General features: G+C 59.3%; 48 protein-coding genes and 2 pseudogenes (1 of these 50 cut by a window edge). 39 read left to right on the forward strand and 11 right to left on the reverse strand.

Translation table 11 applies throughout. The features are described 5' to 3' along the window. Positions 1–33 precede the first annotated feature (33 nt). The 18 genes and pseudogenes from vgrG to ABLV52_RS08080 all read left to right on the forward strand — a co-directional run bounded on the left by vgrG (position 34) and on the right by ABLV52_RS08080 (position 17946). Positions 34–2520, forward strand: a complete 2487-nt coding sequence (vgrG, locus tag ABLV52_RS07995) for a type VI secretion system tip protein VgrG (protein WP_348890244.1) — start codon at positions 34–36, stop codon at positions 2518–2520. A 23-nt stretch (positions 2521–2543) separates the two neighbouring features. Next, positions 2544–3898 (forward strand): annotated as a pseudogene (locus ABLV52_RS08000) (S-type pyocin domain-containing protein). After that, entirely contained in the window at positions 3899–4408 is a 510-nt protein-coding gene (locus tag ABLV52_RS08005) for a DUF6392 family protein (protein WP_348890245.1), read from the forward strand. Then, positions 4405–4721, forward strand: a pseudogene (locus tag ABLV52_RS08010) (DUF6392 family protein); the annotation flags it as partial. The gene ABLV52_RS08005 and the pseudogene ABLV52_RS08010, both read left to right, overlap by 4 nt. A gap of 12 nt (positions 4722–4733) precedes the next feature. Beyond that, positions 4734–5078 (forward strand): S-type Pyocin family protein, encoded by a 345-nt coding sequence (locus ABLV52_RS08015; RefSeq protein ID WP_348890246.1) that lies wholly within the window; start codon positions 4734–4736, stop codon positions 5076–5078. Continuing rightward, the gene (locus tag ABLV52_RS08020; protein ID WP_348890247.1) at positions 5079–5588 is read left to right on the forward strand and encodes a DUF6392 family protein; all 510 of its coding nucleotides are present in this window, start codon (positions 5079–5081) and stop codon (positions 5586–5588) included. Next, positions 5585–5851, forward strand: coding sequence for a DUF6392 family protein (locus tag ABLV52_RS08025; protein WP_348890248.1), 267 nt, complete (start codon positions 5585–5587; stop codon positions 5849–5851). Before ABLV52_RS08020 ends, ABLV52_RS08025 begins: the two co-directional genes overlap by 4 nt. After that, positions 5803–6036, forward strand: coding sequence for a DUF6392 family protein (locus ABLV52_RS08030; RefSeq protein WP_348890249.1), 234 nt, complete (start codon positions 5803–5805; stop codon positions 6034–6036). The genes ABLV52_RS08025 and ABLV52_RS08030 overlap by 49 nt, the downstream gene beginning before the upstream one ends. 288 nt (positions 6037–6324) lie before the next feature. Then, complete coding sequence (locus tag ABLV52_RS08035) at positions 6325–6591, forward strand: PAAR domain-containing protein (protein ID WP_102010028.1); 267 nt, start codon at positions 6325–6327, stop codon at positions 6589–6591. Between the two features lie 3 nt (positions 6592–6594). After that, the gene (locus ABLV52_RS08040; protein ID WP_348890250.1) at positions 6595–7752 is read left to right on the forward strand and encodes a type VI secretion protein; all 1158 of its coding nucleotides are present in this window, start codon (positions 6595–6597) and stop codon (positions 7750–7752) included. Further along, a complete protein-coding gene (locus ABLV52_RS08045; RefSeq protein WP_348890251.1) occupies positions 7736–11146 on the forward strand; it encodes an ImcF-related family protein in 3411 nt (1136 codons plus the stop codon). Before ABLV52_RS08040 ends, ABLV52_RS08045 begins: the two co-directional genes overlap by 17 nt. A gap of 134 nt (positions 11147–11280) precedes the next feature. Next, positions 11281–13044: a type VI secretion system baseplate subunit TssF gene (tssF, locus tag ABLV52_RS08050; RefSeq protein ID WP_348890252.1), complete on the forward strand. Its 1764-nt coding sequence runs from the start codon at positions 11281–11283 to the stop codon at positions 13042–13044. Between the two features lie 29 nt (positions 13045–13073). Next, complete coding sequence (gene tssG, locus ABLV52_RS08055) at positions 13074–14090, forward strand: type VI secretion system baseplate subunit TssG (RefSeq protein WP_348890266.1); 1017 nt, start codon at positions 13074–13076, stop codon at positions 14088–14090. After that, complete coding sequence (tssJ, locus tag ABLV52_RS08060; protein WP_072199221.1) at positions 14071–14607, forward strand: type VI secretion system lipoprotein TssJ; 537 nt, start codon at positions 14071–14073, stop codon at positions 14605–14607. Before tssG ends, tssJ begins: the two co-directional genes overlap by 20 nt. Position 14608: 1 nt before the next feature. Then, complete coding sequence (tssE, locus tag ABLV52_RS08065) at positions 14609–15052, forward strand: type VI secretion system baseplate subunit TssE (RefSeq protein WP_048297773.1); 444 nt, start codon at positions 14609–14611, stop codon at positions 15050–15052. Between the two features lie 19 nt (positions 15053–15071). Further along, entirely contained in the window at positions 15072–16487 is a 1416-nt protein-coding gene (locus tag ABLV52_RS08070; protein WP_348890253.1) for a VasL domain-containing protein, read from the forward strand. A gap of 131 nt (positions 16488–16618) precedes the next feature. Beyond that, positions 16619–17533 (forward strand): sugar ABC transporter substrate-binding protein, encoded by a 915-nt coding sequence (locus ABLV52_RS08075; protein ID WP_348890254.1) that lies wholly within the window; start codon positions 16619–16621, stop codon positions 17531–17533. 83 nt (positions 17534–17616) lie between these two features. Beyond that, the gene (locus tag ABLV52_RS08080; RefSeq protein ID WP_348890255.1) at positions 17617–17946 is read left to right on the forward strand and encodes a DUF1869 domain-containing protein; all 330 of its coding nucleotides are present in this window, start codon (positions 17617–17619) and stop codon (positions 17944–17946) included. 88 nt (positions 17947–18034) lie between these two features. On the opposite strand, the gene ychF is transcribed toward ABLV52_RS08080, so the two are convergent. Together ychF and pth are read right to left on the reverse strand one after the other, a co-directional pair. After that, the gene (ychF, locus tag ABLV52_RS08085) at positions 18035–19126 is read right to left on the reverse strand and encodes a redox-regulated ATPase YchF (protein WP_002910443.1); all 1092 of its coding nucleotides are present in this window, start codon (positions 19124–19126) and stop codon (positions 18035–18037) included. 117 nt (positions 19127–19243) lie between these two features. Then, positions 19244–19828, reverse strand: a complete 585-nt coding sequence (gene pth / locus ABLV52_RS08090) for an aminoacyl-tRNA hydrolase (protein ID WP_004180389.1) — start codon at positions 19826–19828, stop codon at positions 19244–19246. Positions 19829–20100: 272 nt separating this feature from the next. Here pth and ychH point away from each other — a divergent pair, with 272 nt between their 5' ends. Further along, entirely contained in the window at positions 20101–20376 is a 276-nt protein-coding gene (ychH, locus tag ABLV52_RS08095) for a stress-induced protein YchH (RefSeq protein WP_002910437.1), read from the forward strand. Between the two features lie 221 nt (positions 20377–20597). Beyond that, a complete protein-coding gene (locus tag ABLV52_RS08100) occupies positions 20598–21644 on the forward strand; it encodes a MerR family transcriptional regulator (protein WP_048297769.1) in 1047 nt (348 codons plus the stop codon). On the opposite strand, the gene dauA is transcribed toward ABLV52_RS08100, so the two are convergent. The 4 genes from dauA to lolB form a co-directional block, all read right to left on the reverse strand. Beyond that, a complete protein-coding gene (dauA, locus tag ABLV52_RS08105; protein WP_064157472.1) occupies positions 21645–23324 on the reverse strand; it encodes a C4-dicarboxylic acid transporter DauA in 1680 nt (559 codons plus the stop codon). A gap of 250 nt (positions 23325–23574) precedes the next feature. Continuing rightward, positions 23575–24522 (reverse strand): ribose-phosphate diphosphokinase, encoded by a 948-nt coding sequence (gene prs, locus ABLV52_RS08110; protein WP_002910407.1) that lies wholly within the window; start codon positions 24520–24522, stop codon positions 23575–23577. Between the two features lie 183 nt (positions 24523–24705). Beyond that, a complete protein-coding gene (ispE, locus tag ABLV52_RS08115) occupies positions 24706–25554 on the reverse strand; it encodes a 4-(cytidine 5'-diphospho)-2-C-methyl-D-erythritol kinase (RefSeq protein ID WP_072096562.1) in 849 nt (282 codons plus the stop codon). Further along, positions 25554–26165: a lipoprotein insertase outer membrane protein LolB gene (gene lolB, locus ABLV52_RS08120; RefSeq protein ID WP_023290149.1), complete on the reverse strand. Its 612-nt coding sequence runs from the start codon at positions 26163–26165 to the stop codon at positions 25554–25556. The genes ispE and lolB overlap by 1 nt, the downstream gene beginning before the upstream one ends. Positions 26166–26436: 271 nt before the next feature. On the opposite strand from lolB, the gene hemA reads away from it, so the two are divergent. From hemA to kdsA, 6 genes are read left to right on the forward strand one after another with little or no spacing between them, the layout of a single operon-like run. Next, positions 26437–27693, forward strand: coding sequence for a glutamyl-tRNA reductase (gene hemA / locus ABLV52_RS08125; RefSeq protein ID WP_023290148.1), 1257 nt, complete (start codon positions 26437–26439; stop codon positions 27691–27693). Between the two features lie 42 nt (positions 27694–27735). After that, complete coding sequence (gene prfA / locus ABLV52_RS08130) at positions 27736–28818, forward strand: peptide chain release factor 1 (RefSeq protein WP_004203214.1); 1083 nt, start codon at positions 27736–27738, stop codon at positions 28816–28818. Further along, a complete protein-coding gene (gene prmC, locus ABLV52_RS08135; RefSeq protein WP_032453303.1) occupies positions 28818–29666 on the forward strand; it encodes a peptide chain release factor N(5)-glutamine methyltransferase in 849 nt (282 codons plus the stop codon). The genes prfA and prmC overlap by 1 nt, the downstream gene beginning before the upstream one ends. Then, the gene (gene sirB2 / locus ABLV52_RS08140) at positions 29666–30058 is read left to right on the forward strand and encodes an invasion regulator SirB2 (RefSeq protein ID WP_008804389.1); all 393 of its coding nucleotides are present in this window, start codon (positions 29666–29668) and stop codon (positions 30056–30058) included. The genes prmC and sirB2 overlap by 1 nt, the downstream gene beginning before the upstream one ends. A 3-nt stretch (positions 30059–30061) precedes the next feature. Beyond that, positions 30062–30874, forward strand: a complete 813-nt coding sequence (sirB1, locus tag ABLV52_RS08145; RefSeq protein WP_017899847.1) for an invasion regulator SirB1 — start codon at positions 30062–30064, stop codon at positions 30872–30874. Between the two features lie 39 nt (positions 30875–30913). After that, complete coding sequence (gene kdsA, locus ABLV52_RS08150; RefSeq protein WP_002910393.1) at positions 30914–31768, forward strand: 3-deoxy-8-phosphooctulonate synthase; 855 nt, start codon at positions 30914–30916, stop codon at positions 31766–31768. A gap of 87 nt (positions 31769–31855) precedes the next feature. Here the strand turns inward: kdsA and chaA are convergent, their stop codons facing one another. Beyond that, positions 31856–32956, reverse strand: coding sequence for a sodium-potassium/proton antiporter ChaA (chaA, locus tag ABLV52_RS08155; protein WP_065881264.1), 1101 nt, complete (start codon positions 32954–32956; stop codon positions 31856–31858). Positions 32957–33219: 263 nt separating this feature from the next. Here chaA and chaB point away from each other — a divergent pair, with 263 nt between their 5' ends. Together chaB and ABLV52_RS08165 are read left to right on the forward strand one after the other, a co-directional pair. Then, a complete protein-coding gene (chaB, locus tag ABLV52_RS08160; RefSeq protein WP_064154432.1) occupies positions 33220–33450 on the forward strand; it encodes a putative cation transport regulator ChaB in 231 nt (76 codons plus the stop codon). 136 nt (positions 33451–33586) lie between these two features. After that, positions 33587–34267: a gamma-glutamylcyclotransferase gene (locus tag ABLV52_RS08165; RefSeq protein WP_023290144.1), complete on the forward strand. Its 681-nt coding sequence runs from the start codon at positions 33587–33589 to the stop codon at positions 34265–34267. A gap of 56 nt (positions 34268–34323) precedes the next feature. Here the strand turns inward: ABLV52_RS08165 and ABLV52_RS08170 are convergent, their stop codons facing one another. Then, positions 34324–34566, reverse strand: a complete 243-nt coding sequence (locus ABLV52_RS08170) for a DUF1883 domain-containing protein (protein WP_002910387.1) — start codon at positions 34564–34566, stop codon at positions 34324–34326. 238 nt (positions 34567–34804) lie between these two features. Next, positions 34805–35158, reverse strand: coding sequence for a DsrE/DsrF/TusD sulfur relay family protein (locus ABLV52_RS08175; RefSeq protein ID WP_002910380.1), 354 nt, complete (start codon positions 35156–35158; stop codon positions 34805–34807). 68 nt (positions 35159–35226) lie between these two features. Between ABLV52_RS08175 and nasR the strand changes: the two genes are divergently transcribed. The 7 genes from nasR to ABLV52_RS08210 all read left to right on the forward strand — a co-directional run bounded on the left by nasR (position 35227) and on the right by ABLV52_RS08210 (position 47813). Beyond that, a complete protein-coding gene (nasR, locus tag ABLV52_RS08180; protein ID WP_044523872.1) occupies positions 35227–36408 on the forward strand; it encodes a nitrate regulatory protein NasR in 1182 nt (393 codons plus the stop codon). A 244-nt stretch (positions 36409–36652) separates the two neighbouring features. Beyond that, complete coding sequence (locus tag ABLV52_RS08185) at positions 36653–37909, forward strand: CmpA/NrtA family ABC transporter substrate-binding protein (RefSeq protein ID WP_032453296.1); 1257 nt, start codon at positions 36653–36655, stop codon at positions 37907–37909. 1 nt (position 37910) lies between these two features. After that, positions 37911–38795 carry a nitrate ABC transporter permease gene (gene ntrB / locus ABLV52_RS08190; RefSeq protein WP_348890256.1) on the forward strand — a complete coding sequence of 295 codons (885 nt, stop codon included), beginning with the start codon at positions 37911–37913 and terminating at the stop codon, positions 38793–38795. Positions 38796–38804: 9 nt separating this feature from the next. Further along, on the forward strand, positions 38805–39593 hold the full coding sequence (locus tag ABLV52_RS08195; RefSeq protein WP_032453294.1) for an ABC transporter ATP-binding protein: 789 nt from the start codon (positions 38805–38807) through the stop codon (positions 39591–39593). Between the two features lie 10 nt (positions 39594–39603). Beyond that, positions 39604–43671 carry a nitrite reductase large subunit NirB gene (nirB, locus tag ABLV52_RS08200; protein WP_348890257.1) on the forward strand — a complete coding sequence of 1356 codons (4068 nt, stop codon included), beginning with the start codon at positions 39604–39606 and terminating at the stop codon, positions 43669–43671. Continuing rightward, positions 43671–46277, forward strand: a complete 2607-nt coding sequence (locus ABLV52_RS08205) for a nitrate reductase (RefSeq protein ID WP_348890258.1) — start codon at positions 43671–43673, stop codon at positions 46275–46277. The genes nirB and ABLV52_RS08205 overlap by 1 nt, the downstream gene beginning before the upstream one ends. A 153-nt stretch (positions 46278–46430) precedes the next feature. Next, positions 46431–47813, forward strand: a complete 1383-nt coding sequence (locus ABLV52_RS08210) for a YchO/YchP family invasin (RefSeq protein WP_348890259.1) — start codon at positions 46431–46433, stop codon at positions 47811–47813. On the opposite strand, the gene narL is transcribed toward ABLV52_RS08210, so the two are convergent. Both narL and narX read right to left on the reverse strand, forming a co-directional pair. Next, the gene (narL, locus tag ABLV52_RS08215) at positions 47810–48460 is read right to left on the reverse strand and encodes a two-component system response regulator NarL (RefSeq protein ID WP_002910198.1); all 651 of its coding nucleotides are present in this window, start codon (positions 48458–48460) and stop codon (positions 47810–47812) included. The genes ABLV52_RS08210 and narL overlap by 4 nt on opposite strands. A gap of 10 nt (positions 48461–48470) precedes the next feature. Further along, positions 48471–50249: a nitrate/nitrite two-component system sensor histidine kinase NarX gene (gene narX, locus ABLV52_RS08220; protein ID WP_032428899.1), complete on the reverse strand. Its 1779-nt coding sequence runs from the start codon at positions 50247–50249 to the stop codon at positions 48471–48473. 311 nt (positions 50250–50560) lie between these two features. On the opposite strand from narX, the gene ABLV52_RS08225 reads away from it, so the two are divergent. From ABLV52_RS08225 to narJ, 4 genes are all read left to right on the forward strand, one after another. Beyond that, positions 50561–51949, forward strand: coding sequence for a NarK family nitrate/nitrite MFS transporter (locus ABLV52_RS08225; RefSeq protein ID WP_023290135.1), 1389 nt, complete (start codon positions 50561–50563; stop codon positions 51947–51949). A 405-nt stretch (positions 51950–52354) separates the two neighbouring features. Beyond that, positions 52355–56098 carry a nitrate reductase subunit alpha gene (locus ABLV52_RS08230; RefSeq protein ID WP_023290134.1) on the forward strand — a complete coding sequence of 1248 codons (3744 nt, stop codon included), beginning with the start codon at positions 52355–52357 and terminating at the stop codon, positions 56096–56098. Continuing rightward, positions 56095–57630, forward strand: a complete 1536-nt coding sequence (narH, locus tag ABLV52_RS08235) for a nitrate reductase subunit beta (protein ID WP_348890260.1) — start codon at positions 56095–56097, stop codon at positions 57628–57630. The genes ABLV52_RS08230 and narH overlap by 4 nt, the downstream gene beginning before the upstream one ends. Continuing rightward, positions 57627–57671: the 5' end (the start) of a nitrate reductase molybdenum cofactor assembly chaperone gene (gene narJ, locus ABLV52_RS08240; RefSeq protein ID WP_023318561.1), read on the forward strand. The gene runs 666 nt beyond the window's last position; the window shows 45 of its 711 coding nt (coding positions 1–45); its start codon is at positions 57627–57629; its stop codon lies off the right edge, out of view. The genes narH and narJ overlap by 4 nt, the downstream gene beginning before the upstream one ends.

Genomic DNA, 57671 nt, shown 5'->3' on the forward strand with positions numbered 1-57671 from the left:
ATGGTCATTACTGCGGAGTAAAACAGGAATATAATGGATACCTCTTCAATAATTACCGGCACCACCCTCAACCGTTACCAGCTGGATATTCCGTCATGTACTGCATCGCTGGATGTGGAAGAATTCAGCGGTGAAGAAAAACTCAGTGAAACGTATCTCTGGACAATTTATTTCACCAGCACGGATAAAAATATCGACGCCAGCCAGTTACTGAGCAAACCGGCGACGCTGACGATGGGCGGCGGCATATTACAGAGCCTGACCGAATGCAAACGGGTGCATGGCGTGGTCACGCATTTTGAGCGTATCAGTGGCTCTGCCGACCAGGCAGAGTACATGATAACCCTCGAACCCTTCCTCTCGCTGCTGGACAAACAGTTCCGCACCCATCGTTTCTTCGTCAATAAATCGGTGCCGGAAGTGGTGGAGCAGGTATTGCAGGAACATCACCTGCATGACTGGGAGTATGAGTTTAATCTCAAGCAACACTATCCGCGGCGCGAGCAAATTAATCAGTATCAGGAGAGTGACCTGGCGTTTATCCAGCGCCTGCTGGCAGAGGTGGGGATATTTTATTTCTTCACCCTGCAGGAAGAGGCCCAGAGCGAAGTGGTCCACTTCGCCGACGCGCAGCGGGCGCTGATGTTCGATAAAACACTTCCTGTAAACAGCCCGTCCGGGATGAGCGACAGCGGTACGGAATCGATATGGGGTCTGAGCATCACGCATAACGTCGTAGAGGCGAACGTCACTACCCGGGATTATAACCCCCGCGATGCGCAGAGCGTTCTCCAGTCGGCAACAGCGGATATGACCCGGGGAAATGGTGAAGGCCTCACTTACGGTGAGGTATACCACTATAAGCTTCGCCACCGGGAGCGTGGCGATAAAATCGACCCGCAGACGGAGACCGCCAACTTTTATGCCCGTCTCGACCATGAGCGTTTTCTCGCTCGCCAAATGCTGATTACCGCGAGCAGTACGGCAGCCTGGCTGGCGCCGGCCCAGGTGCTGACCCTCACCGACAGCCTGCCGTCGACCCTGCCTGCGCCCGTGCAGGATCCGCTTTTAATCACCGGCACCGGTTTTACCGCCAGCCGCCGGGAGGCGCTGCGGGTGTCCCTGCTGGCGGTGCCCTACAGCGAAACATTGTGCTGGCGTCCGCCGCTGCTGCCGCGCCCGAAGGTGACTGGCACCATGACGGCGCGGGTGACCAGCGCGAAGGCGAATGATATCTACGCCTGGCAGGATGCGTCCGGCCTGTACCGGGTGAAATTTGACGCTGACAGAGATGATAAAGGGCAGGGTCAGGAAAGCATGCCGGTGCGTCTCGCCAAACCCTATGGCGGCGACGTGTACGGCTTTCACTTCCCGCTGATTCAGGGAACGGAAGTGGCGATAGCGTTCCACGAAGGCGATCCCGACCGGCCGTATATCGCTCATGCGCTGCACGACTCGCGGCATGTTGACCCTGTGACGGAAAAGAACAGCACCCGAAATGTGATTCGTACTCCGACCAACAATAAGCTGCGAATGGAGGATAAGCGCGGCGAGGAGCATATCAAGCTCAGCACCGAGTACGGCGGCAAGACGCAGCTGAACCTGGGGCATAATGTGGATGCGCAGAGGGAATTGCGGGGGGAAGGGGCAGAGCTTAGAACGGATAAATGGGTGAGTATCCGCGGCGGTGCGGGGGTGTTGATTAGTGCGGATAAACAGCCTTCGGCAGGCGACAGGATGCTGGCAATGGAGGAGGCGATTGCGCAGCTTGAAAATGCCCTGGGTATTGCGAAAAGCCTGGCGTCGGCAGCGGAATCGGCTCAGGCCCTGCCATCGGATACCGGCAACCAGCAGACACTGAACGATGCGCTGAAAGAGCTGGCACAGCCGGGGATAGTGCTGAATGCGCCGCAGGGCGTGAGCATCAGCAGTCCGCATGCGGTACGGTTGTCTTCGGGTAGCGCCAGCGTGGGGATTGTGTCACAGCAGAATACGGACATCAGTGCGCTGAAACGTTTTACGGTAGCGGCGGGAGAAGCCGTCAGCCTGCTGGCACGAAAGGCGGGGATTAAGCTGTTTGCGGCGAAGGGAAAGATGGAAATCCAGGCGCAGGATGATGCGCTGGAGGCGACGGCGAAAAAGGATATCACCGTGACCAGCGTGGAAGGGCGAGTGGAAATCACGGCGGCGAAGGAACTGGTGGTGAACTGTGCGGGAGCGTATATCAGGCTAAGTGGTGGCAATATCGAGCTGGGCTGCCCGGGGAATATTCTGCTGAAATCGGCCAATGTGCAGAAAATGGGTAAGGCAGATTTTCGTGTACCTCCGCTGGAACTGCCTGAAGGGTTCGAAGAGCGTTTTACTGTCAAAGATCAAAAGACCGGTGACATTGTGCCATTTGCCCGTTACCGCATCACCACTGAAAAAGGCCAGGTATTCGAAGGCCGGGCAGATGCTGATGGGAAAACGGCCAGGGTTTATACCGCATTGCCTGAATCAATAAAAATAGAGCTACTGTGAGCCATGGACAGGAGAAAGCCGGGATGACACAAATACTGGGAACCGGAGAGGGAAAAACATCATCAGCCGCAAAAGAGCCGGTTGTTGAGCGTAAACCCGCACAGGTATTTTTTGAATCGATGGCGCTGGCCGCCTCAATGAGTGGTTATTATGCATGGCCAACAGCCACAACGCTGGGAAATTCGCTTTCATTGGGGGGGGGACTGCGGCAGGTGTCGGAGAAGGCGTCGCGGGCGCACGGGTGCTGGCTGCGCCTAATCCTCTCACCGTTGCTCTGCTGGCTATCTTCTATTCTCCGTCACTGAATGAAGGTGAGACGGAAATGCTACAAAATATACGTGGCGACCAGCTCTATCAGAATCTGATCCATGGCCAGATGATGGTGGGCGCTTTTACCCGTGTAAACTCAACGGTCATTCAGGGGGATTATGTCCCGGAATATGAACTCCGGGAAATAGCCCGGCAAAATGGCACAGTGCGCACGAGGGTGCGCTTTCGTATTGAAGAAGATCCTGAGTCAGGGAAACTGGTTTCCCGCAGCTATGAGGTGGGGGAAAAAAGCGGGCTGGATCGGGTCCGGGTGCGGTTTGCAAAACAGCTGGATAAAGAAACATGGGGTTTTGAAGATCCTTCAATTAAAGGCACATTTGTCTGGTCCCGGTCTGCCGGGCAGGGAAAATTTGAGTGGGGTTCCAGCCAGACGACTGTCCATGACGGGAGCGCTGGCGGCTCTACCACACCGCCTACACCCATTCCGGAACCGCGGAGCGTCTGGGGATTGGCTAACCCGGCCCCGGAATCGTTACCGCCCGTACCGGGAACGCCGATCCCGGAGGAACAGGGACCAAATATTGAAACATTGCCCATCGAAGACCGGGATTTCAATGACTTTATTATTGTTGACCCGATGGGGGATGTCCCGGCAATCTATGTGTATTTTAAGAAGGCTCCTGCCGGATTTCTAGAAACCGGTTATTTTAACGACTTTGATGGGAGGTCAAGAGAAGGAATGTACGAGGTTGACCATTTACCATCAAAAGCGGCGGTTAGAGAATATTTGATTAATAAATATCCTGAAGCAGAAAAGGATGATATAAAAAAATTACTTGGTAAGGTTGCCGCCGTTTCTATCCCTATAGATGTACATCGTGATTGTAGTGAAACCTTCAGAGGGCGTAATAATAGTAGGATAGAAACAGAAAATGGTGAGATAATATCTAAAAAAGAACTTGATGCTCGTGATTTAGAATTTGCCGTTGACTCGAATTGGAATGCTAATGCTAAGTGTCTTAAAGAAAGATATGGCATAAGTGACGAAAAAATTGAAGAAGTTAGAGCAAAATTGCATGACTTAAACAGAAAGGTGGGGTTGTACTAAATGAAAATTGATGTTGAAACACTTATAAAACACTTAGGAAAACCGTACCAGGAGATTTTTGAGAAAGGATTGATTCCTTATAAAACAAAACCCCATGGTCCTATTGATGAAGATGAAGCTGACCTGGATATGAGACGTGAAGGAATGCTTTTAGTCTTTGTTAATGATTCAGAAAAGAAACTTAAAGAAGTCACACTAAGATTAGAAGATGAGGGTAAGACAGATTGGTTATTTCCTAACCCTATGCCGTTTGGTCTGAAACCGGTGATGACCCAGCAGTGGGCTCGTGAGAATTTAGGCTTGCAGATGGTTCATGTTGAGGCAAAGATTGTTATGACTATTTACATGGGTGTTAAAGAAATTTACGCTTTACCAATGCCCAACCAGCATATTGCAGCAGCGCTCACATATGATAAAGATTTTTTTGTAAAAAAAATCACTTTTTATTCTTTGGAGCGAGCCAAAGAGATACAAGCCGCGTTACAGAAAAAACGGCCTGGTGGCAAATGAATATTGATGTCGAAACACTCGTGAAACAATTGGGTAAAGATTATCAGGAAATTTATGATAGTGGGCTAATTAAATATAAGACAAAACCAACTGCCACAGCGGGCTATGATACAGCTACATTAGACACGAAACGAGAAGGATTATTTTTATCTTTCGAGAATAATAAAAATAAAACCTTCAAGAAATTACATTAACATTAGAAGATGATGACATAACAGACTGGGTCTTTCCGAATTCAATGCCTTTTAATCTTGAACCGGTAATGACTCAAAACTGGATGCGTGAGCGTTTTGGGCTCCCAATGATTTATGGCTAGCCTAAAACTATGGGGAGTTACAGTCGTGGTATCATAGAGAATGAATATCCTGAGGACGATATTGAATACATAAATAAACAGGCTGATAAAGTTGCTGCAGTTGTTCTTCCAACAGCTGTTCACCAGAAATGCAGTGAAACCTATGGGGGAAGGAATAATAGTAAGGTTCAAGCAGGAAATGGTGAAACTATGACTAAAAAAGAGCTGGATGCCAGCGATCTTGAAGCTGCAGTTAATTCAAATTGGGACGCAAATGCTGAATGCCATAAAAATGAGTATGGCATGAGTGACGAAAAGATAGAAGAAATCAGAGATGAATTACATAAATTGAATCGATTAAGGGGGTTATATTAAATGAATATTAACGTTGAGGCATTGATAGAGCAACTAAGTAAACCCTATCAGGATATTGTCAATAAAAATTTAATTCCCTATAAAACAAAACCTTATGGTTCTCTAAGTGATAAGTATGCTAATTTGGATATGAAACGTGATGGGATGTTTTTAGCTTTCATTAATAACCAAGATAAAAATCTGAAAGAAGTGACGTTGAGGTTAGAAGATGAAGCCAAAACTGACTGGCTGTTTCCTAATCCTATGCCGTTTGGTCTGGAACCCGTGATGACTCAGCAGTGGGTGCGGGCGTATCTTGGATTTCCGATGATTTATGTTGAAGCAAAAATTGTTATGGCTGCTTATAGGGGAGTGAAAGAGATATATACCTTACCTGTACCTCATCAAAATATTGCTGCCGCATTTACCTATAACAAAGAGTTATTTGCAGAAACCGTGACTTTTTATCCACTGGAGCGAGCAAAGGAGATTCAGATTGCGCTGGAGAAAAAGCGACTTGGTGGCAAATGAATATTGATGTCGAAACACTTGTGAAGCAATTAGGTAAACCTTATCAGGATATTTATGATCAAGGTTTAATTCCCTACAAAACAAAACCAACGGGTACTGTTAGTGATGATATTGCCAGGTTGAATATGAGGCGAGAAGGAATATTTTTATCTTTTATCAATAACCAGGAAAAAAATATTGAAGAAGTGACTTTGCGGTTAGAAGATGAAAATAAATGGATTGGTTATTTCCTAATCCGCTGCCATTTGGTCTTGAACCAGTAATGACGCAGCGATGGATGCGCGAACGCTTTGGATTTCCCATAGGTTATGGCGAACGCAAAATGATAGGGAGCAATAGTCGTCGTATTAACGAGGTATACCCACTGTTGCCACCTAATCAGAAAATGTCTGTTTTATTTTCTTATAATTCTGATTATTTTGTTGTTAGTGTATTTTTTATTGTATAGAGCATGCAATAGAAATTAAGGCGGATCTCGCGAGTATAAGGTCGTCTGGCAATTGGCGTTCGAAGTGAAAAGTTATTAATGTAGGGGATATCACCTGGGGGAAGAAGTATATATTAAGTAAAGAGAGGCGTGCAGATATTATTTTATGTTTATTATTCTTTCTTTGATAGGAGTAGCCGGTTTTTGTCTGTTATTAAATGTTATTGCCGCACTCTTTAGGTTGAAATAGATGCGATTGAGTATTCTAATTAATAATTACTGTATCGCTGATATATAAAAGGAAATTCAATGTCCAAAGGTTTTGTATTACTCGGCGATAAAACCACGCACGGCGGTGCTGTTATTTCCGCATCCTCCACCATGATTGTAAATGGAAAGCCCGTAGCGCTGGTGGGGGATAAAGTCAGCTGCCCGATTCCGGGACATGGCACTAATGCCATTATTGAGGGAGCGCCGGAATGGTCTTCCGATGGTAAAGCCATCGTGGTCGATGGCTGCAAATGTCAGTGCGGTTGCCTGGTGATTTCCGGCGCGCCGGAATGCGCGATAGGATAAAAAATGGGCTGGGTACGAACAAAAGCATTGACCATGGAGCAGCCATCGGCTCCTTCACTGACCCGATGGCTGTTTGCCGGTGTACTGATGGCGATTATCGGTGTCCTGCTCTTTATCCTCCATGCTTCCGGCACCGTAAAAATTCTCTCAGTGATAAATATCTGGTGGGTATCCCTGATGCCTGCAGGATGCTGGTTGCTGATTTTTTGTCTGCGTTGCTACCTGTGGGACAGGGATCTGAAAGCGCATCAGTTCTTGCTGAAAGAGGCGGAATACGGACAGCAGAGGTGGGAAGACTGGGCCGGGCGCTGGCTGGCCGTTCTGGGCAGTGCAGTGCTGTTGCCGGATCATATTTCTGCGGCGCATTGGGGGAGTGAGCGGCCTCAGCAATACGGACTTACCCGCAGGATTAATTACCTTCCGGCAGAAGAGCCCGTGCAGTTGAGTGCGATGCATGCGCTGCTGACCAGTATAGAAGAGCGCGTGCAGTGCCTGCCGGAAGAGCTACCGCTGTATGTCACCCTGATCACGGATAATCCCTCGCCTGAGCTGACCAGCAGTTTCAGTAATCTCTGGAAAGAACACATTCCTGGCCGCGCCGTGCCTGATGATATTACCGTTACCGGCTCATTCTCACTGTCGGAAGTGGAGGAGCGCCTGAAGCAGCCTGTACTGACGGTCAATCTACTCCTGGTCATCCAGCTCAACGGTGGTACAGCATACTCCGACGGGCTGGCCGTGCTGCTGCTGACCAGCGATGATGTGGCGCAAAAATACCATCTGCCGCACTCATCACGGCTGTTACGTCCTATGCCCTTAGATATGACGAACTTTGAAGACGATATCACCCTGTTTCTGGAAACCCAGACTGTCGCCTGCCAGACGCCCTCCGTTATCGGGGACGCAAAAAAATGGACGGAAAGAAGCGCCGCGCTTATCACGCAGGGCGGCAAAATGCATACCCCATGGAAAGCTGAAGATATCGCACTGCTGGAAAAATGGTGCGGTATTCCGGGACCCGCAGCGCCCTGGCTCCTGACCGCGCTGGCAGCCGATCTGGTCAGCCTCCGTAAACAGCCCCTGCTGGCGTTATTTTCCAGCGAACAGGAACATTTTATCAGTACCATCACCCCAGGGAGTGAAGATGAATATACCGGGTAATGGCCTGGGCCGGTTTGGCCTGGCCGGTCTTACGTTGGCCGGGATGGCTGCAATATGGTGGGGGATCACCCGCTATGGCGGCATGCTGAATATCAATACGCGGGGCGAGCAGGTACTGGCGTTTGTCCTGGTCTGTCTGGCGTTGGTATTTATTTTTTACCTTCCTGCAATGTCCCGCCGTGTGAAGGAGAGTTTATATCGCCGGCAGTCGCAGCAGGCCAGCGTCTTACCCGGCGAAGAAGGGCGCGTGGCGCTGACACCTCCCCATCATATTACGGTGGGGGAAATTCGCCAGACTCTACGCTATCAGTATGGACGCGACTGGTCCCGCAAAGTCCGTATTCTGCTGATAATTGGCTCAGTCAGAGACGTAGAACAACTGACCCCAAAGCTCACGCAGGAACTCTGGCAGGAAGATCAGGGTACATTATTGCTGTGGGGTGGAGACCCTGGGGCAGCGGTAGATAACGCCTGGTTCACAGCGCTGCGTAAACTGCGTTATCGCCCGGCTGATGGTATGGTGTGGGTAACATCGGGCTTTGACGGCGTTTTGACAACGATGAACAGAACGAAGCCCAGGCTCACGCCAGATGAAATGGACAATGTGTCTCACTCTCTAAAGCTACGCTACGAAGCTCTTGGATGGAAACTTCCCCTATACGTCTGGTCGCTGTATGAGGGGGGCAACGAAAAAAATGGACGTATCACTCAGCCTGTAGGCTGCCTGTTACCCGCAGGTTGTACGCCGCAAATAGTTGCCGAACAGTTCACTGCCCTGGCGCCGTTACTGATAGAGCAGGGCATCCAGCAGATATGCGGGCAACCACAGCACAATTTTTTACTCGCGCTGGCCGACCAGTTGACTCGGGAAGCGGAAGCGGTGGTGGAATCGTTATCGATACTACTTAATCCATACCGACCATTGCCACTGGCCGGGGTGGTATTTAGTGAGGCGTCAGTAGAGGCTGGTCGCAGTGTCAGTCATCACTGGGGACGGGATAACCGCTGGGAAACGATACCAGACTCTGTGCTGTGGTTGCCAGCCGGTCTACGTCCGCGCAAACAGGGCGTCGACTGGATGCGTGGGATGAGCGTGGCCGCTGCTGCCCTGATGTTACTCTGGGCCGCCTCAATGACAGTCTCTTTTATCGCCAACCGCCACCTGGTGGCGACCGCACAGCAGCAGGTGCAGCAGGCCTCGGCGGGAAAACAGCCGCTGGCCGTACGCCTGCATGCGCTCTCCGCGTTACAGAAAACCCTTGCCCGGCTGGAATACCGGTCACAGCACGGAGTACCCTGGTACCTCCGCGCTGGCCTCAGCCAGAATGATGACCTGCTGGCGGCGCTTCTGCCGCGCTATGGCGAAAGCGCCTTACCGCTGCTGCGTGATGCGACGGCGCGCCATCTGGAAGGGCAACTGAACGCCTTTGCGCAGCTTCCGCCGGACAGTCCGCTTCGCGAGAAGAGGGCAAAAACGGCTTACGACCAGTTAAAACTGTACCTGATGCTCTCGCGCCCTGAGAGGATGGACGCGTCCTGGTTTGCCACCACGCTGATGCAGGACTGGTCGCAGCGCTCAGGCATCGCCGACGGCGTCTGGCAGGGCAGCGGCCCTTCGCTACTGGCATTTTACGCTGCCAGCCTGGCGTCGCATCCGCAGTGGCTTCTGCCTGTCGATGACGGTCTGGTCAGCCAGGCGCGCACACGGTTAATTCGCCAACTGGGCCAGCGCAACAGTGAGTCCACGCTTTATCAGAAGATGCTCGCGCAGGTGGCGAACCAGTATGCGGACTTGCACCTGGCGGACATGACCGGCGACACCGACGCGTCGCGCCTGTTCACCACCGATGAGGTGGTGCCGGGGATGTTCAGCCGGAAAGCCTGGGAAGAGACGGTGCAGCCCGCCATTGAGAAAGTGGTCGCGGAACGCCGCGATGACATGGACTGGGTGCTGAGCGACGCGAAGCAGCCTGCCGCGCAGTCGACGTCGCCGGAAACTCTGCGAGCCCGGCTGGCGGAGCGTTATTTCGCTGATTTTAGCGGCGCCTGGCTGGATTTTCTCAACAGTTTGCGCTGGCAGCGCGCGGCGACCCTCTCCGATGCCATCGACCAGCTGACCCTGATGGCCGATGTGCGCCAGTCGCCGCTGGTGGCGCTGATGAACACCCTGAGCGTGCAGGGGCGAACCGGCCAGACCGGGGAAGCCATCGCCGATTCGCTGGTCAAATCGGCCAGGCAGCTGTTCAACCGTGACAACCCACCCGCCATCGATCAGCAGTCCGGCGCGCGCGGTCCTCTGGATGCAACCTTCGGGCCCGTACTGGCGCTGCTGGACAATCGCGACGGCGGGACGCCCACCAGCCGTCTTAGCCTGCAGACCTTCCTGACCCGCGTCACCCAGGTGCGTCTGCGCCTGCAGCAGGTCACCAACGCCACCGACCCGCAGGCGATGACGCGCCTGCTTGCGCAGACGGTGTTCCAGGGCAAGGCTGTGGATCTAACCGAAACGCGCGACTACGGCAGCCTGGTGGCGGCGGGACTGGGCCAGCAGTGGAGTGGTTTTGGGCAGACGCTGTTTGTTCGCCCGATGGAGCAGGCCTGGCAGCAGGTGCTGACCCCGGCGGCGGAAAGTCTCAACGCCCAGTGGCGCAGCGCGGTGGTGGAGGACTGGAATAGCGCTTTTGGCGGTCGCTACCCCTTTAAAAATACCAGCAGTGAAGTTTCACTGCCGCTGCTGGCAAAATATCTCAATAGCGAGACCGGACGCATCGCCCGCTTTCTGCAGACCCGGCTGAACGGCGTACTGCATAAAGAGGGGAGCCGCTGGATGGCGGACAGTATCAATGCCCAGGGGCTGACGTTTAACCCGGCCTTTCTGCAGGCGATGAATACCCTGAGCCATCTCTCCGACGTCGCGTTCGCCAACGGCGAAGCGGGATTGCATTTTGCGCTACGCCCCGGCACCGCGGATGGCGTGATGCAGACGGAGCTGGTCATCGACAGCCAGAAACTTGTCTACATGAACCAGATGCCGGCCTGGCGGCGGTTCAGCTGGCCCGCCGATACCGAAGCGCCGGGCGCCAGTCTGAGCTGGATCAGCACCCGGGCGGGCACCCGCCAGTATGCAGATCTTCAGGGGGCCTGGGGCTGGATCCGCCTGCTGGATAAGGCGGTGGTCAGCGCTTACCCCGGAACGAGCAGCAGCTGGAGCCTGAGCTGGAAAGCGCCGGATGGTCTGTCGCTGAACTACACCCTGCGCACCGAGTCGGGGGAAGGACCGCTGGCGCTGCTGGCCCTGCGAAACTTTACGCTACCGGAGACGATATTCAGCGTGCGCGCGCCTGCTGAGCGTGTTCCGCTGACCGACGATATACCCGGCGAAGAGGGATACTGAAACCGCCTCCCTCACTGATTGGCGTTGACCTGCGACGCCGGGCCTCCTCTGCTCATGGCCGCCCGGCGGCCAACTAATCTGCCCGCGCAGCCATGCTGCGTGTCTCCCTGAAGACGAATAATGGAATAGTCATAATGGACGATTTAACCCTGCGATATTTTGACGCTGAAATGCGCTACCTGCGTGAGGCGGCAAAAGCGTTCGCGCAGGCTCACCCCGACCGGGCGGCGATGCTGGATCTCGATAAAGCCGGCACGCCGGACCCTTACGTTGAGCGCCTGTTTGAAGGCTTTGCCTTTTCCGTAGGTCGCTTGCGCGAAAAAATTGATGATGATCTGCCGGAGCTGACCGAGGGGCTGGTCAGCATGCTGTGGCCGCACTACCTGCGCACCATTCCATCGCTATCGATCGTGGCGCTGACCCCAACGCTGCCGGCGATGAAGATGGTGGAAACGGTGCCCGCCGGGTTTGAGATAAGCTCCCGCCCACTGGGGCCGAAAAATACCGTGTGCCGGTACCGAACCACCCGCGATCTGACGCTTAATCCGCTGGCAATAGAGGAGGCGGTGATGACGGCGGAGCCGGACGGACGTTCGGCCCTGCGGCTACGCTTCGCCTGTAGCGAGCTGACTGACTGGTCGCAGACCGATCTCCGCCGCCTGGCGCTGTACCTGGGGGAAGACGCCGTTACCGGCAGCGCCCTCCATCTGTGGCTGACCCGACGCCAGGCCGCGCTGTACCTGCGCCTGCCGGGTCTGACAGAGCGGGTAAGCCTCGACGGCTATTTTTCGCCGGGGGGATTCAGCGAGGAGGATCGTTTATGGCCGAAGGGGGAGAGCGCTTTCAGCGGCTATCAGTTGCTGCTCGAGTATTTCACCTTTCGCGAAAAATTTATGTTCGTGCAGCTAAATGGCCTGGAAAACATCACCCTGCCGGCGGGGATAGCGCATTTCACGCTTGAGGTGGTGTTCAGCGAGGTCTGGCAAAGCGATTTACCCGTCAGCGCAAGCAGCCTGCGCCTGCACTGTGTGCCGGTGATTAACCTGTTTACCCTCGAGGCCGATCCGTTGACCATCAGCGGGCTGGAGAGCGAATACCTCCTGCGTCCGAAGCGCCTGCAGGACGGGCATACCGAAATCTATTCTGTCGACAGCGTGACCGGCTCCGGGCGCACCGGGGAGGCGCGCTATGTGCCTTTCACCCGCTTTCGTCACCAGGGGGGAATGATGCGTCGCCATGCGCCGGAGCGCTACTACCACACCCGCGTCAAACGGGGCGTCACCGGCATGCACGATACCTGGCTTATCCTCGGCGGCCAGCAATGGGAGGCTGACCGGGCGCTGGCGCGGGAAACGGTCTCCTTGCGCATCACCGGCACTAACGGCCAGCTGCCGCGCCGGGCGCTACAGAGCACGCTGCTGGATCGCTGTGAGTCGATATCAGCCACGCCGCTTAACGTCCGTAATCTCTGTAAACCCACGCTGCCGGCATATCCCCCGGCGGAAGACCGCTACCACTGGCGGGTCATGAGCCATCTGGGCACCCGTTTTCTCAACATGATGAGCAGCGCCGAGGTACTGCGCGGTACGCTGTCGCTCTACAACTGGCGGGAGGATGAGCTCAATAACCGTCGTCTGGACGCTATTCTGGCGGTCAGCCATCACCGAATTCAGCGTTTCGAACAGGGATTCCTGCTGCGCGGGCTGGATATCGAAGTGACGCTCGACGGCAGTGGATTTACCGGCATGGGGGATGTCCATCTGTTTGGCGACATGCTCAACCGCTTTTTCGCGCTGTATGCCGATATGAATCAGTTCAACCAGCTAACGCTCATTGTTCAACCTGAAGGAAAATGTATCCGGTGGAAAGAGAATCACAGTCTGCGCCTGCCCGGCTGATGGCGCAGCTCCGGCCTCAGTTGCCGTACATGAATTTTTACCGCTTCTGCCAGTTGCTGGAGGAGATCCAGCCGAAGGCGCCGATCATCGGCAGCGGCTGGCTGGTGGGTGATGAACCCATACGCTTTCGCCCGCATCCGGGGATGGGTTTCCCGGCCGGCGAAATCCGTGGAATGGACGATCCCGAACCGTCTCGGCTGCCGACGGTGCGCGTTGCTTTTATGGGACTCTACGGCGTGGAATCCCCACTGCCGACCCACTATAGCGATGACATTGCGCAACGGCGGGAAGGCGTCGAGGCGACCGAGGATTTTCTCGATATCTTTAACCATCGGCTGATCGCCCAGTATTACCGTATCTGGCGCAAATATTCCTACCCGGCAACCTTTCGGGCGGGTGGCACGGACAACACCTCGCAGTATCTGCTAGGCCTGGCGGGGCTGGGTATACCGGGATGTGCCGCCGTTGCCGCAGCGCCGCTGTCGCGATTTCTGGCGTTGCTGCCGGTAATGATGCTGCCGGGGAGATCCGGGGAAGGCATGGAGGCGCTGGTGGCGCTCCTGGCCCCGGGGACCCGGGCGACGGTGTACCACCACGATCCCTGCCGGATCCCCTTGTCGCAGCCGTTAGCGATGAGCGTCCGCCAGCCGGTTAGCCTGCAACATCGGCCAGTGATGGGAACTCACGCTACGGATGTGAACGGTCAGGTGTTGCTGCTGCTGGCGACGGAAAAGCCTGATGAGGTCCGCGGCTGGCTGCCCGGCGGCGAACTGTTCAGCGACCTGATGGCGCTCCTGCACGTCTGGCTCGGATCTCATCTCGACGTGCGGCTGCAGCTTTGCGTCGCCCGCCATTTACTGCCGGATGCGCAACTTTGCTGCCAGCAGGCGCATGCCGTCCAGCTCGGGAGAACGGCTGTGCTGCAACCGCTGGATGCGCAGAAGCAGGCTGACGACAGGATCACGATTTATCTGGGGCGCTATCAGCGCGTCCGGGAAAACCTCCACCGCAGGGAGAGCGATGAAGATGGCGATTACCGCAGTTAAACCCTCTGCCACGTTACTGGCATTCTTCATGGTCACCCTCTTAACCGGCTGCGGCCTGACGCAGACCGTGAAAGACGGCGCCGTTTCCGTGACCCAGTCCATTTTTTACCCCCAGGTGAAAACGCTTCATCTGGATCTTCGCGCCCGGGAAGGCGTGAATAACAACGCCAAAGGCGCCTCCCTGGCGACGGTGGTGCGTATTTACCAGCTGAAGGACCGGCAGGCGTTTGACAATACTGACTACCCGTCGCTGTTTGCCGGCGATGGCCAGGCGCTGCAGGCGGACCGGGTGGCGGAAAAAGATATTCGCCTGCGTCCGGGCGAATCGGTGACCGTTGATATGCCCATGGAAACCAGCGCGCAGTTTGTGGCGGTGGCGGCCATGTTTATCGATCCAGACCTGACGCTAAATAGCTGGCGGCTGGTACTCACCCGGGACGATCTCGACCCGGCGAGACCGCGCATTATCGAAGCCAGCCAAAATCAACTGACGCTGCACCCGCTTAAGGAGAAGTGAAATGCCTCGTCCCTCCCTGTACGACATCCTCTACGGCAATTTCGCCGGCGGGCTGGATCTGAACAACGTCAGCGAAACGGATCAGGTCATCCTGTCGGTGCTCGATAACATGCAGCGCATCCTCAACTGTCGGGCCGGAACGCTGGCGCATTTGCCGGACTACGGCCTGCCGGATATGACCGCTATCCTCCAGGGCATGCCGGCGTCGGCGCATCAGCTGATGAGCACGCTGTCGGCGGTGTTGCTGAAATACGAACCGCGCCTGCAGCGGATCGCGGTGGTGATGCTCGATCAGGATGCGCCCGGCGAACTGCGCTATGCCATTGATGCTGAGCTGAAGGATATCGGTCTGGTACGTTACGGCACAGAGTTTATGCCTGAAGGCAGGGTGTTGATCCGCCACCTTAAACGTCAGCAGTACCTTGACGCCCGCTCCGCCCTCTAATCTCTCGCTGAAAGACATCATGATGACAACACATAAAGACCGCCGCTATAAAACCGGTGGCGACCCACGCACGCTGGCTGATTTTATTGCCCTGCGTGCGGAAATGAACAAGCTCAGCCACCCGGCGCGGCCGGATATTAACTGGCCGTATGCCGAGCAGCTTGCCCGTGCGCTGCTGGAGCATCACGGCGCGGATCTGCAGACTGTCGCCTGGTATACGCTGGCCCGCGCCAGGCTGGACGGCCTGGCAGGGATCAACGAGGGGCTATCGCTGCTGGAAACGCTGCTGGCCCACCAGGGTAAAAACCTGTGGCCGCAGGCGCTCCCGGCCCGCACCGAAATCTTCCGCACCCTGAGCAAGCGGCTGCGGCAGGTGATCCGCACCCTGAACCTCACCCCGGACGATCTTGCGTCGCTTAGCCAGGCTGAGTGTTCGCTGCAAACCTTCGACGCGGTGCTCCAGCGCCTTGAGATCGCGCCTGAAAACCCGCTGAGTGACCTGCGGGCGCTGCTGCGCAGCACGTCAACCCGCTTTGAGAACCTCGACCCTGCGCCAGCGCCTCCCGTCGCGCCGCCGGTGGCGATGTCTGAGGCGGCGCTTCCCGACGCTCTGGTCAGCGAAGAGGATGCTGCGAAGGCTGAGCCAGCGCGAGAACGACAACGTAGACCAGAGGCTGAGCCGCCGGCTCCGTCTTCACCAGCAAAGCGGCCCGCGCCAGGGATGGCATCGACTCCGGTCGCCGCGGCGCGCTGGAAGCCATTTATCGCCGGAATGGTCACCATGCTGGCGGTGTCGGGCATCGCCGTCGGTGGATGGCTGGCGCTGCGCCAGACCGATTTGCCGCCAACTGTGATGACGCAACAGGCCGGGCCGCTAGCGGACCTCCCGGGGGCATCTCCCCACGCGCCGGTCGATCTGCGCCAGGCGCAGCGCCAGCTTGACGATCTCGCCCGCCTGGCGCCGGACTGGGCGATAAGCTACGGCGACCGGCTGGTCCAGCTGGCCCTGAGCCGCTGGCCGGAACAGGCAAAGCCCCTGGCGCAGCAGTGGCAGCGGCAGCTAAGCGCTGCGGCATTGCCCGCGGAAAACCTCACCGGCTGGGCGGAGGGCATGCGTCAGCTGCAACGGCTCGCCGGTCAGCTCAATGCCCTCGACGAGCAGAAGGGGAAGTACCTGACGGTGAGCGAACTGAAAACGGCGGTGTTTGCCATCATTCAGTCGCTTAACCGCGCCGTTCCGCTGGAAGAGCAGCTGCGCGAGCTGGCCGCGCTCCCCGCAGGTCAACCCTGGCCAGCCGCCCGCGGTAGTCTCGCCGAACTGCATCTGCAACAGCTGATCGTGGAGTATGCCCTGCTGAAGCGAAAACAGCCGGCGCCACCGCCCGCTGCGCGACCCGCAACCGGTGGGCCTTCGGTGAGTGAGGCGGTGAAATAAAGTGTGCGCATGGCAACATTTTCTTTACATCATGATTGCAAGAACTCTACGCCCTTCGTAGTCTGAAAATGATTTAAATATACCGTTTAATTTTATATTGAAAATTTTATTTCGACCTCTGAGGGCATGCTATGAAGCACTGTAACATCATCCTGTTAGTTGGCCTTCTGGCCAGTTCCGCTTCGGCATTGGCGGAGAAGATCGGCGTCTCGATGGCTTACTTCGATCAAAACTTTCTCACCATTATTCGTCAGTCCATTGAGAAAGAAGCTCATGCCCGCCAGGTCGAGGTGCAGTTCGAAGACGCCCGCGGCGACACCGGACGCCAGGCCGATCAGGTGCAGAGCTTCATTGCCTCCGGCGTGGACGCGATCATCGTTGATCCCGTGGACTCCGCCAGCACCCCGCAGCTGACGAAGATGGCGCAGCAGGCCAGGATGCCGCTGGTGTATGTGAACCGGACGCCGGGGGATAAAACGTTACCCCCTGGCGTGGTGTTTGTCGGTTCGGACGAGCGGGAGTCCGGGACATTGCAGATGGAAGCGCTGGCGAAGCTGGCGAACTACAAAGGCAACGTCGCCATCATGATCGGCAATCTCACCGATGCCGGCGCGCTGCAGCGCACCAGGGACGTAGAGCAGGTGGTGGCCAAATATCCGGCGATGAAAGTGGTGCAGAAACAGCCGGCCAACTATTCCCGCAGCGAGGGAATGGATCTGATGCAGAACTGGACAGGCAACGGGGAAGCGATTGATATTGTGGCGGCGAACAACGACGAGATGGCGATTGGCGCGGCGATGGCGCTGGAGAAGAGCCAGAAGAAGCTGCTGATCGGCGGCATCGACGCCACGCCGGATGGGCTGAAAGCGTTGGCCAGCGATAAGATCCAGGTAACGGTTTTCCAGGATGCCGTTGGTCAGGGCAAAACGGCCTTAGCGGTGGCGTTGAAGCTGATGAAAGGAGAAAAAGTCGAGTCCCATGTCTGGATCCCGTTTGAGTTAGTGACCAAAGAAAACATGCAGACCTATGTGGAAAAGAGTCATTAACGGCAAGGCAGAAATGTTCGAACTTTGCTGATAAAACCGGGCTGAGAATATGACGCCCGGGCAACGAAACCGGAGGAAAAGAGATGGCAACGGCAAAAAGCGGCTACACGCTGCAGGTGATAAAGGCAGGGCTGCAGGGGCATGTTGAAATGAGGTGGGGGCATCTCGCGGAAGTTGATACGGGCGTGGCGGCGGCGACCATCGCGCAGCATATCGGGCGACCCTCGTCTGCGGCGGATCCGCAGGAGATCAGCCTGTCGCTGACCAATGCCGCCAGCGGCATCTCGGTGGAGCTTCATCACCCGGCCTCAGGGGAAAGCGCCACCCCGGCTTTTATTGAGGACGAGTTAAAAAAGATTGTGCAGATCGTTGATGGCTACGAGGCGGCAGAAGAGACCCATATCGTGGAGTAGCGCGCCGCCTTGCGCACAGGAAAAAAAATCCACGCCGGAGCGTGGATTTTTTATTACTCGATGGCGGCAGAAACGCCAGCCAGCGGGATTAGACGTTGAACAGGAAGTTCATCACATCGCCATCTTTCACGATGTAGTCTTTACCTTCAGCGCGCATTTTACCGGCTTCTTTCGCGCCCTGTTCGCCTTTGTAGGCGATAAAGTCTTCATAAGCGATGGTCTGCGCGCGGATAAAGCCTTTTTCGAAGTCGGTGTGGATCTTACCGGCTGCCTGCGGCGCGGTCGCCCCGACCGGGATGGTCCAGGCGCGAACTTCTTTCACCCCAGCGGTGAAGTAGGTCTGCAGGTTCAGCAGGGCGTAGCCAGCGCGGATCACGCGGTTCAGGCCCGGTTCTTCGAGACCCAGCTCAGCCATAAACTCATCACGCTCTTCATCGTCCAGTTCGGCGATGTCCGCTTCAACCGCGGCGCACACCGGCACCACTACAGACCCTTCCTGCTCGGCGATAGCGCGAACCTGATCGAGGTATGGGTTGTTCTCGAAACCGTCTTCGTTGACGTTCGCGATGTACATGGTCGGCTTGAGGGTCAGGAAGCTCAGATAGCGGATGGCCTCTTTCTCTTCTTTGGTCAGATCCAGCGCGCGCAGCATACCGGCGTTTTCCAGCTGCGGCAGGCATTTCTCCAGCGCGGCCAGCTCAACTTTCGCGTCTTTATCGCCGCCTTTGGCTTTTTTGGAGACGCGGTGAATCGCGCGCTCGCAGGTATCAAGGTCAGACAGCGCCAGTTCGGTGTTGATAACGTCGATATCTTCCGCCGGGTTCACTTTCCCTGCCACGTGAATAATATTGTCGTTTTCAAAGCAGCGAACCACATGGCCGATAGCTTCGGTTTCGCGGATGTTGGTCAGGAACTGGTTGCCGAGACCTTCGCCTTTGGACGCGCCTTTCACCAGGCCCGCGATATCAACGAACTCCATGGTGGTCGGCAGGATACGCTGCGGTTTGACGATTTCAGCCAGCTTGTCCAGACGCGGATCGGGCATCGGTACGACACCGGTGTTCGGCTCAATGGTACAGAAGGGGAAGTTGGCCGCTTCAATACCCGCTTTGGTGAGCGCATTGAACAGGGTGGATTTGCCGACGTTGGGCAAACCGACGATACCGCATTTGAATCCCATGATTTAAATCACCTTAATCTTTGGATAATCAATCTGTTATCAGGAACAGATTGCAGAAAATTGAATAGCTTTGCCTATTATACACGGTGCGCGGCAAAAATGCCGCACGACAACGGCTTATTGCGCCTTAAAGGCGTGTAAACGGTTGGTCGCTTTAGTGAGACCATCCTTTAACCAGATTTCCGTACAGCGCGCCGCTTCGTCGACGGCATCATCAATCAGTTTCTGCTCGCTGGCCGGTGGTTTGCCGAGGACAAAGCCGACAACCTTGTTTTTGTCGCCCGGATGGCCGATCCCGACGCGTAAGCGGTGAAAGTTCGGGTTATTGCCGAGCTTGCTGATGATGTCTTTCAGGCCGTTGTGGCCGCCATGGCCGCCGCCAAGCTTAAATTTCGCCACGCCCGGCGGTAAATCCAGCTCATCATGGGCAACCAGAATTTCGTCCGGGTTGATGCGATAAAAGGTCGCCATCGCGGCCACGGCTTTACCGCTAAGGTTCATAAAGGTGGTGGGCACCAGCAGGCGAACATCCTCGCCCGCCAGGTTGATGCGCGAGGTATAGCCGAAGAATTTGCTCTCTTCGCGCAGCGGCGCGCGATGGCGATCCGCCAGTAAATCCACATACCAGGCGCCAGCGTTGTGCCGGGTGGCGGCATATTCCGCACCGGGGTTGGCCAGGCCGACAATCAGTTTAATGGTCACGTTTTCTTTCCTGCATGGGGCATTCTCTGCCGCGTAGTGTACTGTCTGCGGGCGCGCTTGACAAAGTTCTGGCCTCGAGACAATACCAGCATTGATGATTTACTCTCTAAACCATTAGAATTTGATATTGTTCATAGGCTTATTTGTAAATTTTTGTCTATTTGCTGTTCACTAATGTGATCGTGGGCGCACTCCACAGAAGAGACCTTGTCTATACTACACCTATAAGATTTGGGGACATTCCCTGGCAACCCAAAGTCCGGAGGTGACACATGAAACGCAAAAACGCTTCGTTACTCGGTAACGTACTCATGGGGTTAGGGTTGGTGGTGATGGTTGTGGGGGTGGGTTACTCCATTCTGAACCAGCTTCCGCAGCTTAACCTGCCACAATTCTTTGCGCATGGCGCAATCTTAAGCATCTTCGTTGGTGCGGTGCTCTGGCTGGCCGGTGCCCGTATTGGCGGCCACGAGCAGGTCAGCGACCGCTACTGGTGGGTGCGCCACTACGATAAACGCTGCCGTCGTAATCAGCATCGCCACAGCTAACCGTAGCATGATTCCCGCATCGGTCCCTGAAGGCCGATGCGTTTTACTGTGCCTCTCGTTATCTCTTCTTCTTTTTCCCGCCATTTGACGACCCCCATTCCGACCTGACCTTCGTGATGCTATGGTTGCCGCCAAAAGTGAATATCAAGCGCGTTTTTCGCTTGACCCTGACGTTACGTCAGGCAGCAGAGTAGCGGACCTGGCCACAGAGAGGAGCAGTCATGTTAATTCAGGTGGGAGAGCTGGCGAAGCGCGCCGGGCTGACGGTGCGTACGCTGCATCATTATGAACAGACGGGGCTGTTAACGCCTTCGGCCAGAAGCGAGGCGGGCTATCGGCTCTATAACCTGTCCGCGGTTCAGCGCCTGCATATGATCAAGGCGCTGGCGCAGACCGGGCTGACGCTCGCCACCATCAAGGACTATCTCGATCGGCGAACGCTGTCGCTACCCGAACTGCTGACGCAGCAGATAGAGACGCTTAATGACCAGCTGCGCGATGTCGGCAGGCTGCGCGACCGGCTGTTGGCGCTGCGCGAGGCGCTGGCGAGCGGCAATGAACCCGATCTGGAGTCCTGGCTACAGACGCTGGAGTTAATGAAAATGTACGATCGTTGGTTTAGTCAACAGGAGTTAGCCGTGCTGCCGTTTGCGGCACAGGATGAACAGCGCGCGCAGGCGTGGCGCGAGCTAACAGAGGAGGTGCAGACGCTGATGGCGAGCGGCTGCCCGACGGACAGTCCGCAGGCGATGAGTCTGGCGACGCGCTGGATGGAGCGCCTGGAGCAGGATACGGCCGGGCGCCCGGAGTTTCTGACCCGCCTGAACGAGATGCATGCCGCCGAGCCGCAAATGGTTGAACAGACCGGCGTCACCCCGGCCATCATTGCCTTTATCACCGAAGCCTTTGCCGAAAGCAAACTGGCTATCTGGGCGCGGTATCTCGACGACGAGGAGATGGCGTTCACCCGCCGGCACTACTTCGACCGGCTACAGGAGTGGCCAGCGCTGGTGGCGAAGCTGCATCAGGCGTGCCGTGAGGGCGTAGCGCCGGATTCGGCGTCGGGTCAGGCGCTGGCCCGGGCGTGGCTTGAGCTGTTTCAGTCCTACGCCGGCACCCGGCCGCAGACGTTGCAGAAGTTTCGTCAGGCAATGGAGCAGGAGCCGCATTTGATGAAGGGCACCTGGATGACGCCGGCGGTGCTGAGCTGGCTGCAGCAGGCGACCGGAGCCTTGATGCGGCAGGCGCAGGGGCCTGCCGCCGGGTGATCACAGGTCAGCCAGCGCGGCCTGACGATCGGGGTAGAAGCTCAGGCGTCCGGGCAGCGGCTTGACGCCGGCGCGCGCTAACGTGCGTAGCGGCTGAAATTCGAGGTTAGATACGCGCAATTCGCAGCCTTCCGGCAGCTTGTTCACAAAGCGCTGGAAGGCATCCAGACCGCCGGCGTCGAGAACCGGCACCGCGTCCCACTTCAGCACCACGATGCGTTTGCCGGCGATCCGGGTCTCCAGGTCGTTGAATAAACCTTCGGCGGCGGCAAAGAACAGCGGACCGATCACCCGCAGCACCAGCACGTCGTCTGGCACTTCGACGTTGACCGGCGCCAGATGGGTCATGCGCGCGATACGGCGCATAAACAACAGCGAAGCCAGCACGATCCCGACGCTGATGGCGATCACCATATCAAACAGCACCGTCAGCGACATGCACATCAGCATCACCACGATGTCGTCCTTCGGCGCGTGGCGTAGCAGATTGATGACTTTATGCGCCTCGCTCATGTTCCATGCCACCATCAGCAGCAGGGCGGCCATCGCCGACAGCGGCAGCCAGGAGAGCAGCGGGGCGAGGATCAGCAGCGCCATGATCACCAGCAGGGCGTGGATCACGGCGGCGATCGGCGATGTGGCGCCGGCGCGGACGTTCGCCGCCGAGCGGGCAATCGCCGCGGTGGCGGTGATCCCGCCGAAGAACGGCGCAACGATGTTGCCCAGCCCCTGGCCAATCAGCTCGCTGTTGGCTTTATGTTTGGTACCGGTCATGCCGTCGAGCACCACCGCGCACAGCAGAGATTCAATAGCGCCAAGCATCGCCATGGAGAAAGCCGCGGGCAGCAGCGCCTGCAGCGAAGCCCAGCTCAGGGTAAAGTTGGAACCCGGCATATCCCAGGGCAGCACCAGCTGCGGCAGCAGCTGCGGAATGCCGTTGCCCTGAGTGCCGTCCGCCAGCTGATAGTGGAACTGCGAGCCGATCGTCGCCACATCGCCGCCGAGCAAGTTGACGACCAGCATCACCCCACAGCCGGCCAGCAGCGCCGGGAGGTGGCCCGGCAGACGGATACCCAGCCGCGGCCAGAGGATCAGGGTGCCGAGGGTGACGACGCCGATGGCGGCGTCCCCGACGTTAATGGTCGGCAGGGCCATCGCCAGCGCCGCCACTTTCTGCAGATAATGTTCCGGCACATGGGGCATCTGCAGGCCGAGGAAATCTTTAATCTGCATGGTACCGATGGTGATACCGATCCCGGAGGTGAAGCCGAGGGTGACCGACAGCGGGATATATTCGATCAGGCGGCCAAAGCGCGCCAGGCCGAAAAGCATTAAAAAGATCCCCGACATCAGCGTCGCCACCAGCAGCCCCGCCAGGCCGAACTGCTGGGAAACCGGATAGAGGATCACCACAAAGGCGGCGGTCGGTCCGGAAACGCTAAAGCGCGATCCGCCGGTTAAGGCGATCACAATCCCTGCCACCGCTGAGGTATAGAGGCCGTACTGCGGCGGCACACCGCTGCCAATCGCCAGCGCCATCGCCAGCGGAATCGCAATGATCCCGACGGTGATCCCGGCGATCAGGTCGCGGGTAAAGCGGGCAGTGGTGTACTTTTCTTTCCAGCAAGCGTCGATGAGGGCGCGGAAAGGCATCACATGTGAGGAAAATAATCTATTCACAATAATGTTTCATCCATGAGCGCATCATCTGTCAACTGAATGGCAGGTGAAGGAGGCATCGGTCATTGCCACATCATCCTTCGGGATGCCTCTGTGTTGGCTGCGTTCATTTACCCCGGTCACGTACTGCCTGTACGCTCCCGGGGATTCATTCACTTGCCGCCTTGACGCATGCCGAATGATTTTGTGGAAGAATTAAAAATTCAGAGACAAAAAAACCCGCCGCAGCGGGTTTTTGTGCTCGGCTCGATTAATGTTCGAACATAGCAGAGATTGATTCTTCATTGCTGATACGGCGAATAGCTTCAGCCAGCATACCGGAGAGCGTCAGAGTACGCACTTTATCCAGCGCTTTAATTTCTGGTGCCAGCGGAATGGTATCGCAGACGACAAATTCATCGATCACAGAGTTTTTAATGTTCTGGATAGCGTTGCCGGAGAAGATCGGGTGCGTCGCGTAGGCGAATACGCGTTTCGCGCCGCGCTCTTTCAGCGCTTCTGCCGCTTTACACAGGGTGCCGCCGGTGTCGATCATATCGTCGACCATCACGCAGTCACGACCCGCGACGTCGCCGATGATATGCATCACCTGGGAGACGTTGGCGCGCGGACGGCGCTTGTCGATGATAGCCATATCGGTATCGTTCAGCAGTTTAGCGATAGCGCGAGCACGAACCACGCCGCCGATGTCCGGAGAAACCACGATCGGGTTGTCCAGGTTCAGCTGCAGCATATCTTCCAGCAGGATTGGGCTGCCGAACACGTTATCAACTGGCACATCGAAGAAGCCCTGGATCTGTTCTGCGTGCAGGTCAACGGTCAGCACGCGGTCAACGCCGACGCTGGACAGGAAATCTGCCACCACTTTCGCGGTGATTGGCACACGAGCAGAACGAACACGACGGTCCTGACGAGCATAACCGAAGTAAGGGATAACGGCGGTGATACGACCTGCCGAAGCACGACGCAGAGCATCAACCATAACAACCAGTTCCATCAGGTTGTCATTGGTGGGAGCACAAGTGGACTGGATGATGAAAATATCACCACCGCGTACGTTTTCATTGATTTGTACGCTGACTTCGCCGTCGCTAAAACGACCTACAGCGGCGTCGCCAAGAGAAGTGTACAGGCGGTTGGCAATACGTTGTGCTAGTTCCGGGGTGGCGTTACCAGCAAAAAGCTTCATATCAGGCACGAGAAGAACCTCAGGCATGCGTCCAGTGGTGGATGAATGGGCCAATAATGTGCGGGCTGGCGCCATTCGATCCAGTCGGTGTATTTAAAGAGCACGATGCAACGTCTGGAACAGGGTGACGTTGTCACCGTAACTCAATTTCCCCGGCTGACTCATGAACGATGCGCCCTCACGGCGCAGGATTCAGAGCAGGGCCTGCTTGAGCGGCGAGAGATTTACTCCGCGCGCCACAAAGCCATTTAGCCATGCCGGGGCAGTGTCCAGCACCTGACGGGCAGCGGATTCGGTGTTAAATTCAGCAAACACACAGGCCCCTGTGCCGGTCAGGCGTGACGGCGCATATTCTAACAGCCAGGAAAGCGCGGCATCAACCTCGCGAAAACGTTTTCTTGCGATAAGCTCGCAATCGTTGCTGAATTCACAATTTAATAACGTATTAATTGACCGGCGCGGGGTATTTCGTGGTAGCTCCGGGTCGCGAAAAATGATCGGCGTCGGAATACTGACGCCCGGGTGGGCCACCAGGTACCATTTTTCCTCAGGCTCCACCGGCGTCAGAATTTCACCTACCCCCTCGGCAAAGGCGGCATGGCCGCGCACGAAGACCGGCACATCGGCCCCCAGCTGCAGGCCAAGGGTCGCCAGCTCATCTTCCGAGAGTCCGCAGCCCCAGAGATGGTTGAGCGCCACCAGCACGGTGGCGGCATTGGACGAGCCGCCCCCCAGGCCGCCGCCCATCGGCAGGCGCTTATCGATACTGATATCGGCGCCGCTGCCCGCCGGCAGGCGGCCGCTTTCGCCGGCGGCGCGCATCAGCAGACGCGCGGCGCGAACGATCAGATTCTCTTCGTCCGGCACTCCGACCACCGGCGTCAGCAGGCGCAGTTCGCCGTCAGCGCGCGGTTCGATGGTCAGCGTATCGCCGTAGTCGAGGAACTGAAACAGCGTCTGCAGGGTGTGGTAACCATCGGCCCGCTGGCCGGTGATATATAAAAACAGATTCAGTTTTGCAGGTGAGGGCCAGCGGCTCATCATTTCACGATCCAGTTATCCATCTTCAGCTTGATGCGCTGGGCGCCATTGTTCAGCTCGACATTAGACGGCAGGGCGGGCTGGGTATCGCTGGTGTAGCCGCCGTAGGTGACGTGCCAGGTTTTGCCGTTTTGCGTGTAGTTCAGTTCACGCAGACGGTACCGATCGTCCAGCGAATAGTCGGTGGCGTCGCCCGGCAGGCCGATGATCCACTGGCGCAGGCTGTTCAGCGGGATCGGCATCCCGGTCAGGCGGCCAATCATCTCTTCGGCATCGGTGGCGGTGTAGGTCTGGCCTTTGTTGTCGATCAACTGCACGCTGCCAGGCTGCGCGGTCAGCGACAGCTCGGTGCTGCCCAGCGGGTTGGTCAACAGCAGGCGATAGCGGTCCTGGCCGGTCTGCTGCCAGAAGAAGCGGGCATAGACTTTTTGCTCATCGGAGAGATAGGCAAACGCCCCGCGGGTCTGGAACTGGTTGAGGCTGCGAACAGCCTGCTGGTGCTGGCGCCACTGCGGCGAATCCGGGCTTTTGCCAGGCCCCTCGGGGGTATGAACAGAACAAGCGGTCAGGACGAGGCTGGCCAGCGGCAGCAGGCGGAACAGTCGATTCATAATGATGACAAATCCTTGATGTCTACAGTGAAATCCGGCGGCAGGGGAACAGCGGGCCGATTTGTGTAGCAGGTTACATTTATAATCCTTAATGCTAGCGTCGCCGGGCGATAGCGTCTACGTTCAAGTTGTCTGAAATCAAAAAATTAACCTTAATGGCGGTCTTGCTTTGGCTATTACTCCAAAAGGGGAGCCTCTCTTTTATTGATTACGCGCATCCTGTATGATGCACTCAGACTAACCTTAGCAACGCTGGTACTACTCCCTCACAATGACCCTTTTAGCTCTTGGCATCAATCACAAAACAGCTCCGGTCGCCCTGCGAGAACGCGTTGCGTTTTCGCCGGAAACGCTCGATAAGGCGCTGGAGAGCTTGCTGGCTCAGCCGATGGTGCAGGGTGGGGTGGTGCTGTCGACCTGCAACCGCACGGAACTCTATCTCAGCGTCGAAGAGCAGGATAACCTGCAGGAAGCGCTGATCCGCTGGCTGTGCGATTACCACGGCCTCAATGAAGAAGACCTGCGTAAAAGCCTCTACTGGCACCAGGATAACGATGCCGTCAGCCATCTGATGCGCGTCGCCAGCGGCCTTGATTCGCTGGTGCTGGGCGAACCGCAGATCCTCGGTCAGGTGAAAAAAGCCTTCGCCGATTCCAGCCGCGGCCATCTTAACGTCAGCGAACTGGAGCGGATGTTCCAGAAATCGTTTTCGGTGGCCAAGCGCGTGCGTACCGAAACCGATATCGGCGCCAGCGCCGTTTCCGTCGCGTTCGCCGCCTGTACCCTGGCGCGGCAAATCTTTGAATCCCTGTCGAGCGTGACGGTGCTGCTGGTCGGCGCCGGTGAAACCATCGAACTGGTGGCGCGCCATCTTCGCGAACATCACGTGCGCAAAATGGTGATCGCCAACCGCACTCGTGAACGCGCCCAGGCGCTGGCGGAAGAAGTGGGCGCCGAGGTGATTGCCCTCAGCGATATCGACGAACGGCTGAAAGAGGCCGACATCATTATCAGCTCCACCGCCAGCCCGCTGCCGATCATCGGCAAAGGCATGGTGGAACGTGCGCTCAAGGCGCGGCGCAACCAGCCGATGCTGCTGGTGGATATCGCCGTCCCGCGCGACGTCGAACCGGAGGTCGGCAAACTGGCTAACGCTTACCTCTACAGCGTCGACGATCTGCAAAACATCATTCAGCATAACCTGGCGCAGCGTAAGGCCGCGGCGGTGCAGGCGGAATCGATCGTCGAGCAGGAGACCAGCGAATTTATGGCCTGGCTGCGCGCGCAGAGCGCCAGCGAGACCATTCGCGAATACCGTTCTCAGTCCGAGCAGGTCCGTGAGGAGCTGACGGCGAAGGCGCTGGCCGCGCTGGAGCAGGGCGGTGATGCCCAGGAAATTATGCAGGATCTGGCGCGTAAGCTCACCAACCGCCTGATCCACGCGCCAACCAAATCACTTCAGCAGGCCGCCCGTGACGGGGACGACGAACGCCTGCATATTCTGCGCAACAGCCTCGGGCTGGAATAGCGCACCTTTCTCTTATTTTCAGGACAGGGTGAATTCACGCCTATGAAGTCTTCTATTGTTGCCAAACTGGAAGCGTTGTACGAGCGCCACGAAGAAGTGCAGGCGCTGCTCGGCGATGCCGCGACGATTGCCGATCAGGATAAATTCCGCGCGCTGTCGCGGGAGTATGCTCAACTAAGCGATGTGGCGCGCTGCTATACCGACTGGCGTCAGGTGCAGGAGGATATTGAAACCGCGCAGATGATGCTCGACGATCCGGAAATGCGCGAAATGGCGCAGGAAGAGCTGCGCGACGCCAAAGATAAAGGCGAACAGCTGGAGCAACAGCTACAGGTCCTGCTCCTGCCGAAAGATCCTGATGACGAGCGTAACGCCTTCGTGGAAGTGCGCGCCGGGACCGGCGGCGACGAAGCGGCGCTGTTTGCCGGCGACCTGTTCCGCATGTACACCCGTTACGCGGAATCGCGCCGCTGGCAGGTGGAGATCCTCAGCGCCAACGAAGGTGAACACGGCGGCTTTAAAGAGGTGATCGCCAAGATCAGCGGCGACGGCGTCTATGGTCGGCTCAAATTTGAATCCGGCGGCCATCGCGTGCAGCGCGTGCCGGCCACCGAGTCGCAGGGGCGTATCCACACCTCCGCCTGTACGGTGGCGGTGATGCCGGAGCTGCCGGAGGCGGAAATGCCGGATATCAACCCGGCGGATCTGCGCATCGATACGTTCCGTTCCTCCGGCGCGGGCGGTCAGCACGTTAACACCACCGACTCGGCGATCCGTATTACCCACCTGCCCACCGGCATCGTGGTGGAGTGTCAGGACGAACGTTCCCAGCATAAAAACAAAGCCAAGGCGCTGTCGGTGCTGGGGGCGCGGATCCGCGCCGCCGAAGTGGCCAAGCGTCAGCAGGCGGAAGCCTCCACGCGCCGCAACCTGCTGGGCAGCGGCGACCGCAGCGATCGCAACCGTACCTACAACTTCCCGCAGGGCCGCGTGACCGACCACCGCATCAACCTGACCCTTTACCGTCTCGATGAGGCGATGGAGGGCAAACTCGACATGCTGATTGAGCCGATTGTCCAGGAACATCAGGCCGATCAGCTGGCGGCGCTGTCCGAGCAGGAATGATGACCTTTCAGGCCTGGCTGCAGCAGGCAATCGCCCGCCTGGCGGAGAGCGACAGTCCGCGACGCGACGCCGAGATCCTGCTGGGACACGTCACCGGTCGGGCGCGCACCTGGATCCTGGCCTTCGGCGAAACGACGCTGTCCGCCGACGAGGCGACGACGCTGGAGGCGCTCCTGCAGCGACGCCAGCGCGGGGAGCCCATCGCCCATCTGGTCGGGCAGCGGGAGTTCTGGTCGCTGCCGCTGTTTGTCTCCCCGGCGACGCTGATCCCCCGCCCGGATACCGAATGTCTGGTGGAGCAGGCGCTGGCGCGTCTGCCCGTCGCGCCGTGCCGTATTCTCGACCTCGGCACCGGGACCGGCGCCATTGCCCTGGCGCTGGCCAGCGAACGTCCTGACTGTGAAGTGATCGCGGTGGACGTGATGCCGGACGCCGTGGCGCTGGCGTTGCGTAATGCCGCCCATCTGGGCATTGCTAACGTGACGATACGGCAAAGCGACTGGTTCAGTGCGCTGGCCGGGCAGCGCTTCGCCATGATCGTCAGCAATCCCCCCTATATCGACGCCGCCGACCCGCATCTTGCCGAAGGCGATGTGCGTTTTGAGCCGTTGACGGCGCTGGTGGCAGGCGACCAGGGGCTGGCCGATCTGGCGCAGATTATCCGCGAGGGGCGGCAGTATCTGCAGCCCGGCGGCTGGATGCTGCTGGAGCATGGCTGGACCCAGGGCGAAGCGGTACGCGCCCTGTTCCGCGAGGCGGGCTATCTGGATGTCGCGACCTGCCGCGACTATGGCGACAATGAGCGTCTGACCCTCGGACGTTTACCCGACATGGAGAACGTTGGCTGATGAACTTATTCACGGCTGTCCTCTACCTGCACATCGCCAGCGTGGTGGTGTCGGTAGGATTGTTCGTTTTACGTTACTGGTGGATGTATCACCAGAGCCCGCTGCTGAACCAGCGGTGGGTGCGAATTGCGCCGCACTGCAGCGATACGCTGCTGTTTCTCAGCGGTGCGGGATTAATGGCGATAACGCACTACCTGCCGTTCACAGAAGACGGCGCATGGCTGACTGAAAAGCTGTTTGGCGTTATCATTTACATCGCATTAGGTTTTATCGCGCTGGGCCGTCGTCGTCCGCGCAGCCAGCAGAGCCGCTTTATCGCGTTCCTGCTGGCGCTGGTGGTGTTGTTTATCATCATTCAACTCGCCATCACAAGAATACCGATACTGGGGTAGGTCATGGGGTCATTAGCGGATTTCGAATTTAACAAAGCGCCATTGTGTGATGGCATGGTCCTCATTTCTGAACAGGTCCGCGACGATTTTCCGACGCGTTTTGTCGAGGAAGAGCTGCAGCGGCTGCTGCGCCTCGCGCAGGAGGAGATTGCGCCTTCGTGGGACCAGGAACGCCAGATAGAACGCCTGCTGGCGCTGTTTTACGAGGAGTGGGGCTTTGGCGCCTCGCAGGGCGTTTATCGTCTATCCGACGCGCTATGGCTCGATAAAGTGCTGGTCAACCGCCAGGGGAGCGCGGTGTCATTAGGCGCGATCCTGCTGTGGATCGCCCAGCGCCTGGGGCTGCCGGTGGTGCCGGTGATCTTCCCGACCCAGATGCTGCTGCGCGCGGACCCGGAAACCAGCGAAGAGATGTGGCTGATTAATCCGTTCAACGGCGAAACCCTCGACGAACATACCCTGGAGGTATGGCTGAAGGGCAACATCGGGCCGGTGGCGGAACTGTTTAATGAAGATCTCGACGAAGCGGATAACGCCGAGGTGATCCGCAAGCTGCTGGACACCCTGAAGTCGGCGCTGATGGAAGAGCGGCAGATGGAGCTGGCCCTGCGCGCCAGCGAAGCGCTGCTGCAGTTTAACCCGGAAGATCCGTATGAGATCCGCGACCGCGGGCTGATATACGCCCAGCTGGATTGCGATCACGTGGCGCTGCTGGACCTGAGCTATTTTGTCGAGCAGTGTCCGGAGGATCCGATCAGCGAGATGATCCGCGCACAAATCAACACGATTTCGCACAAACAAATTACATTGCATTAGTCTGGAACCATTCCGGTTACACCCTGATAAGGCGAATTTATGAAACAAAAAGTGGTTAGCATTGGTGATATCAACGTAGCGAACGACCTGCCGTTCGTGCTGTTCGGCGGGATGAACGTGCTGGAGTCACGCGATCTGGCGATGCGCATCTGCGAACATTACGTCACCGTTACGCAGAAGCTTGGCATCCCCTACGTCTTCAAAGCCTCCTTTGATAAAGCCAACCGTTCCTCCATCCACTCCTATCGTGGGCCGGGTCTGGAAGAAGGGATGAAGATTTTCCAGGAGCTGAAGCAGACCTTTGGCGTGAAAATCATCACCGACGTTCATGAAGCCAGCCAGGCGCAGCCGGTGGCTGACGTCGTGGACGTGATCCAGCTTCCCGCCTTCCTCGCGCGCCAGACTGACCTGGTGGAAGCGATGGCCAAAACCGGAGCGGTGATCAACGTCAAGAAACCGCAGTTCGTCAGCCCGGGCCAGATGGGTAACATCGTCGATAAATTCATCGAAGGTGGTAACGACAAAGTGATCCTCTGCGACCGCGGCGCTAACTTCGGTTACGACAACCTGGTGGTGGATATGCTCGGCTTCGGCGTGATGAAGAAAGCCTCCAACAACTCGCCGGTTATTTTCGACGTCACCCACGCGCTGCAGTGCCGCGACCCGTTTGGCGCTGCCTCCGGCGGTCGCCGCGCGCAGGTGAGCGAGCTGGCCCGCGCTGGTATGGCGGTGGGTATCGCCGGTCTGTTTATCGAAGCGCATCCGGATCCGGACCACGCGAAATGCGACGGCCCGTCCGCGCTGCCGCTGGATAAACTGGAGCCGTTCCTCAAGCAGATGAAAGCGATTGACGATCTGGTGAAAAGCTTCGACGAGCTGGATACCAGCAAGTAAGCCTGACCGCATCACTGAAAAAGCCTGCCGGCGTCAAAACCGGCAGGCTTTTTTTTCGCCCGGACTCCGCCGGACGGGCAAGCGGGGTCAGGCGAAAATGGTCATCAGGTAGGCGGCGAACAGCGCCAGATGGGCCGCGCCGTTCAGCACATTGGTGCGTCCGGTGGAGAAGGAGATATGACACAGCACCAGCGAGGCGACCATCACCACCATCTCCGGCGCGCCAAGGCCAAAGCGCAGCTCATTGCCGGTCAGGAAGGCGATGAGGGTGACCACCGGGACCGTCAGCGAGATGGTGGCCAGCACGGAGCCGAAGAACAGGTTCATCGCCCGCTGTACCTGATTGTTGAGCACCGCTTTGAGCGCGCCAAGGCCTTCCGGCGACAGGATCAGCAAGGCCACGAGGAAGCCGGTGAAGGCCACCGGGGCATCCATGCTGGTCAACAGCGTTTCCAACGGGTTGGCGTTCATTTTAGTGACGGCGATCACCGCCACCAGGTGCACCAGCAGCCAGGCGGTATGCCACCCGCTGCTGTGGGCGGACGGTTTACCGTGGTGCGGGTCGTCATCATCGCCGTCGTCTTCATGCTCATAAACAAACAGACTCTGATGGGTTTTGGTCTGAATAAGCAGGAAAACGCCGTACATGGCCGCCGAAATCACCGCCACCAGCAGCGATTGCCCGGTGCTGAAGTTCGCGCCCGGCAGCGCCATGGGAAACACCAGCACGATAATCGCCAGCGGAAACAGGGCGATAAGATACTGCTTAATGCCGAACAGATTCATATATTGGGTGGCGAATTTACGCCCGCCCAGCAGCAGGGAGAAACCGACCAGACCGCCGGTGACGATCATAATGATGGAGTAGAGCGTATCACGCATCAGGGTCGGCGCGGCGTCGCCGGTGGCCATCAACGCGGAGATCAGACTGACCTCAAGGATAACCACCGACAGGCTGAGAATCAGGGAGCCGTAGGGTTCGCCCAGGCGGTGGGCGAGGACGTCGGCGTGGCGGACCACGCTGAAGGCGCTGCTTAAAATACCGACCAGCGCGAGGATATTAATCGCGATAACCACTGGCAGTGACTGGCTGCTGCCCCAGAAAAACAGCACCGCCAGCGCCAGCACCGGAAAGACGAGGGAAGACTCCTTATGGCGGGTTTTTACCGCCTCATGTGCATGGGTCATGAACCATCTCCATTTATGCAGGTGTTATAATTATAAAAACGCAGGGCGATAAAGTAACAGATATTGCTAAATTTCTGCTGGATTTTTACTTAAGTTTACGGGTATCGGGAGATATCTTGATTAGTTTATTATAATTTGCGATTACGCTATTTTTATACTTACTATTCAGATGATTACTAAAATTAATTTTTAACTCATCATCGGCTTGATAGCCTGCCGCCTGCGTTCCAGACTTAAATTTTATGCTCAAACAGGAGGTCATTATGCCCTATAACAGTAAACAAGAGCTCCCCGACAGCGTTCAGCATGTTCTGCCTGCCCATGCGCAGGAAATTTATAAAGAAGCGTTTAACAGCGCCTGGGATCAATATAAAGATAAAGAGGAGCGGCGCGATGACGCCAGCCGTGAAGAGACGGCGCACAAAGTCGCCTGGGCGGCGGTGAAAAACAGCTACGAGAAAGGCGATGACGATAAGTGGCATAAGAAAAAATAATTGCTGACGCCGCTTTTATGCTTGCCAGCGCCCCGCTGATTGCTTATTGAAAGATAAAGCTGGATAATATTTCAGCAATATTGACGGATGCATGAGACGAACGCCGGGAAGCGGGCAGTGGCGGAGGTAGTAAACAGTGTTAACTCGTGATTTCTTAATGAATGCGGATTGTAAGACAGCGTTTGGCGCTATTGAGGAATCGCTACTCTGGTCGGCAGAACAACGCGCAGCCTCGCTGGCGGCGACGCTGGCCTGCCGCCCGGATGATGGCTCAGTATGGATCTTTGGCTACGGTTCGCTTATCTGGAACCCGGCGCTCAATTATCGCGAGTCCTGCACTGGCACGCTGCCGGGCTGGCACCGCGCGTTTTGCCTGCGGTTGACCGCCGGGCGCGGGAGCGCCTGCCAGCCGGGACGTATGCTGGCCCTGAAAGAGGGCGGTCGAACCACCGGCGTCGCTTATCGTCTGCCGGACGACACGCTGGAAGAAGAGCTGACGCTGCTGTGGAAACGGGAGATGATTACCGGCTGCTATCTGCCCACCTGGTGCAAGCTGGAGCTGGACGACGGGCGGACGGTAAATGCGCTGGTGTTTATTATGGATCCGCGTCATCCGCTGTTTGAGCCGGATACCAGCGCCCAGGTCATTGCTCCGCTGATCGCCCGGGCCAGCGGGCCGCTCGGCACCAACGCCCAGTACCTGTTTTCGCTGGAGCAGGCGTTGAGTAAGCTCGGGATGCACGACGCCAGTCTTGATGATCTGGTGGCCAGCGTCCGCGCGCTGTTGGGCGACAGCCCGACGCCGGGCCTGGCCTGAGCGCGCGGAAAAGAAAAACGCCCGGCATGGCCGGGCGTATGTTAAGGCAGTGACTGTCAGGCCGGAACGTAGCTGATGGAGTGCTCCAGTGACTGGCTGTGACTGTCGATAAGCACGTTCCAGGTGCCGCTGTAGGGCACCGTCAGATAGGCGCTGTCCCGATCCTGCACGCTCAGAATATCCGCATGGCTGTCGCCAGGAACCTTCGCGCTCATCAGATGAATATGGCAGCGCTCTGAGCACCGCACCACCAGCGTGTCACCGCCAAACAACGTCAAACTTGCTTTTACCATCGCCATTTTTGTACCCCGTTTCTGTCCCGCTACAGCATCCTGCCCACCCAGTCCTCGCGTGATATTGTTCACACTTTGCTCTGTGCATCACACCAAACGGCGCGGGTCGGGATGCTGATTTTGATCAAAAAAAGGGATAAAGATTAAACAAAAATGACGTTGTTCCTGAAAGCATTCAGCTAACGTTTTTTTCACCTCTTCAGGCGGCGAAACCTGATATTTCCTCCCGTTCGGCGGCGCAGATTTAGAAGGTCAGCACTTTATCTGCCGCCAGGGTCCACTGGGCCAGCTCAACGAGAGTGCCAACCTCCACCCCATCAACCAGCGGCAGTGCGCTGACCCCGCGGCCGTCCGCGCAGGTCTTGCACAGCTTCACGGGAACCTGCTGGGCGGTGAGGATCTCCAGCATCTGCTGCACATTATACCCTTCCGCCGGCTTCTGCCCGCGCAGCCCGGCGGTGACGGCGTCGGACATCAAAAACAGCTTGAGATCGAGGTCGGACTGCTGTTCGCGCAGGGCAATGGCCAGGCGCAGGCTGTTGAACAGGGATTCACTGCCGTAGGCGGCGCCGTTGGCGATAATCACAATACGTTGCATACAAACTCCTTCTTAAAGGCACGGTTATTGCTTTACCGCAGTATAAAGCGTTAACCCGGAGGAGGGGTATGAATAATACGACTGGTCACGCGGACGAGGCGACGGCCTGGCTGCAGCTGGCGCGCCGCCTGCAAAAACAACAGCTTCAGCAACTTGCCCGGCTGGGCGAGCTGGCAAGTCAGCTCAGCGCGCTGGTGCATATGCTGCAGTGCGAACGCGGCGCGTCGAATATTTTTCTTTGCTCGGGCGGTCAGCTGTACGCGGCGGAGTGTCGGGCGGGTGGGGCGCTGGTTGATGAGCGGCTGGCCTTGTTCTATGCCGCCCTCGAACGGGCGCGCGCGGTCGCCGGCAGCGCGCTGTGCTGGCGCATCGCCCGGGCGGTCGGCGATCTGGCGCAGCTCCCGGCGCTGCGTGAGCAGGTCAGCCGTCGGCAGGTCGCCGCTGAAGCCGCGACGGAGCAGTTCAGCCGTATTATCCGCCATCTGCTGAATATCGTCCCGCAGCTCAATGACAGCATTGACGACCCGTCGGTAGCCGGGCGTATGGTCGCCCTGTACAGCTTTATGCAGGGAAAAGAGCTGGTGGGCCAGGAGCGCGCGCTGGGAGCATTGGGCTTTACCCGCGGCGAGTTCAGCGACAGCCTGCGCCAGCAGCTGGTGGACCGTATTGACGGTCAGCAGCCCTGCTTTGACAGCTTCCAGGCGCTGGGCAGTCCGGCGACGGTCCAGCTGTTTACGACCGAGTGCCAGGCCGGTCTGGACATCGAGCAACTGCGGCGGATCGCCTGCACCCGCCAGCCGGCGGCGGACGGCGGGGAAACGGCGCTGCGCTGGTTCGGCCTGCAAACCCAGCGGCTTGAGCAACTGCGCGAAGTGGAAGAGCAACTGATCGACGATCTGCTGGACGCCACCGACGCGCTGTTAGAAGACGACGCGCCTGGCTGGCTGGCCGGGGAGGAGAGCGACAGCGTGACGCCGCGGCTGGATAAACAGCTGCTGCCGCTGGTGCGCCAGCAGGCCTATGAGCTGCAACAGCTCTCCAGCCAGCTGGCTTCGCTGAAAGACGCGCTCGAGGAACGCAAGCTGATCGAAAAAGCGAAAAGCCTGCTGATGACTCACCAGGGGATGCCGGAGGAGCAGGCCTGGCAGACGCTGCGCAAGATGGCCATGGACAAGAATCAGCGGATGGTTGAGATAGCCCGCGCGCTGCTGATGGTGAAGGCGATTTGGCCATTAACCCCAAAGGAGTAGATGCACAATCGATGGGCATTCGCTGCCTGTCGGCGGTGCACTTTTGCCTGACAAACCGACCAGAGCGAAAGGAAAAGCCCGCCAGTGCGCCATAGCCAAAGCTGGCATCCCCTTTGCATTGGCATTAGTGAGTGAATAAAAGTCCGGGCGACGAACCAATGGCGGTTCGGGTGTCCGTGGATAAAGGCGTCCTGCAGTGCATATGCACTGTCGGGCGCTTTTTTTTTGCGCGTGTGGAGCGGATATGAGCGATAAGTTTTCAATTTCACGGCGGCGCTTGCTGCAGGCAGGGGCCGCGCTGGGCGGCGCGATGCTGCTGCCGGGCGTGATGCAGGCAGCATGGGCCGGCGGCTCGGACAGACCGGAGCAAACCACCGTGCGGGTAGGGTTTATTCCGCTGACCGACTGTGCGCCGCTGGCTATCGCCGCGGCGAAGGGGTTTGACAAAAAATATGGCATTACCCTGGCGCCGAGTAAGGAGGCCAGCTGGGCGGCGGTGCGCGACAAGCTGGTGGCCGGTGAACTGGACGCGGCGCATATTCTCTATGGCCTGCTGTACGGTCTTGAACTGGGGATCGCCAGCAAGCCGCAGGCGATGGCTAATCTGATGACCCTCAACCGCAATGGTCAGGCCATCACCCTCTCCAGCGAACTGCAGGAGAAAGGGGTGACCGACCTCGGCGGACTGAAACGGCTGATCGACCGCAGCGCGCCGGGCAGCTACACCTTCGCCCATACCTTTCCCACCGGCACCCATGCCATGTGGCTTTACTACTGGCTGGCGAGCGCCGGCATCGATCCCTTTAACGATGTGCGCACCGTCGTGGTGCCGCCGCCGCAGATGGTGATGAACATGCGCATCGGCAATATGAGCGGCTTTTGCGTCGGCGAGCCGTGGAACGCCCGCGCCATTAACGACCGTATCGGCTTCACCGCCGCCACTTCCCAGGATATCTGGCCTGAGCATCCGGAAAAGGTGCTGGGCGCCCGTCGCGACTGGGTGGAACGCCACCCGAACACCGCCCGCGCGCTGGTGGCGGCCCTGATGGAGGCGCAGCGCTGGATCGCCGCCTCGGCGGAGAACACCCGGGAGACGGCCCGCCTGCTCGCCAGACGCGGCTGGCTCAATACCAAAGAGCAGTACCTCACCGGCCGGATGCTTGGGGAGTATGACAACGGCCTCGGCCGCCGCTGGCAGGATGCCCATCCGATGCGTTTTTACGCCGAGGGAGAGGTGAGCTTTCCCTGGCTGTCGGACGGGATGTGGTTCCTCACCCAGTTTCGTCGCTGGGGGCTGCTGAAGCAGGCCCCGGATTACCTCGCGGTGGCGTCGCGTCTTAACCGCATCGACGTCTGGCAGGCGGCCGCCCAGGCGGTCGGCGGGATCAGCACACCGGCAGCCACGATGCGCAGCAGCACACTGATGGACGGTACGGTCTGGAACGGGTCTGACCCGGAAGGCTACGCCCGCCATTTCGCTATTCAACGTAAGGGGGCATGAGATGAAGCAGGCACAACGTAAGCAACCGGTCGTCAGCGCGGAGAACGCGCCTGGCGAAGTCATTATCCTGCCGCCGGTGCAGGTCCGGCGCACCACGCCGACCGTCACGCGCTGGCTGCGTGAGCTCACCCAACGCCTGCTGCCCCCGCTGCTGGGGCTGGGGGTGCTGCTGCTGGCCTGGCAGCTGGCGGCGATGCACAGCAAAGGCTTTCCCACCCCGTTGAGCACGCTGGACTCGGCGCTGACGCTGTTCGCCGATCCGTTCTATCAGGACGGGCCGAATGACATGGGGATCGGCTGGAACGTGCTGGCCTCCCTGCAGCGCGTGGCGGTGGGCTTCGGCCTGGCGGCGCTGGCGGGCATTCCGCTGGGGTTTTTGATCGGCCGCTCGCTGTTCTTCGCCCGCATGTTTAATCCGCTGATTGCTCTGCTGCGCCCGGTCAGCCCGCTGGCCTGGCTGCCGATTGGCCTGCTGCTGTTCCAGAAGGCGGAGCCAGCCTCCAGCTGGACCATTTTTATCTGCTCCATCTGGCCGATGGTGATCAACACCGCGGAAGGCGTGCGGCGGATCCCGCAGGACTATCTCAACGTCGCCCGCGTCCTCCAGCTCTCAGAGTGGACGGTGATGCGCAAAATTCTCTTTCCGGCGGTGCTGCCGGCGGTGCTCACCGGCGTGCGCCTCTCCATCGGCATCGCCTGGCTGGTGATCGTGGCGGCGGAAATGCTCACCGGCGGGCTGGGGATCGGCTTCTGGATCTGGAACGAGTGGAACAACCTCAATGTGGAAAACATCATCATCGCCATCGTCATTATCGGCGTCGTCGGCCTGCTGCTGGAGCAGGGCCTGATGCTGCTCGCCCGCCGCTTTAGCTGGCAGGAAAAATAAGGAGCCAACATGAAACCATTAATTCAGGTGCAGGCCGTCAGCCAGCGCTTCAACACCGCCAGCGGCGAGTTTCTGGCGCTGCAGAATGTCTCCTTCGATATCGTCGAAGGGGAGACCATTAGCCTGATCGGCCACTCGGGGTGTGGAAAATCGACCCTGCTGAATCTAATCGCCGGGATCACGACCCCTACCGAGGGCGGACTGCTGTGCGATAACCGGGAAATCGCCGGGCCCGGGCCGGAGCGGGCGGTGGTTTTCCAGAACCACTCGCTGCTGCCGTGGCTGAGCTGTTTCGACAATGTGGCGCTGGCGGTGGATCAGGTGTTCCGTCGCACCATGAGCAAGCATGAGCGTCGGGAGTGGATTGAACACAACCTCGCGCGCGTGCAGATGGGTCATGCGCTGCATAAACGGCCCGGGGAGATCTCCGGCGGCATGAAGCAGCGGGTGGGTATCGCCCGGGCGCTGGCGATGAAGCCGAAAGTGCTGCTGCTTGATGAGCCCTTCGGCGCCCTGGACGCGCTGACCCGTGCTCACCTTCAGGACACGGTGATGCATATCCAGCAGGAGCTCAATACCACCATCGTCATGATCACCCACGACGTTGATGAAGCGGTGCTGCTCTCCGACCGGGTGCTGATGATGACCAACGGCCCGGCGGCGACGGTCGGCGAGATCCTCGCGGTCGATCTGCCGCGTCCGCGGCATCGCGTTCAGCTGGCGGACGACAGCCGGTACCACCATCTGCGCCAGCAGATCCTCCATTTCCTGTATGAAAAACAGCCTAAAGCGGCATAAGGAGGCGGTCATGACGCGGCGACTGGTGGTGATCGGTAACGGCATGGCGGCCACCCGGCTGGTGCAGCGGCTGGTTGAGCGCGACCCTGCGCGGTTTGCCATTACCGTCGTCGGCGACGAGCCGCACCCGGCCTATAACCGCATCCAGCTCTCGCCGCTGCTGGCTGGCGAAAAAACGGCATCGCAGATCCCGTTGCTGCCGGCGGAGTGGTACACCCGGCACGGGGTGTGTCTGCGGTCTGGCGAGGCGGTGGATGAAGTGGATGTTGCGCAACGGCGGCTGCGCATCGCTGACGCCTGGCTGCCGTGGGACGAGCTGGTTTTCGCCACCGGCTCGCGGCCCTTTATCCCGCCGCTGCCGGGCATTGATCGTCCGCAGGTTATGCCCTTCCGCACCCTGGCGGACGTGGAACGTATTCTGGCGATATCCGGCCCGGCGGTGGTGATTGGCGGTGGGGTTCTGGGCGTGGAAGCGGCGGCGGCGCTGCGTCGCCGCGGCGGGGAGGTCGCACTCCTGCATCGCGGCAGCGGCTTAATGGCGCCGCTGATCGACGCCTTTGCCGCCGATGAGCTCAGGCAGCAGCTTGAAGCGCGCGGCATTCGCTGCGTGCTGGAGTGCCTCATCGCCGCCATCGACGCCGACGGCGTGCGGCTGGCGGACGGGCGCGTATTCCGCGCCGCCCGAGTGGTGCTGGCGACCGGCGTGCAGCCCAACAGCCGTCTGGCGGCGCAGTCCGGCGTGCTGTGCCAGCAGGGGATCGTAGTTGACCGCCAGATGGCCGCCTCGCTGCCGGGGATCAGCGCCATTGGCGAGTGTTGCGAAATTGACGGCCAGACCTGGGGGCTGGTGGCTCCCTGCCTGCGCCAGGCCGAGGTGCTGGCGGATCGCCTGTGCGGCGCCCCCGGCGAGGGCTTTGTCTGGCAGGACGCCGGGACCCGCCTGAAGGTCACCGGCATTGAACTCTTTAGCGTCGGGGAACAGCAGGCCGGCGAACAGGATGACATCTATACCAGCTGGGATCCCATCGACCGGCACTATCGTCGCCTGCTGCTGCGCGACGGCCGCCTGCGCGGCGTGCTGCTGATGGGCGACTGTACCGCCGCCGCCGCGCTCACCGCGCGCCTGGAAAGCGACGAGCCCGCCACCGCGGACTGGCTTTTTGACCCTTCTTCAACGCAGCCGCAGGCTGCAGGAATAATGACGATGACGAAACCTGTATTAGTGCTGGTGGGACATGGCATGGTCGGCCACCATTTTCTCGAACAATGCGTGAGCCGCAACCTGCATCAGCAATATCGTATCGTGGTGTTTGGTGAAGAGCGTTACGCCGCCTACGACCGGGTGCATCTCTCCGAATATTTCGCCGGACGCAGCGCCGAATCGCTGTCGCTGGTGGCCGATGATTTCTTTCACCAGCACGGCATCGAACTCCGCCTCGGCAAGGCGGTGGCGACGATCGACCGCGACGCGCGGCTGGTGCGGGACGCCGAGGGGCATGAAACCCACTGGGATAAACTGGTTCTGGCGACCGGCTCCTATCCCTTTGTTCCGCCGATCCCTGGCAACGATCTCGACGGGTGCTTTGTCTATCGCACCCTTGACGATCTCGACCGTATCGCCGCCCATGCCGCCGCGGCGAAGACCGGGGTGGTGATCGGGGGCGGCCTGCTCGGGCTGGAGGCCGCCAACGCCCTGAAACAGCTGGGGCTGGAGACGCACGTGGTGGAGTTTGCCCCGAACCTGATGGCCGTCCAGTTGGATAACGGCGGGGCGGCGATGCTGCGGGAGAAGATCGTCGCCCTCGGCGTGGGGGTGCATACCAGCAAAGCCACCACCGCCATCGTGCGCGAGGCCGACGGCCTGCGGCTGAACTTTGCCGACGGCGGCACGCTGGCGGCCGACATGGTGGTCTTCTCGGCAGGGATCCGCCCGCAGGACGCGCTGGCCCGCGGCTGCGCGCTGCAGGTTGGCGAGCGCGGGGGGATTGGCATCGACGGCCAGTGCCGCACCACTGACCCGGACGTGCTGGCGATAGGCGAATGCGCCCTGTGGGATAATAAAATTTACGGCCTGGTGGCGCCGGGTTATCAGATGGCGCGGATCGCCGCGGCCACCCTCGCAGGAGAGGACGCCTGCTTTAGCGGCGCCGACATGAGCACCAAACTGAAGCTGCTGGGGGTTGACGTAGCCTCGTTTGGCGATGCGCAGGGGCGCACGCCGGGCTGCCAGAGCTATCAATGGACCGACGGTCCGCAGCAGGTTTACAAAAAAATCGTCGTCAGTCAGGACGGCAAAGCCCTGCTTGGCGGCGTGCTGGTGGGGGACGCCAGCGACTACGCCACGCTGCTGCAGATGATGCTGAACGGCATGGCGCTGCCGCCGCGTCCGGAGAGCCTGATCCTGCCGGCGCTGGAGGGGGCCGCGCCGAAGGCGCTGGGGGTGGCGGCGCTGCCCGACAGCGCGCCGATCTGCTCCTGCCATAGCGTCAGCAAAGGCGATATCTGCCAGGCGGTGAACAATGGCGCGGGGGATATGGCGGCGATAAAAAGCTGCACCAGAGCGGCCACCGGCTGCGGCGGCTGCAGCGCGCTGGTGAAACAGGTGATGGAGTACCAGCTGGCGGCGCAGGGCGTCGAAGTGAAAAAAGACGTCTGCGAGCATTTCCCGTGGTCGCGTCAGGAGATCTACCATCTGGTGCGGGTCAACCATATCCATACCTTCGAGCAGCTGATTAGCCGCTACGGCCAGGGGCACGGCTGCGAGGTTTGTAAACCGCTGGTGGCCTCGGTGCTGGCCTCCTGCTGGAACGAATACCTGCTGAAGCCGGCGCACCTGCCGCTGCAGGATACCAATGACCGCTATTTCGCCAACATTCAGAAGGACGGCACCTATTCGGTGGTGCCGCGGATGGCGGCAGGGGAAGTGACGCCGGACGGGCTGATCGCCATCGGGCAGATCGCCAAACGTTACCAGCTCTACAGCAAAGTGACCGGCGGCCAGCGCATCGACCTGTTTGGCGCGCGGCTGGAACAGCTGCCGGCGATCTGGCGCGAGCTGGCCGACGCCGGGTTTGAAACCGGCCACGCCTATGGCAAGTCGCTGCGCACGGTGAAGTCCTGCGTCGGCGCAACCTGGTGTCGCTACGGCGTGCAGGACTCCACCGGGCTCGCGGTGCGGCTCGAGCATCGCTATAAAGGGCTGCGCGCGCCGCACAAAATCAAGATGGCGGTCTCCGGCTGCACCCGCGAGTGCGCCGAAGCCCAGGGCAAAGATATCGGGGTGATTGCCACCGACAAAGGCTGGAATCTCTACGTCTGCGGAAACGGCGGAATGAAGCCGCGTCACGCCGACCTGTTTGCCAGCGACCTCGACGAAGCGACGCTGATCCGCAGCATCGATCGTCTGCTGATGTTCTATATCCGCACCGCCGATCGCCTGCAGCGGACCAGCACCTGGATGGACAACCTGGAGGGCGGCGTGGCCTACCTGCGGCAGGTGGTGCTGGAGGACAGCCTCGGCATTGGCGAGGAGCTGGAACAGGAGATGGCCCGCATCGTCGACAGCTACCAGTGCGAGTGGCAGACCACGCTCAACGATCCCCAGCGCCTGGCGCTGTTCCGCTCCTTCGTGAACAGCGACCAGCCCGACGAGGTGGTGCAGCGCCACGATCTGCGCGGTCAGCCGCAGCCATTGCCTGCTGAAGCGTTGCCTGAAGGCGAACTCCCATCCCGGCCGTGGCAGGCGATTTGCGACCTTGACGCCATCCCGGCGCAGGCGGGGATCGGCGCCCGGTTAGGGGAGCGGCAGATTGCCCTGTTCCGGTTCGGCGATCGGGTGTATGCCCTGGACAACCGCGAGCCGGGCAGCGCGGCCAACGTGTTGTCGCGGGGGCTGTTAGGGGACGTCGGCGGGGAACCGGTGGTGATCTCCCCGCTGTACAAACAGCGGATTCGCCTGCGCGACGGCTGGCCGTGCGACGGCGGTGAACAGGCAGTGCGCGCCTGGCCGGTGAAAGTGGAAAACGGCAAAGTGTGGGTGGGCAGCCAGCAGCTGCTGGCGCGAGCGGAGGCCTCCTGATGAAGACCATCCGAACGACCTGTCCCTACTGCGGCGTAGGCTGCGGCGTGCTGGCGAGCGTGGATGACGCGGGTCAGGTGAGCGTGCGCGGCGACGATCAGCACCCGGCCAATCTCGGCCGCCTGTGCGTCAAAGGGGCGGCACTAGGGGAGACCATGGGCCTGGCGGGGCGGCTGCTGGCGCCGGAGGTGGACGGCCAGCCGGTGGCCTGGTCTCAGGCGCTGGCGGAGACCGCTTCCCGCCTGCAACAGGTTATCGACCAGCACGGTCCGCAGGCGGTGGCCTTCTACGCCTCCGGCCAGCTGTTGACGGAGGATTACTATGCCGCCAACAAGCTGATGAAGGGATTTATCGGCGCGGCGAACATCGACACCAATTCGCGGCTGTGCATGTCGTCGGCGGTGACCGGCTACAAGCGGGCCTTTGGCGCCGACGTGGTGCCCTGTAGCTATGAGGATGTGGAAAACAGCGATCTGGTGGTGCTGGTCGGCTCGAACGCCGCCTGGGCGCACCCGGTGCTGTACCAGCGTCTGGCGCAGGCGAAGCGGGATAATCCCCGGCTGCAGATCGTGGTGATCGACCCCCGGCGCACTGCCACCTGCGAGATCGCCGATCGCCATCTGGCGCTGGCGCCGGGAAGCGACGGCGGGCTGTTCGTGGGGTTGCTTAACGCCCTGGCGCAGGCCGGGGCCTGCGTCGACGGTTTTCGCGACGGCCCGCAGGCGCTGGCCGCCGCTCGCGACTGGGACGTGGCGAAAGTGGCGGCTTTTTGCGGCCTGCCCGCCGATGAGGTGGCGGGTTTCTATCGCGATTTTATCGCCGCCCCGCGGGCCATCACCCTCTACACCATGGGAATTAACCAGTCAGCCAGCGGCAGCGACAAATGTAATGCCATCATCAACGTCCATCTGGCCAGCGGAAAGTATGGCCGCCGCGGCTGCGGCCCCTTTTCGCTGACCGGTCAACCCAACGCCATGGGCGGGCGCGAAGTCGGCGGGTTGGCGACGATGCTGGCGGCGCACATGGATTTTGTGCCAGACGATCTGCAGCGGCTGGCCCGCTTTTGGGGAACCGAGCGGCTGGCGCAGACCCCGGGGCTGACCGCCGTGGAGCTGTTTGCCGCCATCGGCCGCGGCGAGGTGAAAGCGGTGTGGATCATGGGCACCAACCCGGTGGTGTCGCTCCCCGACAGCCACGCGGTGAGCCAGGCGCTGGCCGGCTGTCCGCTGGTGATCGTCTCAGATGTCGCCGCTGAGACGGATACCGGACAATTCGCCCACATTCGCTTTCCGGCGCTGGCCTGGGGCGAGAAAAATGGCACGGTCACCAACTCGGAGCGGCGCATCTCCCGTCAGCGCAGCTTCCTGCCGCCGCCGGGGGAGGCGAAAGCGGACTGGTGGATCATCGCCAGAGTAGGGCAGGCGCTGGGGTATCGCGAGGCGTTTGCCTGGCAGCATCCGCATGACGTCTTCCGCGAGCATGCGGCGCTGTCCGGTTTCGAAAACGACGGCCAGCGGGCATTTGATATCGGCGCGCTGGCGGATCTCAGCCGCGAGGCATGGGACGCCATGGCGCCGGTACGCTGGCCGGTCAGCCGCCGCCGCGCCGCCTGGGATGTCACGCGCGGCTGGCATAGCGATGGCAGGCTGCGGATGGTGCCAGTGACGCCTCAGCCGACCCGGGCGGCAACCGATGTCTTTTATCCGCTGATCCTCAACAGCGGGCGGATCCGCGATCAGTGGCACACCATGACCCGCACCGGCGCCGTGCCGCGGCTGATGCAGCATATCGCGGAGCCGGTGGTGGAGGTGGCGCCGCAGGACGCCGTTCGCTACCAGCTTGTCGCCGGCGGGCTGGCGCGGATCTGGTCGCGCCATGGGGTGATGGTGGCGAAAGTGGCGATCAGCGAAGGCCAGCGCCCCGGCTCGCTGTTTGTCCCAATGCACTGGAACAATCAGTTCGCCCGCCAGGGGCGGGTGAATAATCTGCTGGCCGCCGTCACGGACCCGCATTCCGCCCAGCCTGAGAGTAAACAGGCGGCGGTGGCCATCGCCCCCTGGCAGCCTGCCTGGCATAGCGAACTGTTTTGTCGCGAACCGCTGCCGTTTCCTGCGGCCTGGCACTGGCGGCGGCGGGCGGCGGCGGGCGTATTGCACTACTCGCTGGCCGGGGAGGCGTCAGCCCGACAGTGGCTCAGCGTCTGGTGCGCGCAGCGCGGCTGGCAGCTGCAGATAGCAGACGGCGGCGCGGTGTGGAACCTGCTGGCGTGGCATCAGGGGAGGCTGATGCTGGGCTGGTGGAGCGATGCGCGCGAGCCGGCGGTGGATAGCGCAGGGATAAGCGCCGCCTTCGCCGCGCCGCCGTCCGATGCCGCCCGGCGCCATGCGTTGCTCAGCGGCCGACCGGACGCCGCCGCCGCGCCGCCGGGGCGGATCGTCTGCAGCTGTTTTGGGGTGGGGGAGCGGGCGATCGGCGAGGCCATCGCCAGCGGCTGCGCCAGCGTTGGGGCTTTGGGCGCCAGGCTTAAGTGCGGGACCAACTGCGGCTCCTGCGTGCCGGAGCTCAACGCGCTGCTGACGGCGCAACCGACCCGCGCCGGGGCGTAACGGCGCGGCGGCACCTTCTGTGGTTGGGCGACTATTTGCCCAACCGGTTTCAGCATATTCCTGGAATTGTCTGCAGGGCTGCGGGAGAAGGGAAAAAACGATAAACTAAAACTATCTTCCAATTTTTTCTGCGAGCCCGCGCAAAACCTGTTGATGCCTGTGTCGTACCGTTTGCTGCCATCCCTGATCTTTATCCTGCTGCTGCCGGGCGCTCCCGTCTGGGCGCTGACCGCCAGCGACACGGCTCTTACGCCCCAGGGAGAAGATCCCTTGCCCGATTTGGGGATCGCCCCGCAGGTCGATGACGACGCCAGACACTTTGCCGAAGTGGCGAAGAAGTTCGGCGAGGCCAGCATGAGCGATAACGGATTGACGGCGGGCGAGCAGGCGCAGATGTTCGCCATCAACAAACTCGGCAATGAAGTGAGCCACCAGCTGGAGAGCTGGCTCTCGCCGTGGGGCAACGCCAATGTCGACCTGCTGGTCGATAAAGAGGGGAAGTTCACCGGCAGTAAAGGGAGCTGGTTCGTGCCATTGCAGGATAACGATCGCTACCTGACGTGGAACCAGTATTCGGTGACCCGGCGCGAGAACGATCTGGTGGGCAACATTGGGCTTGGCCAGCGCTGGCGGGTCGGCGGCTGGCTGCTGGGCTATAACTCGTTTTATGACAAGGTGCTGAGCGAAAGCCTGGCCCGCGGCAGCGTCGGCGCCGAGGCGTGGGGGGAATATCTCCGCCTGTCGGCGAACTACTATCATCCGCTGGGCGACTGGCAGCTGCGGGAGAATCAAACTCAGGAGCAGCGGATGGCCGCGGGGTATGACGTTACCGCCCAGGCGCGGCTGCCGTTTTATGAGCACATCAACACCAGCGTCAGCGTCGAACAGTACTTCGGCGACAGCGTCGATCTGTTTCACACCGGCACAGGCTACCATAACCCGGTGGCCGTCTCCGTCGGGCTCAATTATACCCCGGTCCCGCTGGTCACCGTGACCGCCAAGCATAAGCAAGGGGAAAATGGCGTCAGCCAGAACAACGTTGGCCTGAAGCTCAACTACCGCTTTGGCGTGCCGCTCAAGCAGCAGCTGGCGGCGGACGAGGTGGCGTTCAGCAACTCGCTGCGCGGCAGCCGCTTCGACAGCCCGGAGCGGGATAATCTGCCGGTGGTGGAGTATCGGCAGCGCAAAAATCTGACGGTCTACCTGGCCACGCCGCCCTGGGATCTACAGTCCGGGGAGACGGTGCAGCTGAAGCTGCAGATCCATAGTCTGCACGGCATCAAGTCGCTGCACTGGCAGGGCGACACCCAGGCGCTCAGCCTGACGCCGCCGGTGGATGCCAGCAGCCCCGATGGCTGGAGCGTGATTATGCCGGTGTGGAACAGTGAACCGGGCGCCGCGAACCGCTGGCGCCTGTCGGTGGTGGTAGAGGATAAACAGGGGCAGCGCGTCTCCTCCAATGAGATCGTCCTGACGCTGACCGAGCCGCTGATCAAGTTCACCGCGCCTGGCGTCTCGTGGACGGACTCGCCTTAAAAAATTCGCTCCTGGTGGACCCATACCGCGGCTTCCACCCGGGATTTGAGCTTCATTTTCTTCAGCATGTGCTTGACGTGCACTTTGACGGTGCTTTCGGTGATATCCAGCCGGCGGGCGATCATTTTGTTCGGCAGCCCCTGGGCGATCAGCTTGAGGATGTCGCGCTCGCGCGGGGTCAGCTGGCTGATGTCGCGATCGGAGGTGGCGCGGTTGGCGCGCAGGCTGGCGGCCAGCACCGGGGTTAACGCTTCGCTTAATACCATCTCGCCGGCGGCGGCCTGCTGCAGCGCTTTCAGCAGATCTTCCGGCTCCATGTCTTTCAGCAGATAGCCATCGGCGCCGCGCTTGAGGGCGGTAACAACGTCCTCTTCATGGTTAGAGACGCTGAAGACCACCACCCGGCCAGACAGCGATTTCTCACGCAGTTTGTCCAGCGTTTCCAGACCGTTCATGCCCGGCATATTGAGGTCCAGCAGGATCAGGTCCGGATCCAGCGACTCCGCCAGCTCGATACCTTGCGCGCCATTGCTGGCTTCGCCAATCACCTGGATGTCCGGCGCCATGCTGATCAGTTGTTTCACGCCGGTGCGCAGCATCGGATGGTCGTCAATGAGAAGGATGGTTGCCCGTTCCTGTTGACTCATGGGGGTCTCCTTATTGGATGGAAAACGTTTTTTCCGGGATAAACGTGACGATCACTTCGGTCCCGCCGGTTTCCCGGCGCCGAACCTGACAGTCGCCGCGCAGGCTTTGCGCGCGATCCCGCATAATGATTAAACCGTAATGGTTACTCCGCTCGGCGTGGTCCGGCACGCCGCGGCCGTTATCCGCCACCACCAGACGGACCTGATTATCGCGTTGTGACACCGTCACGGTGACTTGGGTCGCGCTGGCATGCTTCAGGGCATTGCTTAACGCTTCGCGGGCGATCTGCAGCAGGTGAATGGCCTGATGCGACGGCACAAAGCGCGGCGGGAGCTGATAATCAAGCTGCACCGTAAAGCCGAAGTGGGCGCTGTACTCCTGACAGCTGGCCTCCAGCGCCGGGCGCAGGCCCGGCTCGGTCAGCTGCAGGCGGAAGGTGGTCAACAGCTCACGCAGCTGGGCCCAGGAGGTATTCAGCTCGTTACGTATCTGCCCCAGCAGCTGACGGCTCTCCGCCGGCAAGGCGTCGCCCTGCATCTGCAGGCAGCTGACCTGCATCTTCATACAGGATAGCGACTGGGCGATGGAATCATGCAGCTCACGGGCGATAGTGGCCCGCTCTTCCATAACGATCAGCTGCTGCTGTTTCTCCTGATGGCGGTCCAGCGCCAGGGTGCTGGTCAGTTGTTCAACCACAGTATCCACCAGCTGCTGCTGATCGTGGCTGAGATGACGGCCAACCGGCAGCGTCGCCAGCAGGATGCCGTACTGATTATGCGCATCCGACAGCCGCCACTTCAGCGTCGTTCCGCCATCCGGCAGCGGCGGCAAGTTGCGTGGGCAGAGGTAGCAGCCCATGTCGTCACATTCATTATCCGAGTGGCAGGTAAACTCCTGATGGTTGTCTTCATCTTCCAGATCGTAGACCCGCACCTCGATATCGCGCAGCAGCGTCAGACCCTGCAGGCCGTTCAGTACCGGCGAAATGCGTTCACAGAGCGGGGCGTTGGCGTGCAGCCGGCGGTTGGCCTGCCATAAGAAGGCGAGGATCTCGTTCTTCTGTTCCAGCCCGGCGGTCTTCTCCTGCACCCGGCGCTCGAGCACGGCGTAGCTTTCCGCCAGCTCTTCCGACATGTTATTTAGCGCCATGCCGAGGGTCGCCATTTCGTTGCGTCCGCTGATGTGCGCCCGCTGGGTGAAATCACGCTGGCTCACCGCTCGCGCCATGCTCAGCAGCTGTTTCCATGGCCGCAGCAGGCGGGCGCGTAGCCAGATGATGGTGAAGATCAGCAGCAGCGCCATGCCGATGGCGAGGAGGCGATGGATCCAGACCACCCGTTCGATACGCTGCTCGGTGGTATGGTCGAATGCGGTGACCAGCTGGTCGATACGATCGACAAAGTCGGCGACATCCTGGGCGACCTCCGCCTGGTTGACCGCGCGCTGCATGCCGGGAGCCAGCGCCAGCTGCCAGTACTGCTGCAGGGCCTGCAGCTGGCGCTCCTGCCCGTCGCGGCGGGCGGAGTTTTGCAGCTCCGGACTGAAGACGGTGGCGGTCATATCATCGACCAGCTTTTGGTCGTGTTCATTCAGCGGGATCGCCGCCAGCAGCCGGTAGCTCTGCATGCGTAATGACCCGGCTTTGTTAATGGCGTGCGCGCTGCCCTGCACGCCGTTGACCAGGCGCGCGGAGATCGCCATACCGGCGACGCCAGTAAGGGTGGCAAGCAGGACGATCAACGCCAGTTGATTGACCAGCGTCAGCGGGGTAAAAAGACGTTTTAACATGGAATGCGTGGCTCCTGACCGGTCGTGTCCCCGGGAGTGGCGCTTATTCTCGGCTATCCCCTGGAGTATACCCATACCCACAAAGAGTTACTCCTTAATTGTCGGTGGTAGGCGCCGTTGGGAGAGGGGTTAGACGCATCCCGGCAGCCGTGTGAAAAACCACACTTTTTTACCCACCATTCTCTACTCACTTCGGAGCATGGTTTTTTTTCGCACAAATTAGCGCGCGCTTTTCCTTTGATTTATATCAACTTACCGCCCGGGGCAACCCCTAAGGTAGCGGCAGGAAAAATGAATAATCAGAGGTATCTATGAGTCAATCTTCCCTCCCGGAGAAGGCTAACCGCTCGGTCATTACCGACTGGCGGCCTGAAGATCCTGAATTCTGGCAACAGCGCGGCCACCATGTGGCGAGCCGCAATTTATGGATCTCCGTTCCCTGCCTGTTACTGGCGTTCTGCGTGTGGATGTTGTTCAGCGCCGTTGCCGTTAACCTCAACAAAGTGGGCTTTCAGTTTACGACCGATCAGCTGTTTATGCTGACCGCGCTGCCGGCGCTGTCAGGCGCTTTGTTGCGCGTGCCTTACGCTTTCATGGTACCGCTGTTCGGCGGCCGTCGCTGGACGGCGTTCAGTACCGGGATCATGATTGTGCCGTGCGTGTGGCTGGGCTTTGCGGTCCAGGATACCTCTACGCCGTTTAGCGTCTTCGTGATCATCTCTCTGCTGTGCGGCTTCGCCGGGGCCAACTTCGCCTCCAGTATGGCCAATATCAGCTTCTTCTTCCCGAAAGCGAAGCAGGGCGGGGCGCTGGGCGTCAACGGCGGCCTTGGTAATATGGGCGTCAGCGTGATGCAGCTGGTCGCGCCGCTGGTGGTGTCGGTCTCGGTGTTTGCCATTTTTGGCGGGACCGGCAGCGAGCAGCCGGACGGCTCAATGCTGTATCTGGAAAACGCCGCGTGGATCTGGGTACCTTTCCTGATTATTTTCACCCTGGCGGCGTGGTTCTTTATGAACGACCTGTCGGCTTCTAAAGCCTCGCTGAGCGAACAGCTGCCGGTGCTCAAACGCCTGCACCTGTGGATCATGGCGCTGCTCTATCTGGCGACCTTCGGCTCCTTTATCGGTTTCTCCGCCGGTTTCGCCATGCTGTCAAAGACCCAGTTCCCGGACGTGCAGATCCTACACTACGCCTTCTTCGGTCCGTTTATTGGCGCGCTGGCGCGTTCGATGGGCGGGGCGATCTCCGACCGTCTCGGCGGTACCCGCGTGACGCTGGTCAACTTTGTGGTGATGGCTGTCTTCTGTGCGCTGCTGTTCCTGACCCTGCCGACCAACGGCCAGGGCGGTAACTTCATCGCCTTCTTCGCGGTGTTTATGGTGCTGTTCCTGACCGCCGGGCTGGGGAGCGCTTCCACCTTCCAGATGATCTCCGTGATCTTCCGTAAGCTGACCATGGACCGGGTGAAGGCCCAGGGCGGCAGCGAAGCCCAGGCGATGCGCGAGGCGGCGACCGATACCGCGGCGGCGCTGGGCTTTATCTCCGCCATTGGCGCCATCGGCGGCTTCTTTATTCCGAAGGCGTTCGGTATCTCGCTGGATCTGACCGGCTCGCCGGCCGGCGCGATGAAAGTCTTCCTGATCTTCTATATCGCCTGCGTGATCATCACCTGGGCGGTATACGGCCGTAAGCGTCAGTAATTCGCCATCGTCGATGTTGCTTCGTAAAGGCGTACTCCCGAAGGAGGCGCCTTTTTTTACCGGCCTATTTAGTTACAACATACTAATGGGTGATTGTATGCGTATTGGCCACTGAGCCGGGAAGGGACGGCTTACCAGCGTCACTGCTCTACCCCTTAATACCTCCCTGGTGAACAATTCCGCGCCTGGTGACCCATTTTTCGATAAAAACCATTAAAAAACATTAAGTTAAAAAATCTAAGTTCCTACCACCTTGGTGGTAAATGCCAATTTCCGCCGCGATAACAAGCCAGTCCGTATTGATCGCTATCAATTCCCGTCCGCTTTCATAGCGTTACCTTCGCTGCAAATCCAGCAATGTCGATTTATCAGAGAGCCGTCAGGCTCCATATCAGGAGAAACCCGATGAGTAAATTCCTGGACCGGTTTCGCTACTTCAAACAGAAGGGTGAAACCTTTGCCGATGGGCACGGCCAGCTTCTAAACACCAACCGGGACTGGGAGGATGGATACCGTCAACGTTGGCAGCATGACAAAATTGTGCGTTCCACTCACGGTGTCAACTGCACCGGTTCATGCAGCTGGAAGATTTATGTCAAAAACGGACTGGTGACCTGGGAAACCCAGCAAACGGACTATCCGCGCACCCGTCCGGACCTGCCAAACCACGAACCACGCGGCTGCCCGCGCGGCGCCAGCTACTCCTGGTATCTCTACAGCGCGAACCGCCTGAAATACCCGCTGATGCGCAAACGCCTGATGAAGATGTGGCGGGAAGCGAAGGTCCAGCATAGCGATCCGGTTGAGGCATGGGCCTCGATTATCGAAGACGCCGACAAAGCGAAAAGCTTCAAGCAGGCTCGCGGTCGCGGTGGGTTTGTCCGCTCCTCCTGGCAGGAAGTGAATGAGCTGATTGCCGCCTCCAACGTCTATACCGTGAAAACTTACGGTCCGGATCGCGTGGCCGGCTTCTCGCCGATCCCGGCGATGTCGATGGTCTCCTACGCCTCCGGCGCCCGTTACCTGTCGCTGATCGGCGGTACCTGCCTGAGCTTCTACGACTGGTACTGCGACCTGCCGCCGGCCTCGCCGATGACCTGGGGCGAGCAGACCGACGTGCCGGAATCCGCCGACTGGTACAACTCCAGCTATATCATCGCCTGGGGCTCCAACGTGCCGCAGACCCGTACCCCGGATGCGCACTTCTTTACCGAAGTTCGCTATAAAGGGACCAAAACTGTCGCCATCACCCCGGACTACGCCGAAATCGCCAAGCTCTGCGATCTGTGGCTGGCGCCGAAGCAGGGTACCGATGCCGCGATGGCGCTGGCGATGGGCCACGTGATGCTGCGTGAGTTCCATCTTGATAAACCGAGCCAGTACTTCACCGATTACGTGCGTCGCTACACCGACATGCCGATGCTGGTGATGCTTGAGGAGCGCGACGGCTATTACGCCGCCGGCCGCACGCTGCGCGCGTCCGACCTCGTGGATTCCCTTGGTCAGGAGAAGAATCCGGAATGGAAAACCGTCGCCTTTGATGAGAAGGGCGATCTGACCGTGCCGAACGGTTCCCTCGGATTCCGCTGGGGCGACAAAGGCAAATGGAACCTCGAACAGCGCGACGGTAAAACCGGCGAAGAGATTGAGCTGCGTCTGAGCCTGCTGGGCAGCCATGACGAGGTCGCGGACGTCGGCTTCCCGTACTTCGGCGGCGAAGGTTCTGAACACTTCAACAAAGTCGCGCTGGAAAACATTCTGCTGCACAAACTGCCGGTTAAACGCCTGCAGCTGGCTGACGGCTCCACCGCCCTGGTGACCACCGTGTACGACCTGACCATGGCCAACTATGGCCTGGAGCGCGGTCTGAACGATGACAACTGCGCCGCCAGCTATGATGAAGTGAAAGCCTACACTCCGGCCTGGGCGGAGAAAATTACCGGCGTCTCCCGCGCGCATATTATCCGTACCGCCCGCGAGTTTGCCGATAACGCCGATAAAACCCATGGTCGGTCGATGATTATCGTCGGGGCGGGTCTCAACCACTGGTTCCACCTCGACATGAACTACCGCGGTCTGATCAACATGCTGATCTTCTGCGGTTGCGTCGGCCAGAGCGGCGGCGGTTGGGCGCACTATGTGGGCCAGGAAAAACTGCGTCCGCAGACCGGCTGGCAGCCGCTGGCGTTCGCCCTTGACTGGCAACGCCCGGCACGTCATATGAACAGCACCTCGTACTTCTATAACCACTCCAGCCAGTGGCGCTATGAAAGCGTGACCGCGCAGGAGCTGCTCTCGCCGATGGCGGATAAATCCCGCTACAGCGGCCATCTGATCGACTTCAACGTCCGCGCCGAGCGGATGGGCTGGCTGCCGTCGGCGCCGCAGCTGGGCGTAAACCCGCTGCGCATCGCCGATGAGGCGAAAAAAGCGGGCATGACGCCGGTGGATTACACCGTCAAATCTCTGAAGGAGGGATCGATTCGCTTTGCGGCAGAGCAGCCGGAAAACGGAAAAAACCATCCGCGTAACCTGTTTATCTGGCGTTCTAACCTGCTGGGCTCCTCCGGTAAAGGCCATGAGTACATGCTCAAGTACCTGCTGGGTACGGAGAACGGCATTCAGGGTAAAGACCTTGGCAAGCAGGGCGGCGTGAAGCCGGAAGAAGTCGAATGGCGCGATAACGGCCTCGACGGCAAACTGGACCTGGTGGTGACCCTCGACTTCCGTCTGTCGAGCACCTGTCTCTACTCCGACATCGTGCTGCCGACCGCCACCTGGTACGAAAAAGACGACATGAATACCTCGGATATGCACCCGTTTATTCATCCGCTGTCAGCGGCCGTTGACCCGGCCTGGGAATCGAAGAGCGACTGGGATATCTATAAAGGTATCGCGAAGAAATTCTCTGAAGTGTGCGTGGGCCACCTCGGTAAAGAAACCGACGTCGTTACGCTGCCGATCCAGCATGATTCCGCCGCGGAAATGGCGCAGCCGCTGGACGTCAAAGACTGGAAGAAGGGCGAATGTGACCTGATTCCGGGGAAAACCGCCCCGCATATTATTCCGGTCGAGCGTGATTATCCGGCGACTTATGAGCGCTTCACCTCCATTGGCCCGCTGCTGGAAACCATCGGCAACGGCGGGAAAGGCATCGCCTGGAATACCCAGAGCGAAATGGACCTGCTGCGTAAGCTCAACTACACCAAGGCCGAAGGCCCGGCGAAAGGTCAGCCGAAGCTGGAAACGGCCATCGACGCCGCGGAGATGATCCTCACCCTGGCGCCGGAAACGAACGGTCAGGTGGCGGTGAAGGCGTGGAAAGCGCTGAGCGAAATCACCGGCCGCGAGCACGCGCACCTGGCGCTGAACAAAGAAGACGAGAAGATCCGTTTCCGCGATATTCAGGCGCAGCCGCGGAAAATCATCTCCAGCCCGACCTGGTCCGGGCTGGAAGACGAACACGTCTCCTATAACGCCGGATACACCAACGTTCACGAGCTGATCCCATGGCGTACCCTGTCCGGTCGTCAGTCGCTGTATCAGGATCACCAGTGGATGCGCGACTTTGGCGAGAGCCTGCTGGTTTATCGTCCGCCGATTGACACCCGCTCGGTGAAAGCGGTGATGGGCGAGAAGTCCAACGGCAACCCGGAGAAGGCGCTGAACTTCCTGACGCCGCACCAGAAATGGGGTATCCACTCGACCTACAGCGATAACCTGCTGATGCTGACCCTGTCACGCGGCGGTCCGATCGTCTGGATGAGCGAGGCGGATGCGAAAGATCTGGGTATCGAAGATAACGACTGGATCGAAGTGTTCAACGCCAACGGCGCCCTGACGGCGCGCGCGGTGGTGAGCCAGCGCGTGCCGGCCGGGATGACCATGATGTACCACGCGCAGGAACGCATCGTGAACCTGCCTGGCTCTGAAGTCACCGGCCAGCGCGGCGGGATCCATAACTCGGTTACCCGTATTACGCCGAAACCGACCCATATGATCGGCGGCTATGGCCATCTGGCCTATGGCTTTAACTACTACGGCACCGTCGGCTCCAACCGCGATGAGTTTGTGGTGGTACGTAAGATGAAGAACATTAACTGGTTAGACGGCGAAGGCAATGACCAGGTACAGGAGAGCGTAAAATGAAAATTCGTTCACAAGTCGGCATGGTGCTGAATCTCGATAAATGCATCGGCTGCCACACCTGCTCGGTAACCTGTAAAAACGTCTGGACCAGCCGGGAAGGGATGGAGTACGCCTGGTTCAATAACGTGGAGAGTAAGCCTGGCGTCGGTTTTCCGAACGACTGGGAAAACCAGGAGAAATGGAAGGGCGGCTGGATCCGCAAAATCAACGGCAAGCTGCAGCCGCGCATGGGCAACCGCGCGATGCTGTTAGGTAAAATCTTCGCGAACCCGCATCTGCCGGGCATCGATGATTACTACGAGCCGTTCGATTACGACTACCAGAACCTGCATAACGCCCCGGAGAGTAAACACCAGCCGATCGCCCGTCCGCGCTCGCTGATCACCGGCCAGCGGATGGACAAGATCACCAGCGGTCCGAACTGGGAAGAGATCCTCGGCGGCGAGTTTGAAAAGCGCGCCAAAGACCAGAACTTCGACAACATGCAGAAGGCGATGTACGGCCAGTTCGAGAACACCTTCATGATGTATCTGCCGCGCCTGTGCGAGCACTGCCTGAATCCGGCGTGCGTCGCAACCTGCCCGAGCGGCGCCATCTATAAGCGTGAAGAAGACGGCATCGTGCTGATCGACCAGGACAAGTGCCGCGGCTGGCGGATGTGCATCACCGGCTGCCCGTACAAGAAGATCTACTTCAACTGGAAGAGCGGGAAATCTGAGAAGTGCATCTTCTGCTACCCGCGTATTGAATCCGGAATGCCGACGGTATGCTCCGAAACCTGCGTGGGCCGAATCCGCTACCTCGGCGTCCTGCTGTATGACGCTGACGCGATCGAAAATGCCGCCAGCACCGAGAACGAGAAAGATCTCTATCAGCGTCAACTGGACGTGTTCCTCGATCCGAACGACCCGAAAGTGATTGAGCAGGCGCTGAAAGATGGCGTGCCGCAGGGCGTGATTGAAGCCGCGCAGCAGTCGCCGGTCTGGAAAATGGCGATGGACTGGAAGCTGGCCCTGCCGCTGCACCCGGAATATCGCACCCTGCCGATGGTTTGGTACGTGCCGCCGCTGTCGCCGATTCAGTCCGCCGCCGATGCCGGCGAACTGGGCAGCAACGGGATCCTGCCGGACGTGGAAAGCCTGCGTATTCCGGTGCAGTATCTGGCGAACCTGCTGACCGCCGGCGATACCCAACCGGTCCTGTTGGCCCTGAAGCGGATGCTGGCGATGCGTCACTATAAGCGGGCGGAAACCGTTGACGGCGTTGTCGATACCCGCGCGCTGGAAGAGGTGGGCTTAAGCGAAGCGCAGGCTCAGGAGATGTACCGCTACCTGGCGATCGCCAACTACGAAGATCGTTTCGTGGTGCCGAGCAGCCATCGTGAACAGGCGCGGGAAGCGTTTCCGGAGAAAAATGGCTGCGGCTTTAGCTTTGGCGACGGCTGCCACGGCTCTGACAGCCAGTTCAACCTGTTCAACAGCCGTCGCATCGACGCCATCGACGTGACCAGCAAAACGGAGCCGCGCGCATGATTGAACTTGTGATTGTGTCGCGTTTGCTCGAATACCCTGAC

It is taken from the genome of Klebsiella sp. GB_Kp056 (assembly GCF_040064755.1).
GTDB classification, from domain to species: Bacteria; Pseudomonadota; Gammaproteobacteria; order Enterobacterales; family Enterobacteriaceae; genus Klebsiella; species Klebsiella quasipneumoniae.

Coding starts and splice junctions, on each gene's coding strand:
- vgrG (WP_348890244.1), top strand. CDS start 34: ATGGATACCTCTTCAATAATTACCGGCACCACCCTCAACCGTTACCAG.
- ABLV52_RS08005 (WP_348890245.1), top strand. CDS start 3,899: ATGAAAATTGATGTTGAAACACTTATAAAACACTTAGGAAAACCGTAC.
- ABLV52_RS08015 (WP_348890246.1), top strand. CDS start 4,734: ATGGGGAGTTACAGTCGTGGTATCATAGAGAATGAATATCCTGAGGAC.
- ABLV52_RS08020 (WP_348890247.1), top strand. CDS start 5,079: ATGAATATTAACGTTGAGGCATTGATAGAGCAACTAAGTAAACCCTAT.
- ABLV52_RS08025 (WP_348890248.1), top strand. CDS start 5,585: ATGAATATTGATGTCGAAACACTTGTGAAGCAATTAGGTAAACCTTAT.
- ABLV52_RS08030 (WP_348890249.1), top strand. CDS start 5,803: ATGGATTGGTTATTTCCTAATCCGCTGCCATTTGGTCTTGAACCAGTA.
- ABLV52_RS08035 (WP_102010028.1), top strand. CDS start 6,325: ATGTCCAAAGGTTTTGTATTACTCGGCGATAAAACCACGCACGGCGGT.
- ABLV52_RS08040 (WP_348890250.1), top strand. CDS start 6,595: ATGGGCTGGGTACGAACAAAAGCATTGACCATGGAGCAGCCATCGGCT.
- ABLV52_RS08045 (WP_348890251.1), top strand. CDS start 7,736: ATGAATATACCGGGTAATGGCCTGGGCCGGTTTGGCCTGGCCGGTCTT.
- tssF (WP_348890252.1), top strand. CDS start 11,281: ATGGACGATTTAACCCTGCGATATTTTGACGCTGAAATGCGCTACCTG.
- tssG (WP_348890266.1), top strand. CDS start 13,074: ATGAATTTTTACCGCTTCTGCCAGTTGCTGGAGGAGATCCAGCCGAAG.
- tssJ (WP_072199221.1), top strand. CDS start 14,071: ATGGCGATTACCGCAGTTAAACCCTCTGCCACGTTACTGGCATTCTTC.
- tssE (WP_048297773.1), top strand. CDS start 14,609: ATGCCTCGTCCCTCCCTGTACGACATCCTCTACGGCAATTTCGCCGGC.
- ABLV52_RS08070 (WP_348890253.1), top strand. CDS start 15,072: ATGATGACAACACATAAAGACCGCCGCTATAAAACCGGTGGCGACCCA.
- ABLV52_RS08075 (WP_348890254.1), top strand. CDS start 16,619: ATGAAGCACTGTAACATCATCCTGTTAGTTGGCCTTCTGGCCAGTTCC.
- ABLV52_RS08080 (WP_348890255.1), top strand. CDS start 17,617: ATGGCAACGGCAAAAAGCGGCTACACGCTGCAGGTGATAAAGGCAGGG.
- ychF (WP_002910443.1), bottom strand. CDS start 19,126: ATGGGATTCAAATGCGGTATCGTCGGTTTGCCCAACGTCGGCAAATCC.
- ychH (WP_002910437.1), top strand. CDS start 20,101: ATGAAACGCAAAAACGCTTCGTTACTCGGTAACGTACTCATGGGGTTA.
- ABLV52_RS08100 (WP_048297769.1), top strand. CDS start 20,598: ATGTTAATTCAGGTGGGAGAGCTGGCGAAGCGCGCCGGGCTGACGGTG.
- ispE (WP_072096562.1), bottom strand. CDS start 25,554: ATGAGCCGCTGGCCCTCACCTGCAAAACTGAATCTGTTTTTATATATC.
- lolB (WP_023290149.1), bottom strand. CDS start 26,165: ATGAATCGACTGTTCCGCCTGCTGCCGCTGGCCAGCCTCGTCCTGACC.
- hemA (WP_023290148.1), top strand. CDS start 26,437: ATGACCCTTTTAGCTCTTGGCATCAATCACAAAACAGCTCCGGTCGCC.
- prfA (WP_004203214.1), top strand. CDS start 27,736: ATGAAGTCTTCTATTGTTGCCAAACTGGAAGCGTTGTACGAGCGCCAC.
- prmC (WP_032453303.1), top strand. CDS start 28,818: ATGACCTTTCAGGCCTGGCTGCAGCAGGCAATCGCCCGCCTGGCGGAG.
- sirB2 (WP_008804389.1), top strand. CDS start 29,666: ATGAACTTATTCACGGCTGTCCTCTACCTGCACATCGCCAGCGTGGTG.
- sirB1 (WP_017899847.1), top strand. CDS start 30,062: ATGGGGTCATTAGCGGATTTCGAATTTAACAAAGCGCCATTGTGTGAT.
- kdsA (WP_002910393.1), top strand. CDS start 30,914: ATGAAACAAAAAGTGGTTAGCATTGGTGATATCAACGTAGCGAACGAC.
- chaA (WP_065881264.1), bottom strand. CDS start 32,956: ATGACCCATGCACATGAGGCGGTAAAAACCCGCCATAAGGAGTCTTCC.
- chaB (WP_064154432.1), top strand. CDS start 33,220: ATGCCCTATAACAGTAAACAAGAGCTCCCCGACAGCGTTCAGCATGTT.
- ABLV52_RS08170 (WP_002910387.1), bottom strand. CDS start 34,566: ATGGCGATGGTAAAAGCAAGTTTGACGTTGTTTGGCGGTGACACGCTG.
- ABLV52_RS08175 (WP_002910380.1), bottom strand. CDS start 35,158: ATGCAACGTATTGTGATTATCGCCAACGGCGCCGCCTACGGCAGTGAA.
- nasR (WP_044523872.1), top strand. CDS start 35,227: ATGAATAATACGACTGGTCACGCGGACGAGGCGACGGCCTGGCTGCAG.
- ABLV52_RS08185 (WP_032453296.1), top strand. CDS start 36,653: ATGAGCGATAAGTTTTCAATTTCACGGCGGCGCTTGCTGCAGGCAGGG.
- ntrB (WP_348890256.1), top strand. CDS start 37,911: ATGAAGCAGGCACAACGTAAGCAACCGGTCGTCAGCGCGGAGAACGCG.
- ABLV52_RS08195 (WP_032453294.1), top strand. CDS start 38,805: ATGAAACCATTAATTCAGGTGCAGGCCGTCAGCCAGCGCTTCAACACC.
- nirB (WP_348890257.1), top strand. CDS start 39,604: ATGACGCGGCGACTGGTGGTGATCGGTAACGGCATGGCGGCCACCCGG.
- ABLV52_RS08205 (WP_348890258.1), top strand. CDS start 43,671: ATGAAGACCATCCGAACGACCTGTCCCTACTGCGGCGTAGGCTGCGGC.
- ABLV52_RS08210 (WP_348890259.1), top strand. CDS start 46,431: ATGCCTGTGTCGTACCGTTTGCTGCCATCCCTGATCTTTATCCTGCTG.
- narL (WP_002910198.1), bottom strand. CDS start 48,460: ATGAGTCAACAGGAACGGGCAACCATCCTTCTCATTGACGACCATCCG.
- narX (WP_032428899.1), bottom strand. CDS start 50,249: ATGTTAAAACGTCTTTTTACCCCGCTGACGCTGGTCAATCAACTGGCG.
- ABLV52_RS08225 (WP_023290135.1), top strand. CDS start 50,561: ATGAGTCAATCTTCCCTCCCGGAGAAGGCTAACCGCTCGGTCATTACC.
- ABLV52_RS08230 (WP_023290134.1), top strand. CDS start 52,355: ATGAGTAAATTCCTGGACCGGTTTCGCTACTTCAAACAGAAGGGTGAA.
- narH (WP_348890260.1), top strand. CDS start 56,095: ATGAAAATTCGTTCACAAGTCGGCATGGTGCTGAATCTCGATAAATGC.